The following is a 43,524-nucleotide window of genomic DNA, read 5'->3' as shown; positions in this document are numbered from 1 at the left end:
CAGATGTTGTCGCCGAGTGTTTCCTTGCCCAGCGCGTTCCTGACGCGAAAATCGAAGAGGTAGGCGTGTTCGAGCTCTTCGTCGGACAAGCCGAGCAGGTGTTTGATGATCTCCAACGAAACAAGCTCGTTGACTGGCTTGTTCGGACGGCTATACCCGTCATGGTATAGCCGTTCGAACTTCGTTTCATCAATCTGGGTAAATATGTGTTCGTAAAAATGAGTAGACCAGTGGTTCCGAAGCTTCTCGCTGATACTGGATGAGAGATCCTTTACAGGCGAAAACAACAGCTCCTGTTGGTGTTCATTATTTTGTTTAAACACGTTACTAGCCAGGTTAGTGACTTTTCGTTACTCTGACGTAAATAACCTACGAATATTATTTACAGTGGTTTGAGAATGGCTATACAAAATAGTTGAATAACTCATCGTCTCCCCTTTCTACGGTGCCGTCATNCGTAAATAACCTACGAATATTATTTACAGTGGTTTGAGAATGGCTATACAAAATAGTTGAATAACTCATCGTCTCCCCTTTCTACGGTGCCGTCATCCTCTGTATTCAGCACGACAATCCTATCACGTTCTGATGGTTTCAACAGAGCCGGATTGGTGTAACTATTTCCCGCCGATCGCCGGAACCGGGTCGCCGAGCAGCAGTAATTGACTACGGTAAACCGTATGAGCCGACGATCCGAACGATCTACGTGCACGAGCAGTCGCTGTACGAGGACCACGGGTTCGACGTAAGGGAACGTCTTCGTGAAACGACTTCGGTAACCGCAAGCGAGTCAGTCATTCGCCTCGAGACCGACCAGTCGCTCCTTTTCCTGACGGCTCAACTGCTTGATCTCGTACTCGCGTGACATCGCCGCCGATCGGGTCTCGTAGCGTTCGTGGTGGACCAACTCGACCGGCGTCCGACCGCGGGTGTACTTTGCCCCGTCGCCGTCGTCGTGCTCGGCGACGCGTCGCTCGAGGTCGGTCGTGTAGCCCGTATAGAGGGAGCCGTCGGCACACTCGAGTACGTAGACGACGTGGTCGTCCGCCATCGAATCGCGGTACGGCGTCGCCGATGAAAAGCGTCCCGTTGGTGAGGGCGGACGGGGCGGGTGGTCGTTGTCGGTCGGAACGATACAGCGCGCTCGAATCAAGCGCCGCGAACGCGTTCTCTCGCGGCCTCCGCGATGCCTGCGTTCGCGGAGCAACTCACGCACGCGTGGATTTCGCCGTGCTCGTCGGCGAAGACGCGTGCGAAACGTTCGGAAACGTGCGCGTCGCAGTGGTCACACTTGGGCATTGGGCACACCGGCCGAAGCCGGTACTCTCTGGTATTCGGTGTGTGCTTAAAAGCACTTTCCCAAACGAAGTTTAGATTGACGAAGGAAGAGAATAACTTGGTGGTTCGTTAATCAGGGTCGGTTCTGGCGGAATCGATCGTACGGGCGATCAGGGTCGCCTGCCCGCCGGCGACGAAGCCCGCGTCGACGTTGACGACCGACATGACAGTACAGGACTGCAGCATGCCCGACAGTGCTGCCTCTCCGTCGCCACCGTGGCCGTAGCCACTCGAGACGGGGACTCCGATGACCGGGGTGTCGACGAGGCCGGCGATCACGGTCGGCAAGGCCCCTTCACGTCCCGCCGCGACGATCAACACGTCCGCCCGACGGAATCGGTCGACCTGGTCGAGAGTACGGTCGAGCGCCGCGACGCCGATGTCGTCAACCCTGTCGATCGCTACCCCGGCGTCGAGACAGACGATCTCCGCCTCGTCGGCGACCGTCTGGTCGACCGTTCCGGCGGTGACGATACCCACCGTGGCGTCGACCGACGGTCGCTCGCGGTCGGCCGTCTCGACCAGGAGAGCATCACCCCGGTGCTCGAGAGTCACGTCGGGAAACGAGTCGGCAAGTGCCGACTCTAGGACCGCGAGCTGGCGGTCGGAAAGCCTGGTAAGCAGCGCCCTGTCGGTCGTCTCGAGGGCGGTCTCGGCCAACGCTGTGACCTGCTCGGGGGCTTTCCCCTCCGCGAGGATCGCCTCGGGGATGCCCCGGCGGTGCTCGCGAGCCGCGTCGAATCGGCCAGCCTCGCCGGTGACGTACCCCGTGAGTTCGGCTTCGGCCTCCGCCGGCGAGAGCGAGCCGTCCGCGACGGCCTCGAGGAGTTTGCGCATACGTTCTGTCGGTAACGAGCACACTCGAATCCGTCGACCCGGGATCGACGCTGACCGAGAGTAAGTCGGGCGTGACCACACCTCAACCGGCGCGAGCGGCCGGCCACGGCGCGCGCGAGCCGAAATCGACGAAATCTGCGGTGGAAATCGGCGTGGCGCGATTCATCGTCCATATACTTTCCGGTCAAAGTGGGCTTCGAAACCGACGAATCAACCCCCACAACCCCAGTATTCCTGCATATAACCACAACCTTTATACCATGGAAGGGGAAACCGATACATCGTATGGCAGACCTTATCGTCAAAGCCGCTGTCAAGGAAGCGCTCGATGACAAGAACGTCGCTTCGGACTTCTACGAAGCGCTCGACGAGGAAGTCGACGAGCTCCTCGAGGACGCCGCCCGACGTGCGGAAGCCAACGACCGGAAGACGGTCCAGCCTCGCGACCTGTAAGGTTCGATACCTGAGCAGTTTTTTTGACGCCACAGTCGAGAGCAGTGCCTAGAGCCATCTCGAGCGATCACAACGTGTGTAGCTGCCGCTGTAACGTACCTCGTGGGCAAGTCCCGAGGCTTCGCCGTTTTGACCGCACGTCCCAAACCGGGCCGTACTGTCGGCGGTGTTCAGATAAGGATGAAGGATGAGGCGGTTCGTTTTCTGAGTGATCTATGCCCGAAAACGACCGCCTCAATGGTTGTTTAGACGAGATCAACTTAGAGTTTGTTGAGCGGGAAGCGACGCACGATTGCTGATGAAGCTCAGTATTCAACTGCACCTCGCTGGACTCTCGCTTTCGAATACTGTCTCTGTCCTTGAGATATTTGGTGTCGAACGCGCTCGGTCAACCCTTCACAATTGGGTTCACAAGGCCGATCTACAGCCTGAATCTGATCGGTGTCCGGATCACGTTGCGGTTGACGAGACTGTGATCCAACTGAATAATGAGCAGTATTGGCTGTACGCTGCGGTTGATCCCGAGACAAACGAATTACTCCATACAAAGCTTGAGCCGACAACAACGAAGGTTCTCGCCCATTCGTTTCTTACGGAGCTCTCCGAGAAACACGACGTCTCCGACGCCGTGTTTCTCGTCGATGGATCGCACTCGTTACAAGATGCATGTCAGCGTCACGGCTTCGATTTCAGATACGAGAAACATGGAAATCGGAATGCTGTTGGGCGTGTCTTTCGGGAGATAAAACGACGAACTCTCTGTTTCTCAAACTGCTTCAGCAATGCCGAAGCAGAAACTGCCGACGACTGGATCAGATCATTCAGCTTCGCATGGAATCAGCCTATCTGAACACTAGCCTTCAACAGAGACCGAATCTTTATGATATGCGCCTGTTACTCCAGTCTCTGGCTCGCTTCGAGACGAGACTCGAGGTAGTCGTTCGTCCGCCCGACGACGACGTACTCGGCCTCGCGCAACTCGTCGACGGACGCCGATCCGGTGACGAACATCGCGGTCCGTAACTCGAGTGCGAGCGTCTCGATCAGGTCGACGACCGCGTCGGTCCCCTGCCCGGCCGGACCGAGGAACGGCTTCGCGAGGCCGCCGGCGCGTGCACCCATCGCGATCGCCTTCGCGATGTCGAGCCCCGAGCGAACGCCACCGCTGGCGATGACAGTATCGTGTTCCTGTGCGGCTTCGAACGTGCTGACGGCCGTCGGGACGCCCCACGCGCGGAACAGTTTCCCGATCTCCTCCTGGCGATCGGCTCCGACCGCCGCGGCGCGGTAGGACTCGATCCCGGACCACGTCGTGCCACCCTGGCCAGCCACGTCGATCGCGTCGACACCCGCATCGGCGAGTCGGCGGGCCGTGTCGCGGGCAATCCCGTTGCCCGTCTCTTTGACGATCACCGGGACCGACAGCCCCTCGGCCACACGCTCGATCGCCTCGAGACACCCCCGTGCGTCGACATCGCCTTCCGGCTGGACGGCCTCCTGCAGGAAGTTGAGGTGGATGGCGACCGCATCGGCTTCGATCATATCGACCGCTTCTTCCACGTCCTCGACATCGTACTCGAGCAGCTGGGCCGCACCGACGTTGCCATAGAGGAAGGCATCGGGTGCCACATCGCGGACGACGGCGTAGGACTCGATTAGCTCGTCGTCGTCTAACTCGAGTCCTGCACGCTGGCTCCCGACACCCATCGCGATGTTGGTCTCCTGGGCGGCTTCGGCCAGCGCCCGGTTGATCTTGGTCGTGTTCGGGTGGCCGCCTGTCATGCTCTCGATGACGATCGGGGCCGCGAGTTCGTGCCCGAACAGCGTCGTTGTCGTGTCGATCTCGTCGCGGTGGACCTCCGGGAGCGCCTCGTGGACGAGATCGATATCGGCGAAGCCTGCACCGGACGTTTCGACGTCTTCTTCTTCGATGATACGGATGTGATCGTCTTTCCTGTCGGATGTCTCGGGCATCGAATCGTCTCCATCGAAACTGCAGGCGACGAGGTTGAAAAGGTTTCACTGTCCGATCGACCCGGCGGAGGTGCTCGTGGCGATCTGTCCCAGCGGTGTGGGCTGACGTGTCACGTCCGCCGTCCGTCGGGGGACCTTCCATGCGATCGGCGAGCCGCGTCGTATTCCATCCCCGCGAACGCATCGACCTCGAGCGCCGTCGAGGAGTACCAGCCGAACCCGGACGCCACCGTGTACGAACTACACTCGAGATGTCTAGTTTCGCGGCTCGTGGACGGCCCAGGGTTACCGTATGATAGCTTTACTGGAGCACCGACGTACCGATTAGCTACCTGCCATGTTCCCGCTTCGATACCTCCACCACGGCGTGACCGACGAGTCGTTGCGGGTTGCGATTCTCGTCGGTCTCCTGTCGGTACCCATTACCGTCGCTCTCTCCTGGGAGCCGGTCGCGGACGACGCCACCACCATCGGCGGCTCGATTTCGGGTGAGGCCTTGCTCCTTGCCGGATTGTTCGTCAGCTACTACTACCACGACCGGGCCGACCGAAACGAAACGCGCCGGGATCTGGACCGGGCTCGCTGGTTCGATCGGAACGGTGCTCGTGTTCGGTGCCACCTCGACCACGGCAGTCGCGTCCACGTCCTGGCCGTGGTCGGCGGCAACCGTCCTTCTGATGGTGGTCTCCGTCGGATTCGGCGTCGGATTTACCCTCCTCCTCACGACGCTTGCCGCGATGGGGGCCGGCTGGGTGCTGACGCGATTCGAGCCGGACCGCCGAACGGCAGAGCAGGAACCGGGAACCGACGCGTCGAACTGGTGGCTCGTTATCGCCGCCTACGCGATACTGGCACCGGTCGCGCTCGGCTACCTGTTCGCTACCGTCCGTGGCTGGGGTTTCCACCGGGCTACGGCCAGTACGCGTTCCTCACCGTACTCTGGCTGGCGACTGCCATCTACCTCGTAAACAGGCGTCGCTGCCGTTCGAGCGGACCCCAACACAGTAACGCGGCGTAAGCGGACTCGAGGTCAGTACTCCCGGATAGCGACGTTATCGTCGGTCCCGACGTAGGTCACGTCCGCCAGGTCGACGAACAGTCCGTGCTCGACGACACCCGGAACGCTCGAGAGCACCGCCGCGAGTTCGTCCGGATCGTCGATCGGACCGAACTCACAATCCAGCACCAGGTTCCCGTTGTCCGTCACGACCGGACCGTCCTTGTTGGCGGCCTCTCTGAGCGTCGGCTCGCCACCCAGGTCGCGAATCCGATCTGCGACGACGGTGTGGGCGTCCGGGAGCACCTCGAGTGGCACCGACCGCTCGAGTCGATCCGCGAGCTTCGAGGGGTCGGCGACGACGACGAACCGCTCGGCCGCCGCGTCGACGAGTTTCTCGCGTGTGTGTGCCGCGCCGCCACCCTTGATCAACGCACCGTGGGCGCTCGAGTCGGGGTCGTCGACGACCTGATCCGCGCCGTCGATCGCCAGGTCAACGGTGTCGACCGCCTCGAGCGTCGTCAGGGGTATCCCGACCTCGAGTGCCAGCTGGCGGGACTGGAAGGACGTGGGAATCCCCTGCACCTCGAGACCGTTCGCGACGGCCTCGCCGATCGCTTCGATCGCGTACGCGGTGGTCGACCCGGTCCCGAGGCCGACGACATCGCCGCCCTCGACCTCCTCGGCTGCACGTTCGCCCGCGCGGCGTTTCGCCGCGTCGGTTCCGCCCTCAGTCTTCATGCGTGATCCGGTGGGCGGCGACGACAAAAGCGTTGCACCTCTGACCGAACCGCCCTAAACACGGCGCAGAGTCGTTGTTTCGGCACGTAGACTGGCCGACGCCCGGATTCCCAGCGCGTTCGAATCGACGACATGCCTTTTTACGAGATATGTTTACGAAGAAATATGGACGAGTCGGAACGCCAAGCGTTACTCGAGGAGGTCAATCGACAGAGTGCGACCGTCGGTCGACAGATTCCGGATACGATCACGGTCGGAGACGAGGAGCTTCCACTCGACGAGTTCGTAATCGAGACCCGAAAGGTCGAGGGTATCCCCGACGAGGCGAAGCCGTTGATCAGGGAGACACAGCGCAAACTGTCCGAAGAGCGCGAACGCCTCATCGAGCGGCTCGAGTCCGAACCGCTCGACCGCGAAGAGGCCGAAGAGATCGCCACCCAGATCGTCGGCATCGACCGCGCGCTGAACGCGTTACAGAGCCTCCGCGGTCGCAGATACGCCGCCGAATCAAAGTCCGCCTCGATCGAGGACCACAAGCGATGGGTCGACTTTATGAAGTCCGTTCGTGACTGATACGGTTTCCTGTAGTCAATTACTGCCGATCGCCAGCACGTGGTCGGCGGTCGGCGGTACAGAGTTATAGCAATCCGTATGATACCCCCTACAGCGAAGATAGGGGCCACCGTAGTATCGACTATGAGCAACGAAGCCGAGACGGACGAGCCGTTCGCGTGCGAGACCTGTGACGCCGTCGTCCCGCTTGCGGACGCACGACGCACTGAAACGATGGGCGGGCTCGATTCGACGAAATGGCAGACGTTGTGTTGCCCACACTGCGGGAGCCGTCTGAAGACGGTGTTCGTCGGCGACGAGTGACCGGTGACTGCCCCTCGAGTCACTCGAACTCCGGCTCTCGGTCCTCGAGGAACGCCGCCATCCCCTCGCGCTGATCGGGCGTCCCGAACAGGCCAGCGAACGCCTGCTTCTCGTACTCGAGTCCCGCGGGCTGGGTACTCTCGTACCGGCTGTTGAGCGCCCGCTTGGCCGACTGGACGGCGAAGGCCGGCTGGGCGGCGATCCGCTCGGCCAGGTCGGAGACGGTCGCCTCGAGATCGTCGTCGGGAACGACTTCGCCGACCAGTCCCGCCTCCGCGGCGCTGTCGGCGTCGAGTCGTTCGCCCAGGAAGATCATCCGGCGTGCAGTCTCGTCGCCGACCAGCCGCGGCAGCCGCTGAGTCGCACCCCAGCCCGGGATGATCCCCAGGTCGACTTCGGTGTTGCCGATGACGGCCGACGCTGCTGCGACCCGCAGATCGCAGGCAAGCGCCATCTCACAGCCGCCGCCGAACGCGTAACCGTTGACGGCAGCGATCGTCGGCGCAGGGAACGCCTCGAGGGCGTCGGCGACATCGTGGCCGAGTTGGCCCCACTCCTGGGCCGCCTCGGTCGAGAGGTCCTGCATGTAGCCGATGTCGGCCCCGGCGATGAACGCGTCGTCACCAGCGCCGGTCAACACGAGCGCGCGGGCCTCCGCCGCTGCTGCGGTCTCGAGCGCGTCGCCCATCGCCTCGAGAGTCGCTACGTCGAGTGCGTTCAGGGCATCCGGTCGGTCGACGAAAAGCGTCGCGACGGTTTCGTCGTCGTTCCACTCGAGTCGAACGGTGTCCCAGGACATACCCGACCGAACGAGGAGGAGCGACAAGTAAGCTCCCACGTCCTTCAGAGCGTGGTAGCTTGCTACGAATGTGGTGTCCAGCGAAGGAAGAATCAGTCGTCCGACTGTACTCGCCGGTGATCGAGCCGAGCGGAAAGGGTAGTTCGAGTTCGAGTTCGGAATCGGACCCAGCCATGCCGACAACAGTCACCGACCGAACTCTCTCACCAACCTCCAGTCGACCGCTCACGGAACGCCAGTCCGACCCCGAAGGCGGCGACGCCGATCGACGCGAACAGGGATTCGGCGGCCAGACGGACGTAGCCGAGCCACGGGATACGGAACGCGGACTTGCCGATGACCCACTCGGGTGCGACGACGCTCGTGTCCGCATACTGATTGTCGACCGCCTGATCGTAGGCCGGGTTCGCGTCCCCTTTCGTGACGAACCCGTCGTGGGGAGCCGGACACGAGGCGATGTCGGTACAATCGCGACCGGCCAGGTTGTCCTCGCTGGCTGCCGTCTCCACCCAGTTTTCACCTTCGTCGGCCCAGTAGTAGGCCCGGTGGATGATCGGCGTCTCGGTCCGGTCGCCGTCGGGCCAGAAGACGACCACGTCACCCGGCCGTCCGAGCTCCTCGTAACCGCCGTTCTGGCCGTCCTCGAGCGTGACGACGCCCGTTCCGTCGATCGCCCTCTCGTCGGCGAACCGATCGGGTTCGACGATGAAGACGAGGTCGCCGACGCCGGCGTTTGGCTCCATGCTGCCGCTTTCGATCGCGACGAACGGCGGCCAGACGCCACTTGCGCCAAACAGGAGGAGAGCGAGAACGCCGACGATGCCGACGACAGTGACGACATCTCGAACGAGCGAGGGGGTGTCGTCGTCCGCTCCGTCCTCGGGAGCCGGATCGCCGCGGCTCCCGGAATCGCTTCGGTCGTCGGTCGCGGTGGAATACGCGAACTCGCCGCGGCCGTCAGACTCGTCGCTGTCGTCCGGACTACCGGAGCCGGCTCCCGTTCGGGAGCCATCGGAGGGAGGACCGTCGGGACGGCGATCGCTCATCAGGACCCGGTACGCGACGGGGGTCAGTGAAGGTACCGGCTGGCAAGGGAGGAAAGCGAGCGAATCCACAGAGTGCACCGCCCTCAGTTTGGCTGAATCTTTTTGCCCGCTTGCGTGGTCGGACGCCTATGGCTACGGGCACGGACGCGGAGACGGACCGGGAAGCCGAGACGGGGACCGCAGTCAGGCTCGAGAACGTCCGCAAGACCTACCGGCTCGCCGAACCCGTCCACGCGCTCGATGGTGTCTCGCTTTCGGTGCCGCGCGGGTCCTACACCGCGATCATGGGGCCGAGCGGCTCCGGCAAGTCGACCCTGATGAACCTCGTGGGCTGTCTCGATACGCCCACCGAGGGGACCGTGATCGTCGACGGTAACGACGTGACGACTCTCTCGGGACGCGAGCGAACCCGGCTCCGGGGGACCGAAGTCGGCTTCGTCTTCCAGACGTTCAACCTGATGCCGCGGCTGACGGCACTCGAGAACGTCGCACTGCCGCAGTTGTTCCAGGGCGTCTCCGGGGACGAACGACGCGACCGCGCCCGCGAACTGCTGGCCCGGGTTGGTCTGGCCGATCGCGAGGATCACCTGCCGAGCGAACTCTCGGGCGGCCAGCGACAGCGGGTCGCGCTGGCGCGGGCGCTGGTAAACGACCCGGCGCTCGTGCTGGCCGACGAGCCGTCGGGCAACCTCGACACCGAAACCGAAGCCGACGTGCTCGACCTCTTCGCGGAGTTTCACGACGCCGGGACGACGCTGATCGTGGTGACTCACGAGCGCCACGTCGCCGAGCGGGCCGAACGGATCGTCCACCTCCTGGACGGGCGGATCGAACGCATCGAGCAACTCGAGGGCGTCGGAGTCGAGGGTGGGCCGGGAGTCGACGCCGAGTACGAGTCCGGGACCGTACCCGAATCGAAGCCCCGCAACGGCCCGACAGAGGGCGACGACGGAGAATGAACCCGATCGAGCACCTGCGCCTGGCCTGGCGTTCGATCGAGGGCCACAAACTCCGTTCGGCGCTGACCACGCTCGGCGTCGTGATCGGTATCGCCGCCGTCATCGCCTTCGTCACTCTCGGCGCGAGCCTGCAGGTGGGCATCGTCGGCGACATCAGCCCCGACGACCAGCGCAACCTCTACGGCTGGGCCGCGGACCCCGACACCGAAGGCGGCCCACTCGCGGGAGCACAACCAGTCTTCAGCCAGTCCGACCTCGAGACCGTCGCCGATCTCGAGTCCGTCGACGCCGCCTACGGCTACGCGACGATCCAGAGCCAGGCGATCTCGGACGGCGACGAGCGGGTCGCGCAGGGCGACGGGGTGATCGCTGCCGGACCGAGCTACGTCCGCGAGGGGAACCTCGAGGAGGGTCGGCAGTTCGAGATGGGCGAACGCGAGGCCGTGATCAACCCGGCCACGGCCGGCCAATTCGAGGAGAACGTCAGTGTCGGCGACGAACTCGAGATCACTTTCCTCGGCGGGCAGGGAGCGACCGTCGACGTGGTGGGGATCACCGACACGTCGGAAGGGTTGAGCCCGTTCGAGGGGTTCGAGTCCTCGCCGCGGATCTACGTACCGACCGATCCCTACTACGCCGAGCAGGCGGCGGGGATGGGGCTGGGTGATGTCGGACCGGATGGTGGTGACGGCGACGGCGGCGGTGACGGTGACGACGAGGTACGCTTCCTCGCGGCCGTCGTCGAAGCCGAGTCGACCGCCGAGGAAGACATCGACGACGCCCGCGACGCCGCGGTCGCCTCCCTCGAGAGCGACGAGTCGGACGCAAGCGAGTTCCTGGGCGACGACCTCGCGGTGACGTTCCAGACGAGCACCGAGTTGCTCCAGCAGTTACAGGACGTGCTCGATCTCCTGCAGAACTTCATCGTCGGTATCGCAGCCATCTCGCTCGTCGTGGGATCGATCGGGATCGCAAACATCATGCTGGTCTCGGTGACCGAGCGGACCCGCGAGATCGGCATTATGAAAGCCGTCGGGGCACAGAACCGGGACGTGCTCGGCCTGTTCCTGACGGAATCGATCATCCTCGGAGTGATCGGCGCGATCCTCGGGACGGCAGTTGGGCTCGCAGCGGGCTATCTCGGCGCGTGGTACGTCGATCTGCCGCTGGTGTACCCGCTCGAGTACGTGGCACTGGCTATCGCCGTCGGGATTCTCGTGGGGGTGGCCTCGGGGCTGTACCCGGCCTGGCGGGCCGCACGGACCGATCCGATCGACGCGCTCAGACACGAGTGACGCTCGGTTCTCCCCCTCGGTTCGAGCAGTGATAGCGGTCTACTTCGGGCGTTCGACGCTGCGGTTCCGATCGGACTCCCCGTCGGAACCGTCGTCGGTCCCGTCACTGTCGGCGTCGTCACCGCCGGCCGTCTCGAGGTCGGCGTCGTTCTCGGTTCCGACTTCCGATCTCTCACCGCCATCAGTCGTGGCCAATTCACCGAATCGGGTATCACCGTTGACCTCGTCCGCGAGGAGTTCGACGGCTTCGACGAAGACCGCGACGATCAGCGGACCGACGACGATCCCGATCGCGCCGAGCGTAAAGAGGCCGCCGGTGAAGCCGACGAAGTAGAGGCTCCCGGGGAGGCCGGCCGAGCGGCGGGCGAGCCGCGGCCGGACCGCGACGTCGGGGAACCACGCGACAAGCGCGATCCCGAGGACGCCGACCAGCAGTGCCGCGGCGATCTCGCCCGCGACGACGTGATAGATAGCGATCGGGGTGATCAGCAGGCTCGGCCCGATGATCGGGACGAACTGCAGGATGGCGGCGAGCAACGCGAGCGTGAACGCCGCGTCGTAGCCCAGCGCCCAGAACAGCGGGTAGCCGATCGCGAGCGTCGATATCGCCGTCGCGAGCTGGAGGACGTAGATCGCGTACAGCGTCTCCCGCGTCCGGCGGGCCAGCGCGTAGACGATATCGCGGTACTCGTGGGGAACGGGTGCGATCGCCGCCCGACCCGCCGCGTCCCCTTTCAGCAAGAGCGCGAACAGCAACAGGACGAACAGCGCGAACTTGATACCGAGCACCGGTAGTGCCGATGCGATCGAGACGGCGATCCCCTGGATGAAGTCGACCGCCTCCGCCTGGATCTGGGCCGTCTCGATCGTGTAGGCCACGTCGAGGACGGTCACCGAGAACTCGGGAGGCAGCCCCTCGACGACGGCGATCACTTCCTCGAGTCGGAAGTACAGCGTGACGAAAAGCGGCGAGAACACGGTGACGGCGCTGACGAATCCGATCACGGTCGCGGCGACGGCCGCGGTCCACTCGGTGAGTCCGCGGCGGGTCAGCCACCGCTGGACCGGCAACAGGACGTACGCGACGGTCAACGCGAACAGGATCGTTCCGAGCACCTCGAGCAGGATCGCACCCGTAAGCGCGCCGAGCGCGGCGACGAAACCGGCAAGCACGTACCGGCGGGTGCGGTCGCCGCCGGCAGTGGAATCGCCATCGTTTCTGCTCGAGTCACGGGGAGTCGACGCCGCGTCCCCGTCGTTCGCGTTCGTGGTCACAGCGGTGAATATCAGTGGACGGATAAAGTCTTTCTCACGGGCCGCCGACGGCCGCGGCGCGACGCTTATCCCGTCCCGGCGTGACGAGCAAACGATGAGACGACGGGCGCTCGTCCGCAGTATCGGCGTCGGCTCCACAGTCGCGATCGGCGGTCTCGGGAGCCTCGCCGGCTGTCTCACCAGGAGCCCGGAAGAGAACGGCCCAGAGCCCGAGCCCGACGACGAGGAGACCCTGCGGATCGCGACGTACTCGTCGATGGTTACCGGCGAAACTCCCGCCGGCGAGTGGCTCGCCGAGGCGTTCGAAGCCGAACACGAGGACGACCCCGAGATCGTCTGGACCGTCGCCGAGGCCGGCATCGAGAACTACGTCCGGCGCGCCCAGCTCGAGGCCCCGATCGACGCCGACCTCTTCCTGGGCCTGACGCCGCCGGAGCTGGTCTACGTCGACGAGACGCTCCAGGCGGGCCGGCTGTTCGAGACGCTGGACCGCGACCGCCTCGCGCACGTCGACCGCGTCCAGCCAGCCCTCGTGGACGCCGTCGACGATCCGCGCGACCGGCTGTTTCCGTTCGATACGGGCTACGTGACGGTCGTCGCAGACGCGACGGCGCTCGAGGACGGTGACGGTGACGGTGACGGTGACGGTGATGATGACGATGACAATGACGATGACGAGTCACCCGGAGTACCCGAGAGCCTGGCCGACTTACTCGAGCCCAAGTACGAAGACGCGCTCGTGGTCCAGGACCCACGGCGGTCGGACCCGGGACGGGCCTTCTTGCTGTGGACGGTCGCCGAATACGGCGACGAGTACCTCGAGTACTGGCGGGAACTACGGGAAAACGGCGTCCGAGTCAGGCAACGCTGGACCGACGCCTACCGTGAGTCGTACCTCGAAGGCGAGCGGCCGCTGGTCGTCTCCTACTCGACGGATCGGGTCGGTGCGAGTGCGGCCGGCAGGGAGTTGCGAGGGCACACAGTGACGCCCCTGGAAGGAACGGGAGTCGAGACGGTCGAGTCCGTCGCCGTCTTCGCGGAGTCGCCCCGGACCGAACTCGCCTACGACTTCGTCGATTTCCTCCTGTCGCGACCCGCCCAGCGGGAAATCGCTCTGCGAAACGTCCAGTTTCCGGCCGTCGAACCGGCCTACGTGGACCTCGACGAGCGGTTCGCCGAGCACGCGATCGAACCCGAAGAGTCGGTAACGTTCACCTACGACGACCTGCGGGGAACGATGACCGGTCGGCTCGAGGAGTGGGAAAGAGAAATCGTCTAGAGTAACAACTGCAACGATTTGTACACTGATCGCCGATCCGTCTGGCGATCAGGTGCGGACTGACTTGCAGTGGCTACTACAGTACACGAGTCGACGAGCCGAACGCACGCAGGAGCGCGACGCAGCTTTATGAGTGCGAACGTGGTACGTGGCCGCGCATGGCGCTTCAACGGTTACTCGGCGGCGACCCGTCGAAACGCTCGAAACTCTATCTCGCGATCGGCGGGATTTCGCTGGTGAAGGCGATCGCGGTTCGAAACGATCCCGACCGGTTCCGTCGGGAACTGCGCGACGCGGCGCTGTTTCTCGGCGTCGGGTTCGCATTACAGCGGTACAGCAAGCTGAAAGCGGAGAAACGCCAGGAGATCGAATCGAGTCTGCCGAGTTGGCTCGTCGGCGGGGACGCCGGCAGAACCGGCGACACGGGGATCGACGCGTCCGCACTCCGAACCGCTGCGAAGCGGCGACTCTCCGGAACGGAGCCCGAGCCCCAGCCCGAACCCAGCCTGCGCGACCGGGCCCGCGGCGTGCTCTCGACGTAACGACCGCGACGTTCTACCCTCGAGTCAGGGCCGAACCGGCTCGAGTTCGGCAGTGAAGTGACGTATTTCGGGCATCTCGGGCTCGCTCGCGAGTTCGAGGCCGGAGACCCCCTCTCGCTTCTCGAGGACGGTTGCAACCGTCTTGGCGACGTGTTCGAAGTGTTCGCGGTGGTAGGTACGCCGCGGTACGGCAAGTCGGACCAGTTCCGGACGGTCGGTCTCGGGGAACGCGAAGCTCCCGAGTTCGACCCCGCGGACGCCACCTTCCCGGTAGAGTTCACAGACCAGCGCCTGGCCGGGGAACTCCTCGTCGGGGAGATGCGACAGCATCGCACCCGCGTCGAGGTAGACCGCGTGCCCACCCGTCGGCGTGTAGATCGGTGCGCCGGCGTCCGCGAGCAGGTCGCCGAGTTCCCGGACGCCCTCGACCCGGTCGGCGACGTACGCGTGGTCGACGGCCTCGCGGAGTCCGACTGCCAGCGCGGCGACATCCCGGCCGGCCATTCCGCCGTAGGTGGGAAACCCCTCGTAGAGGATCGCTCGCTGCTTGCATCGCTCGTACAGATCGGCGTCGTCGGTAGCGACGAAGCCGCCGGCGTTGACGAGCCCGTCTTTCTTGCCACTCATCACGACGGCGTCGGCGTAGCCGAGTTGCTCGCGAGCGATCTCGGCGATCGAAGCGTCGGCGAACTCGTCTTCGCGTTGCTTGACGAAGTAGGCGTTTTCCGCGAACCGGCAGGCGTCGATCACGAACGTCGCGTCGATCTCGTCGGCGAACGTCCGGACACGGCGAGTGTTCTCGACGCTGACCGGCTGGCCCGCCGCGGAGTTGTTCGTGATCGTCTGGACGACGACCGGGACGCGTTCGGAACCGATCTCGTCGACCAGTTCCCGGCCGTGCTCGAGCGAGAAGTTCCCCTTGAACGGGTCGTCGGCCGACGGATCGTGTGCGACCGCGACCGGACAGTCGACCGGCTCCGCGCCCTGGTTGGCGACGTGGGCCCGCGTGGTGTCGAAGTGGGTGTTGTTGGGAACGATGTCACCCTCGGACAGCAACGAACCGTAGAGGACGTTCTCCGCGCCCCGTCCCTGGTGGGCCGGGACCACGTGCTCGAAGCCCATCACGTCCGCTACGGCGGACTCGAGTTCGTCGAAACTGCGGGAGCCAGCGTAGGCTTCGTCACCACGCATCAGCGCCGCCCACTGGCTGTCGCTCATCGCGCCCGTCCCGCTGTCGGTCAGCAGGTCGACGAACACCTGATCGGCGTCGAGGTTGAAGACGTTGTACCCCGCCGCCTCGAGGTTTCGTTCCCGTTGCTCCCGTGCGGGCAGGGAGATTCGCTCGACCATCTTGGTCTTGTAACCGACCATACCACCAGTCCGACTCCCCTGTAGTTCAAATCGACTGACGGAAGGTGGGTACCTGCGGATCGACTCGAAGAGTAGACGACGTGTTCGACCAGTAATGAACAGGTTCGAGCGCCGGTCGACATCGAAGCGTCGACGCTGCCGTCCTATAGTACCAACTACAACGATCTGCACACTGATCGCCGATCCGTCTGGCGATCAAGTGCACACTGACGGGCAGTGGCTACTATAGAGCGACCGGAGCGGTGCTGGAGTGAGGTGCCGAGACGAAAGCGGTCCGCTGGACGGAGTCGAGAAAACCGGCCGAGGAAATCGGCCGGTCGAACGAGCCCCCTAACGGGCACGGGAAGACGCGGCGGTGGGCAACCACCGCGGGCGATGTCGCGTGGCGGGATACGGCCGGTCACCGGATGGGCGTGACCGTGGCAACGACTGAACCCCCCATCCCGCCGGTTGAACGGTCACTCCACTGGACAGTAAAACTATCGGCCATCTGAATTATGACGAATCGTTACAGAAAATCGCGCTAAACACGTGTCTCGACGCCTGAAGCGGCCTCCATCGAGCAAATCGGGAGACGACGTGCGATCGTCAGAAGATGTCCTGGGTCAACTCGAGTGTCTCCTCACGATCCGCCCACTCGACGAACAGGGCGACGCTGGTGGCGCTCGTGATGACGTCCTGGAGATGGATACGCTGTTCGGCCAGCGGGGAGACGATCTCGCTGACGACCCCCGGCTGGCTGGGGAGTTCGCCGCCGGTCACCCGGATCACCGCGATCGGCGAGTCGACGGTGACACTCGAGAGTTCGTCGTGGGCGATGACCTCACGGTGGAGGATGTTCTCGGCGCGTTCGGCTTCCTCCTCGTCGACGTAGAACGTGACCGTGTCCATGCCGCTGGCGACCGCGTCGATGTTGATGTCGCTCTCGGAGAGGGCTTCGGAGAGATTGTGGAAGACACCGGGCTGGTTGCGAATCGCACGGCCGGCGACGGTCAGACAGGCGAGCGGTCGCTCGCGCAGGTCGACCAGGTTCTTGAACTCACCCTCGATGCTGGTGCCGCCCGAGAGCAGGTCACCGTGCTGGTAGTGGACGACGCGAACGTCGAGATCGCTACCCTTGTAAGACAGCGCCGAGGGAGCGACGACCTCGGCCCCGCGAAACGACAGATTTCGGAGTTCGTCGACCGAGATTTTGCCGACGTTGCGGGCCCCTTCGACGACGTTCGGATCGCCGGTCATAACGCCCTCGACATCGGTGACGATCACGACCTCGTCGGCGTCCATGTACTTGCCCATCATCACGGCGGTGGTATCGCTGCCCCCACGACCGAGCGTCGTGATCGACCCGTCGGGCCCCTCGGCGAGGAAGCCGGTGATGACCGGTACCGTCTCGTCGAGTTCCGCAGCGACCTCCCGGGCGCGACGCTGGGTCTCCTCGACGTTGACCTCCCCGTACTCGTCGGTGACGACGGGCCAGTCGTCGCTGCCCGGCTCGAGGAACGTGGCGTCGATATCGCGGGCCGAGAGCGCAGCCTTGAGCATCCGGACGGACGTGCGCTCGCCCATGCTGACGATCTGGGCCCGGTCCTGCTCGTCGGTGTCGAACGTGATCTCCTCGAGCAGATCGTCGGTGGTCGATCCCATGGCGCTGGCGACGACGGCGATCTCGTGGCCGTCCTCGACGGCCGCCGCAATGGAGTCCGCGGCCCGATTGATCCGGTCCCCGCTGCCGAGGCTCGTCCCGCCGAATTTCGCTACGACGCGCATACTGACACCCCGCAGAGGTCGACCGCTGACGGGCGACGATGGCTGTGGCTGTATCGCGTACCGGTGGCGTGGGTCATACCACGTCGTTACCAGAGCGGGCAAATAACTGTGTTCCATTAGGCGGAATTTGATCACGTTTTCGGCCGTCTCAGCCGATCGATAGTGATAATTCGACCGACCGTCTCGGTGTGTCGACCCTCGTCGAATCCGACTTGTTCGACACCCCTGGGTCCGGGCTGGATTTATATTCGTGGGTGTCATTACCATACCGTAATGAACGTACGGGACGCCCTCGAGGCCGACGCGGACGCGCTGGCGTCGATCGCCGACGCGCCGACCGACGTGATGCGAAATCTCGTCCACGACCGAACCGTGCGCGTCGCTGAGGACGGTAGTCACGACCCCAACGCCGACATCTCGGAGTCGCAGTACGACGGCTCAGATCCCGAGGACCTGCTGGGGTTCATCAGCTTCGACGCACGGGAAGACACCGTCCACGTCACGCAACTCGACGGCACCGAGGAAGCCTGCAAACGGCTCCTGGCGGAACCGGTCCGGTTCGCCAAGCGGGAGTCGATGGCAGTCGAGGTACTGATTTCACGAAACACCGACTCGATCGCCGAGGCCGCCGAAGAACACGGGTTCGAACGCCGCGGCACCGGACCGCGGTTCGACGGATCGCCGACAGTACGGTTTCGAATGGAACCCTGAAACGGGACGAAAAGGGAGCTTAAAACGTGGTGAGCGGGAACGACCTGCCATCGTTACGGGGACGGTAACGCGTCCGGCTCCTTCCCGACTTCGACGAACTGGCCGTCGAAGTTCGAGCGGGAAAGACAGCGAGTCGAGACGACCGCCGTGGGGTCGGCATAGTCACTACCATCGCCACCGCATCGACCACGGTAGTCTCACTCTCCCGCGGGTAACGGAGGTAGCAAGGTATAAACCCCGTAAACGAATATTCATTCATAATGGGCGAGGAACAGCTGTTCCCACCGTCACCCGAGGATACCCACACCCAGCTTATGAAAGCGACCTACGAGGCGCTCTGTGAACACGGGTACTCGGAGCTGACGATTCAGCGCATCGGCGACGAATTTCCCAAGAGCAAGTCCCTGATCTACCAACACTACGACGGAAAGGACGACCTCCTCGTCGCCTTCCTCGAGTTCTTACTCGAGCAGTTCGAGGCGGATGTCCCGACCGACGGGTTCGCCGACGCGCGCGAGCACATGTTCTCGATCATCGACCACGCTCTCCCGGAGTCACTCGACTCCGGCCACGAGGAGTTTCTGGGCGCAGTCGAAGCGCTCCGGGGACAGGCCCCCCACAACGAGACGTACCGCGAACAGTTCCGCAAACTCAACGACTTCTATCGGACCCATACCGCCGATGTCATCCGGGCGGGGATCGACCAAGGCGTGTTCCGCGATGTCGATCCCGAACGGACCGCGGGATACGTGGTCACGACCATCCACGGGGCACGCAGCCTGCGCGTGACCGTCGACAGCCACGAGCCGATCCGCGAAGCGCGGACGGAACTGGAGACCTACGTTCGAGAGGAACTGGTCGCGTCGGACGCCGAGAAACTCAACTGAACTTCTGGACCGTCACGTCTAGCGTATCCAGGTCGACGATCGGCGCGTAGCCGGCGTCGGGATCGATGTTGACACTCTTCTGGAAATCCGTCTGGGCCTGCCAACAGCCCGAGTTGATCGCGAGTACGTTGTGATACTTCCCGAACCCGAGTTTGTGGACGTGGCCCGTATGGAAGACATCGGGGACGTCCTCGACGACCAGGTAGTCCTCCTCTTCGGGGGCGAGTCGCGTGTGGCCACCGAACTGCGGCGCGACGTGGCGTTTTTTCAGGAGCTGGTACATCGCCTTGTGCGGATCGTCGTAGCTGGCTTTGTCTTCGGGGAGTTCGGCGATAACCTCGTCCAGCGAGACCCCGTGGTACATCAGCACGGAGACGCCCTCGACGGTGACCGTCGAGGGATTGCTCACGATACGGGGGTCGTGGGCCGACATGATCGAGCGCAGTTCCTCGTCGAATCCAGGCTGGGGTTCCGCGAGCCGCACCGCGTCGTGGTTGCCCGGGATCATAACGATCTCGAGGTCACCCGGTACCCGTTTGAGGTGCTCGTTGAACGCCTCGTACTGTTCGTAAATGTCGACGATCTCGAGTTCCTCGTCCTGGTCCGGGTAGACGCCGACGCCTTCGACCATGTCGCCGGCGATCAGCAAGTACTCGACGTGCTGGGCCTGTTCGGTGTGGAGCCAGTCGGCGAAGGCGTTCCAGGCGTCTTCCATGAACTCCTCGCTACCGACGTGGACGTCGCTGATCAGTGCCGCCTGCACGTGACGATCCGCCGTCGAGGGTTCGTAGGTCCGCGGAACGTCGGGGAAGTACATCGAGTCGACGAAGGCGATCCCGGAGTCGTCAGAGAGCGTTCCCTGCATCGCGAGGGCTTCGTCACAGAGCAACTCGTCCACGAGATCGACGTACTCCCGATCTTTCATCACCAGCCAGGGGAACGTCCCGGTGGCGTCCTCGAGTTCGACCAACCAGTGGCCGCTCGCCGTCGAGCGTACGTCGTTGACCAGCCCGACCATCGCGACGTCGCTGCCGCCGGGCATGTCCTCGATGGCCGTTGCCGGCCGGTGGTTGACCCGTCCCCGAAGCTTCGATCCGAGCTTCTCGAGTCGGTCCCGAAACACCGAGACGAAGTCCTCGTACTCACCGGTTCCCGTACTCTCGCCGGTCATATCGCCGACGATCTCGAGGGACCGCAGATCGGGATCGGTCGGCTCACGCGATCCGCCCGAATACCCCCCCGTTTCAACTGGAGACGAGGACACCGATCCACCGTCCGTGGGGTCGGCAGTTCCAGTTGAAACGGAGGGGTCCGATTCGGACCGGGACGAGCTTATCACGGATTCGGAGTCGAGACCCGCCAGCGCCGACTCGACGTGCTCCGTTCGAACGACCAGCGCGTCTTCCGGGAGCTCCTCGAGTACCCGCTCGAGGACAGCGTCCGTCTGGTCGGCGGACGCGAGCTGGGTCACCGCCTCGCGCTCGGCGTTGTAGCCACGGCTCGTGAGTTCGCTGACGATCCGGGCGGGGGCCTCGAGTGGCACACGACTCGTATTCGTGACCGGAGAAAAAAGGGTAGCGAATCGACGGCCACAGCCCGACGGTGAAGACACCGGTCGCGTTCGTTCCAGTCTTCGGAACTGGCAGACCCGAGCAGAAAGTTGATTGCCGCCCCCGGCAAAACGCGTGGCAATGAGCGGTCGCGACGCCGGCGGGTCCGACGAGAACGACGAGGGTGATCCATCCGGGCCACCCGATCGCGGCGGGTCACCCCCCGACGAGACGGCAGCCGACGGCACCGACGAACGATCTCGAGCCCCGAAAGAGGGTGACGGTCCCTCGGGTCCAGGCAGGATCGGAAACGGAAAGAACGAAGCCGACGCGAACGACGACGGCGTTACCATCGAGGACGACGGGGTCGTCCGCTACGTTCTCACGTCGGACGACGAACCCGTCGTGTTCGCCCGCGATATCGTCAGCAGCGTCGCCATCGTCGCCGTCATCGGGCTGTTGCTGTTCGGGATCAGCGGCGTCTGGCCACCGCTGGTCGCCGTCGAGAGCGGCAGCATGCAGCCGAACATGGAACGTGGCGACCTGATCTTCGTCGTCGACGAAGATCGGTTCGTCGGCGACGATCCCACCGAAGGAACCGGGGTCGTCACCCTCGAGAACGGCCAGGACGGCAGCCACGAGAAATTCGGACAGGGGGGAGACGTGATCGTCTTCAGGCCGGACGGAAGCGAGTTACAGACGCCCGTGATACACCGGGCACACTTCTGGGTCGAAGAAGGCGAGAACTGGGTCGATACCAAGGCGGAAGCGGAGTACGTCGGTGGCTCGACCTGCGAGGAAATTGCTACCTGCCCCGCCAACCACGACGGGTTCGTCACGAAAGGCGATGCCAACAACGTCTACGACCAGTACCGGGGTGGTGCCAGGACCGACGTGGTACGTCCGGACTGGGTCACCGGCAAGGCGACGTTCCGAATTCCGTGGCTCGGTCACGTCCGACTGACGTTCGACGAAGTCTTCGCCGAAGCGAGCGGCCCCGCCACGTCGCCAGCGGTCGACGGGATCACAGCAGCGTCGACCGCCGGAAGTACGATCGACAGCACGGCAACGAGCCCCGAAAACGCCGAACGACCCGCGTTCGGCCCGGCCGCCGTCGCCGGTAGCGCCGGCATCGCGGCCGCGGGAGTCGGACTCGCTCGGCGATATCGAACGTAGTCCGAACGCCCGACCCCCGTTTTTACCCGCTTGCGAATAATTCGTCTCGTCTCGAGGTGAAACGGAGGGGTCGAGCCACCAGCAGACGAGTCATCGAAGCCGCCGAAGCGGGACCTCCGCGCTCGAGGAAGTAGCGTGTAGGGAGGCGAGGACGACCGTCGGACGGGAGAAAGGAAGACGGAACCGGACGGAACTGCGGGTACGATGCTGCGGTCGGTTCTCGAGTCGCGTCTGGACGAACTCCGATCAGTTCTCGAACCGTGCCTGGACGAACGGCTGTACGTCGTCGATGTCGCTCAAACGGGAATCCGACAGGAGAACCGCTTCGGTCTCCTCGAGCGGGACCGAGAGGCTGATCTCTTTGGTTCGACCGTACCGCCCTTTCGAGACGACGACCGCGTTGACGATCCCGAGCATGTCGAGTTCGCTGATCAGATCGGTCACGCGTCGTTGCGTGAGTACGTCCGCGTCGATCTCCTCACAGAGGCGCTTGTAGATGTTGAACACCTCGCCGGTGTTGATGCTGTGAACACCGTTTTTCTCGAGTAGGATGATCGCAAAGAGGACGAGTTTCGACTGCGTCGGGAGCGTCCGGACGACCTCGACGACACGGTCGAGTTCGATCTTGTCCTGGGCCTGTCGGACGTGTTCCTCGACGATCGTCTCGGCCTGGGACCGCTCGGCGAGCTCCCCGGCAGTCCGAAGCAGATCGAGCGCACGGCGTGCGTCCCCGTGTTCCTGTGCCGCGAAGGCCGCACACAGCGGGATCACGTCTTCCGAGAGGGCTCCCTGCTTGAACGCGACGTCCGAGCGATGTTCCAGGATGTCCCGGAGTTGGTTCGCGTCGTACGGCGGGAAGACGATCTCTTCTTCGCCCAGCGAGGACTTGACGCGGGGATCGAGGAAGTCGGTAAACTTCAGGTCGTTCGAGATACCGATGATCGAGACCCGCGAGTTCTCGAGTTCGGAGTTCATCCGCGAGAGGTTGTACAGAGTGTCGTCACCGCTTTTCTCGACGAGTTTGTCGATCTCGTCGAGCATGATAACGACGACACGTTCGTCGTAATCGACCGCATCGAAGAAGACGTTGTAAACGCGGTCGGTCGGCCATCCCGTCATCGGAACTTCCTCGAAGGACTCGCTGTCCTCCTCGAGCGATTCGATTCGCTGTTCGACTTCCTCGCGGGACTCGAACGGTGTCGACTCGAGCGGATGCGCTGAGGGGAGCCCGCTGTCTGATCCGGCCCCGACATCCGGCCCCGACGCAGTGGGGTCGGCGGCATTTGCTTCGGACCGGAGCCCGTCACCCGAAGCGGGTTCGGTACCCCCGGTTCCGGCCTCCCCTTCGGTGCTCTCCGCTGTGTCCGGTTTCGACCCCTCCGTTTCAGCTGTGAAATCGCCAGACTGCAGTTCTTCCTCACCTGCAGTCGAAACGGAGGTGGTCGAGTCACGGATACCGTCGGAGTCGTCACCGGACACCTCGAAGAGGTCGTCGCCGGCCTCCCCAGCTACGTCGGGATCAGCGTCGTGCTCGGACACGGGCTCGTAGTCGTCGAGCTCCGCAAGCAGTGACTCGAGGGAGGAAATCCGTTGCTCGATCCGTTCCTCGTTCTTCTCGATGAACTTGTTCGCGAGTTGTGCGAGAACGCGATACTGGGTGTCCGTTACCTCGCAGTTGATGTACTCGACGTCACAGGGGACACTGTACTTCTGGGAGGTGCTCTCGAGTTCCTTGCTCACGAACTTCGCGCTGGCGGTCTTTCCAGTCCCGGTTTTTCCGTAGATCAGGATATTAGACGGCGTTTCGCCGCGAAGTGCGGCGACGAGAATGGTCGCCATCTTGTTGATCTGATCGCTACGGTGGGGTAGTTCGTGGGGCGTGTAGGAAGGTCTGAGCACCTCCTTGTTCTCGAAGATAGGTTCGCCGCTGAGCAGGTCGTCGAACAGCCCTTGTTTCGGTTCGTCCTCGCCGTCGCCGAGTTCGTTTCCGAAGTTCGTCCCGCCGAGATCCGTCGAAAACCCGTCGGTAGTCCCGACGTCGACGTTCTCCGGATCGGTCGTATCCATATTGTCGTCTGACATCCGTCGTACACGTACCCCCTCATTTCGAGTGGAGTTCCGAACCCAAGACCAGGTATATCCGAAAGCAGAACGGCCGTCGAGGCCCATTCGCTTTTTCGTGGTCCCGGTCCGGGTCCAGTTGATGCAAACGAAACAGAGGAAGACCGAGGTCTTAAATTCTTCCCTTCGTTCAACTTGACGATTGAAGACGCCGCCGTACGGTGTTGTACTGCTGGTTCGTTCCGAGCCGAACGCCGATAGCGGAACAGTCCTCGAAAAAAGGCACGTTTCGGGTCGATAGCAGTCGACGGGACGACCCGATCGAGCGGACCGAACCGATCCTCGGTTTCCAAGTGGACCACGAACACACGAGAGCGACGGGACTCGAGGAATCAGTCAAGTGAGGTTGCTGGGTTTCGTCTGTTTACGTGTCGCGTGTACGTGTGGAGTGTTGCACGTGTGGATTTTGGTCATGTTGTTGTCTGATCATCATATTGTTGTCGGCTGATCGTCATGTTGTTGTTGTCTGGTCGCGGCCTTCCGTCCACTTCGAACCAGGAGACATTCCACGCCGTTAGCCGTCCGATATCTCACGATAGCTATGGCATCGGTTGCCGTAGAAGCGATTCAACCGACTCGCTGGGGGATGCCAGGAGTTCAGTTCGTGACGAAGCCGAGTTTGCCGGTCGTGATCCTCGAAACGATCGGATAGAGGGCTGTATCGACTACGTATCGGTACCATGATAGGTGGTTGGGGATTGTGGGGGGCTGGTAGAGTTGTTACGTATATGTCACTCCGGCCCCCCACCCCCTCGTTTCAACTGGAACTGCTGAACAGGAAGGGTGGGGAGGGGGGGTCTCTAGAACAAGGAGCTTTATGACTTTGGAGTAGAAACAGTATCCGCACTCCTAGCAAAATAGAATTTTTACTAGAGAAGTTGGATTAAGTTACTAGTTCGAACTAGAACTCCCGGCTGTGTCGGCTCGAGTTACTAGACCCGTCTTTTTCCGGGGTTTTCGCACTCTGACCCTCCAGAACGCCGTCTCGAGGCGAAATCGGGGTCTGACTCACCTCGGTCCACACCGATGGCACCACTGTCGCTTCGCTGGCTTCCAGTTGAAACGAAGGGGTGGGGGTGGTAGAACGTGGGTCGGTAACAGCTATCTCGAGCTGGATGTCGGGACCGATTCGGTCGACTCCGACTCTTTTTCTCCGGCCTATGACAGTTCATTCTGTTGTTCTTTAAACACGTTTGACGTAGGCTTAAGTGAATTCAGTTTGTAGTACGCGCAGATGCACCCCGCGGTGCTGGAGGGCCCCTAAGGATGGGACTGTTCACAGAACTCAAAGATAGTATCTCCCGCGCTACGGACCGCCTGTTCACTGAACAGGAACCCAAACGTATCGGCATCTACGGTCCGCCGAACGCAGGAAAGACGACGCTCGCGAACCGAATCGCACGGGACTGGACCGGCGACGCTATCGGCACCGAAAGCCACGTTCCACACGAAACACGGCGCGCTCGCCGGAAGGAAAACGTCGAGATCGAACGCAACGGCAAGACGGTGACGATCGACATCGTCGACACGCCAGGCGTGACGACGAAAGTCGATTACGAGGAGTTCACCGACGAGATGGACAAAGAGGACGCGATCCGTCGCTCTCGCGAGGCGACCGAAGGCGTCGCCGAGGCCATGCACTGGCTTCGGGAAGACGTCGACGGCGTCATCTACGTTCTCGATAGTGCCGAAGACCCGATCACGCAGGTCAACACGATGCTGATCGGGATCATCGAATCCCGCGACCTCCCCGTTCTCATCTTCGCGAACAAGATCGACTTAGACGAGTCGAGTGTCAAACGAATCGAGGACGCCTTCCCACAGCACAAGACCGTCCCGCTCTCCGCGAAGGAAGGCGACAACATGGACGAAGTGTACGACAACATCGCGGAGTACTTCGGGTGAGGTGAAACGATGCCACAAGCAACCGACGCCGAGGACGGAGACGGCCCAAGCGACGGCGTCCAGATCGACCTGATAAGCGGCGAACGCATGGAAGGGATGGCGACGATGGAGAAGATCAGGATGATCCTGGACGGTGTCCACGACGGTAACATCGTCATCCTCGAGGAGGGGCTGACGCCCGACGAGGAGAGCCGTCTCATCGAGGTGACGATGGCCGAGATCAGCCCTGACGAGTTCAACGGGATCGAGATCGAGACCTATCCCAAATCCGACGCCGGCGATTCGTCGCTGATCGGGCGCATCATGGGATCGGAGAGTTCCGACGCGAAACTCACCGTGATCGGTCCGGCGAACCAGATCGAAACCCTGCACAAGGACGAAACGCTGATCAGCGCACTCGTCTCCCACAACTAATGCCACACGAATGTACGAACTGCGGCCGAACGTTCCCCGACGGCTCCAAGGAGATGCTATCGGGGTGTCCCGACTGTGGCGGGAACAAGTTCCAGTTCGTGCCGTCGGGCTCGCTGTCGGCGAGCGGAAGCGAACCCGAGGCGGGGAGCGTATCCGCCGTCGACACCGAATCCGACCCGGGTGTGGCCGCAGCCGACCCGCCCACCGGTTCGGGTTCGTCGACGGATTTCTCCGACGACGACGGACCGTCGTCCGAGCCGACAGTCGGCGACGGCTCTGTCTCCACTGACTCCGAGTCCGACAGCGTTGCGAGTCGAGCCGCCGAAACCGTTCGCGAGTGGATGTCTTCGGACGACGGCGGATCGGAGACGGGCGACGCTGTGAATACTGCGAACGCTCCTGGTGCTTCCGACTCTGCCGATCCCGCCGGCTCGGCTACACCGTCCGAACCCGACCCTTCGGCCTCCGATCTCGCTCGATCTCCCGACTCCGCTACTTCCGATTCTTCCGACATCGACGCGTCACTCGAGGCCTCGGATCGGCCGTGGCCCGAAAGCGGCAGGGAATCCGATCCCAGCACCGAGACTTCGAACTCGACGACCCCGACGGCGTCGGGAGCGGCGGCTTCCGCAAACGACGAGGATAGCGAGGGAGAACACAGACACGAAGACGAAAACGAGGACCAAGACGGATTTACCGAGTGGCCGGATACGGCCCGTCGACCTGAGGATCGGTCAGGTGGCAACTCCGGCGACGCTACGGACTCGAACGTGAACGCGACCGCAAATGCGAACGCAAGCGCGAGTCCGACCCATTCCTCGAGTTCGACCGGCAGTTCGGAATCGTCGCCGTCGTCCGATCCGACCCAGGCTCGCCGTCGGGAGTCCGACGGCACGGCGACCCTCGCCGAAAACGAAAACGACGCGCAGGCGGACGCCAGATCCGAAGTCGTCCACCGAGATGCGCTGTCGTCGGCTGCCGACTCCGACGCTGACGATCGGGAGTACTATGCTCACGATCCCGATTCCGACTCTCCCTCGAGTCCCAGTGGAGACTTGGGATCGAAACCGGAACCGGAATCGGAACCGGAGCCAGAACCGAAATCCAGTCCTGGCTACCCCTCCTCCGACGGAGAAACTGTCACGGACCGTCCGTCCGACACCGCCGGCACGCCCGATACCGACGGGACAGCAGGAGACGGTCCGCCGGGCGACGGTCGGGTCGTCAGCGAACCCTCGGGAGACGAGCCGTCGATCGAGGAGCTGCGAGAGGAGTTGAACCAGCAGTTCGAGAGCATCAAGATCGTCCGCCCTGGACAGTACGAACTCAACCTGATGGAACTCTACAACCGCGAGGAGTACATCATCTCGCTCCAGGAGGACGGTCGATACGTCATCGACGTACCCGACTCCTGGCGAGAAGCCAACGAGTAACTCGCCGTCGACGTTCGACGGTTTTCGTTCCCGCTACCGAACGCATCGACGTAACGCCGGCACGGAGACTCGGCCATGATCGTATCCACGGAGACTTACAGGAGGATCGATGGCCGGCCGACGCCTGATTCGAACGCCGTCGAACGGCCGGAGACAGATGGATTTAAGCGACGTGCGTGATAGCGTCCACCTATGAGCACTGCGACCAAAGTCGTCCTCGCCACCGTCGGTGTATCGGCACTGCTGTCGGTTCTGATCATCTTCCAGACGGTCTTCGTCTGATGTTCGAGCCCCGCGATCTCTCGGAGCCCGTGGCGGGAGTGCGGGACGATCACGCCCCCGACGCGCTCGTCTTCGACTGTGAGCGTGATTTCGAAACGCTCCCCCCGGCACAGGCCGAGGAACTGGGGCTCGTTACCGACTCCATCCAACCGGCGACGTATCCGGACTCCTGGCTCCCCGAAGACGCGCCGTCGCTGTTGGCCCGTTATGCGGGTTCGGACCTGACGGTCGGGATGCCCGGCGACGGCAGCGTCGTCTGGACTCGACAGACCGATCCCCCGGTGGTGCTCGTCAAGCCGCGAGTCGAGGGAACCCCGGAGCCATTCTTGCAGTTCCTGCTCGCGGAGGCGTTCGTCGAACTCGGGCTCGAGGTCGAGGTACCGGAACACTTCATCGGCTTTTTCGAGGACTCGTATCCGGAGCTAGACGCGGCCACCGCCCTCGATCCGAACGGCACCTACCAGGTCGCGGCCGCGCTGTACGACGGCTGGGTCGGGCTACAGAGCCGCGAGGTGTTCGCCGAGTGGCACGGGGACAGCGATCGACCGCAGCTGGGCGACGCCTGGCAGGACGCCGGCAGCCGTCTCGAGGACCGCGTCTCCGGACTGCCGCGGGCGGTCGCACGCGGGGAGACCGAGTTCGCGGACGCCACCGAACTCGCGTGTGCGGCGATCAAACACGCCATCGAGCTGCCGGCACCGTTCGCAGCGCTCGATACGGACGCGTACCGAACGCACGGTGCCGACTACGCGATCCGGTGGGCCGAAAAAACGTTCGACTCGCTGGCTGACTGACGTCGCCGCCCGACTCGTCAGTTCGTCGTCCTCGCGTTCTCTATTTCCGTTTCCCCCCAGTTTCGCCTGGAACGCTCGTTTCCCGTCGGCTGTCGGTCGGAAATCCCCCGGTTCCACCGCCGCTTCCCTCGCGCTTGGATCGACACCGATTCGGTCGTTGCACTGTCCGCTGCTCGGGGCTCGAGTCGAAACCGACGTCTCGACTGGGGTTCGGTGGTCGACCGGGAGTCAGAACTCGGCGTCGACGCTGCCGTCCTCGTCGAGGTCGACGATGCCGTCGAACTGCTCGCGGAACTGTTCGACGGTGTCTGCGTCGTGGGGCTCCTCCGAGAGGTGAAAGAGCCCGACCGCGTCGTACTCCTCGAGCAGGTCGGCGATACGGTCGACCGCCTCGAGGGCGCGGTCGTCGCCGGCGTAGTAGGCCAGTTCGGTCACGGAGTCGAAGCTGACCCGAAGCTTGCCGTCGTGGGTTTCGAGGAATCCTTCGATGTGGTCGACGATGCCGTCGATGTCGTCGGGCGCGGCGACGTAGTGGACGGTGTCGCTCTTTCGCCGGGAGTATCCCCGTTCGATCGACAGCGTGTCGAGGATTTCTGCGCGCTCCTCGTCGACGTCGTAGTGCTCGAGTTTCTGTTTGACCTCGCGGGCGGTCGTTCGGGTGGAGACGACGAGGAAGTGGTCCGTGTCCGTCTTGAGGAAGTCGGTGTCGATGCGGTCCGTTTCGCCGGTGCTCGGGTGCAAAAGGAGAATCCCCGTCCCCCCGGGGACTGTCGCCGGCGCGTTTTCTATCTCGAGCGTATACTCCATACACGCGAGACACTCCCGGGATGGACTTAATAGTGCGTGATTCGGTGGATTCTCGAGCCCCGTTGGCTGACCGTTGGCGGTTGGCAGATTGTCGATCGTCGATCGTCGACCATCGGCACGCCGAACGGCCTCCGGAACCGTCAGCTGATCTTCCCGCCCTCCTGTCGGAGCAAGACCAGCATCGAGAGCCCGGAGATGAGGATCAAGAGCAACGCGGGGACGGCTGCGTAGCGGTAGGCCAGCGCGTCCTGGGCGTCCCAGATGATCGACACGAGCGTATCCATCCCGACCGGTTGAAGCATCAGTGTCACCGGGAGCTCCTTCATCGTCGTGAGGAACACGAGCACGCCGCCGGCGATCACGCCGGGCATGATCGCCGGCAGTGTGACGCGCCGGAAGGTCTCGATCGGCCCCGCGTTGAGCGTACGGGCGGCCTCGAGGGTCTTCTCGTCGACCTGAAGCACGGACGAGCGGACGGTGCCGACGGCCTGTGGAAGGAACCGGACAACGTACGCGAACACGAGCAACAGGACGCCTTCCCGGTACAGCGACGGCAGGGTTCGGGTCCCCAGGAACACCAGCGCGAGACCGATGACGACTCCGGGGACGGCAAAGCCGACGTACGTCGCGCGCTCGAGGATTCGCGAGACGACGGAATTTGTCCGACCGGAGTAGTACGCTACCGGAAGGGCGAACGCACACGCGACCAGTGCTGCCAGCAATGCGAGATGCATCGAGTTGAACGCGAACTCCCACTGAAACTCGAGGGATGGGATGGGATCGCCTTCACTCCGGAACAACCAACTCGTGAAGATCGCGACCGGAACGACGAGTGTGACAGCTCCGAGTGCCGAAACGAATCCCATTGCGGGCCACTTCCAGATGCCGAGCCTGATCGTGCTTCCCGTTTTTGCGCCGCCGCTTGCGTCTTCGTCACGGCCGATGCCAGCCTCGATGACGAGGACGATGGCGACGATCGCGATCAGTTGGAGCGCAAGCAACGCAGCGTACTCGACGTTGAAACTGCTAAACTCCCAGTAGATCCTGCTCGTGAAGACACTCGCCTGCATGAACGCCGGTGTTCCGAAGTCGGATATCGCGTAGAGGCCGGCAAGCAATGCACCGGCTGCGATCCCTGGTCTGATCTGTGGCAGCGTCACCCGACGAAACGCTTCGAACGGGCCAGCGTTGAGTGTTCGGGCAGCGTCGGCGAGCGAACTATCCATCGAGAGCAGCGCCGCCCGCGTCGTCAGGAACACGTACGGGTAGGTGTACAGCGTGATGATGAAGATCGCGCCCGAGAGACCATCGACCCGCGGGACCGACACCCCCAATAGCGAGTCGACTTCGCCTCCCGACCCGAACATGCCTGTAAACGCAATCGCGCCGATGTAGCTCGGGATCACGAGCGGAAGTGCGGCTACGACCGTCCAGAACCGTGGATACGGGAGATCGGTTCGGGTCGTCAATACGGCGAGCGGGACGCCGAGAACGATCGAAAACACGGTCACGAACAGCATCAACCCAATACTGTTGGCCGTAATACGGGCGGTCTGTGAAGAGACGATAAGTTCGTAGGCCCGGGACAGTTCGACTGTCGTCGCCTGCCAGACCAACCAGAACATCGGCAGAATAACCAGAAACGCGACGAGAGCACTTGCGCTGGCTAGAGCGACCGTCCAGAGTTCGGCACGCTCGAGTCGCTCGATGACTGCTTCGAGGTTGGGGGTATCGCTGACGGCGTTTTTGAGCGATTTCATCGTATATGCTGTCGACCAAACCGGTGCCTACAGATCGGTCGGCCCTCGATTCTCTTGAACCCCGTGATTACTTTCTCGAGACGGGAATACCGAGCCATGTACTACTCTCATCCCCGGGCGGATCAACTGCGACGACCGAGACACGGGGAACTCACGAACGGCGGACGCATGATCTCTGGATACGGGGGAATCCACCGAGGGCAACGGAGATGTCGTCGGTGTGTGAGAGTGATACAAGACTGAGTGGAAGAGTGGAACGGACTCGGCGGGTCCGAGGGTGACAGACGGTCTCCCGTGAACTGTTCGTCGATCGGAATTAGAGTGGCATCATCCCTTCGTCTTCCAGCAGCTCGTTGGCTCCCTGCAGCTCCATGTCGAACGAGCTGAGGTCGTACGTCGGAGAGTCGAGTTCCTCGGGACCGGGCAGCGGGCCGACGTAATCGACGCCGTCGACGACGGGGAACTCGCCGTTGTCGTCCATCATGAACTCCTGTCCTTCCACGGCGACGAGGTGACGAGCGAACTCGGCGACGAGTTCGGGATCGTCGACATCGTTCGTGACAGCGATACCTGCAACACTGAACAGGGCCCCTGCATCGCCTTCGGTGAACGTGACGCGGATCGGCGAGTCTGGGTCCTCGTTCACGAGGCGGGCGGCGTAGTAGCTGTTGCCGAGACCGATAATCGGATCGTCGTCTCCGCCGCGGTTGATTTCCTCGGCCTGCGTGCTTCCGCTTCCGTACCGAACTGGATCCTGGTCCATGAAGTCACTGACCCACTGTCGCGTCGCGTCTTCGCCCTCGAGGTCGACCATCGCCTGAATGAACCCACGGAACGTCCCGGAGTTCGGCCGCGTCGAGATGATCCCCTCGAACCGGTCGTCGGTCGCGTACTCGGAGATGTCCGTCGGAAGCTCGTCCCAACTGTCGAGCGGAGTCTCGTCCAGCCGATCTGCGTTGTACATGATCGAGCGGACACGGCCACTGACACCGGTCCAGTGTCCGTCGGGTTCGCGGTAGCTCTCGGGAACCGCATCCACGACGTCTTCCGGAAGCTGTTGGACGAGTCCCTCGTCGTGAACCGCCCCCAGCGCGCCAGGGTCCTGTGAGTAGAACACGTCCGCCGGCGTTGCGTCGCTTTCCTGAACCAGCTGATTGACCTGGGCGTCGTTGTCGTCGTAATCGCGGTCGATCGTTAGCCCGTCGTACTCGTTCTCGAGTTCCTCGAACACGAGATCGATCTGGTCGCGGGTTCGGCCGGAGTAGACGGTAATCTCGCCCTCGAGGTCGCCGAGGTCGTCCCAAGAGACGCCCGACGAATCGACTGGGTTCGCGAGGGGATCGGCGTCGGTAACGGACCCGGTCGTCGAGCCCGAACCGTCGTCGGTACCGCTGGTGCCGTTTTCGCCATTGTCACCGAGACAGCCGGCGAGTCCGGCCAAGCCAGCTGCAGAGACGCCTGCACCGACGAGGAACGGTCGGCGGCCAGTTGTCGTCCGGTTCGTACGATCGCTGTTGCGGTCTTGCATACTCGAATTTAGGTTGGCCTAAAACATATATAGATTCCGTTTTATCCCGGCGTATGGGTACTGAGAAGGGTGATACGGGTGGCTGTTCGTCCGACCGATGCCGATTCCCATAGGCTTTCGGTCAGCCTAAACCTATCTGATCGAATCTTTTTAGGCCGTCCTAAAGAGGCTGTCGGTCGTTCCCGATTCGTAGGAGACCGCGCCCGCGGCGGGACCCACGGGACGCGAGTCGAACTCGTTTTGCGCCCGGAGGACGACCGTCCACACATGAGTGTACGCGAGGAGTTCGACGACTGGGCCACGAGCGGCCGGGACAAAGGAATGGAAGAGCGCCACTGGCACACGGCGAAACACGCGCTCGCGCGAATGCCGGTCGAACCCGGCGACACGATCCTCGATCTCGGCTGCGGGAGCGGCTACGCGGGTCGTGCGCTCCGTGACAACGCGGACGCGGGTCGGGTCTACGGACTCGACGGCTCGCCCGAGATGGCTCGCAACGCGACCGAATACACCGACGACCCGCAGGTCGGCTACGTCGTCGGCGACTTCGGTTCCCTGCCGTTCGCCGACGACTCGATCGACCACGTCTGGTCGATGGAAGCCTTCTATTATGCCGCCGATCCACACACCACCCTCGAGGAGATCGCCCGAGTCCTCCGGCCGGGCGGCACCTTCTACTGTGCCGTCAACTACTACGAGGAGAACGTTCACTCCCACGAGTGGCAGGAGTTCATCGAGATCGAGATGACTCGCTGGGACCGCGAGCAGTACCGCGAGGGGTTCCGCGACGCCGGCTTACGCGTCGCCGAACAGGACAACATTCCGGACCGGGAGATCACCATTCCCAGCGAGGGCGAGTTCCCGCTCGAGGACTGGGACACCCGTGACGCGATGGTCGAACGTTACCGCGAGTACGGAACCCTGTTGACGGTCGGTGTCGCCCCCTGACGGTACGGCCCCTCGATTTCGACTCGAGCGCCGACCATCACTCCGTCGAGTCCGGCGCGTCGGGCCGTCGGTCGGGTTCGGCGTCCTGCCCCGTCGTCGACGATTCGTCCGGCGGCAGTTTCTGTCCCCAGAAGCCGTCGCCTTTGGTCACCTCGAGGTCGCCGCGTACCGCGGTCTGACAGGCGAGCCGAAGCCCCTTGCGCCCGCGCAGCGGCGGGACGCCGAGTCGACGTTTCTCGGCCGCCGTCGGGTCGCTGACGTCGCCGTCGACGCGGACGGCGCAGGTTCCACACGTCGCCCGACCGCCGCAGTTGAGCCTGTCCGTCGTTCCGTTGTGGGGCGTCAGCCCTGCTTCGAGCAGCGCGTCCCGCAGGAGCACGCCGCGCTCGCACTCGATTCGGTCGCCGTCGTACTGGACTGTCGGCATACTCTGGCTTACGTTACCGAGGAACAAAGAGGCGCGGGGACTACTCGAACTGCTCGCCGGCCGGAATCGCCACTTCGAGCCAGTTCTCCTCGGGCGGGAGCGGACAGTCGAACGTCTCGCTGTAGGCACAGAACGGCGTGTACGCGAGGTTGAAGTCGACGACGAGCGCGTCGCCGTCCTCGATCTCGCGGTCCGGAGCCAGCTCCATATACCGACCGCCCTCGTAGCTCTGCTGACCCGTCGTCTTGTCCCGGAACGGAACGAACAGCGGCTCCGCACTCTGGTCACCTTTCGGTCGCTCCTGCTGGTACGCGGCCAGTTCGAGGGCGGCGTCCTCGAGATCATCGTCCTCACGTTCGAGGTCGAACGCGAGGGTGACGGTTCGGAGGTACCGCATCTCCCGACCCGTAGTGGTGTCCATCAGGACGACCTCGGGATCGTCGTGAACCGTCGCCGTCGCGGTCACGCGATAGTCGGGGGCCGGGTCGAAGTAGTCGAGCCCGCCGAACCCGTCGCGCTCTTCGGGTGGGATCGGCGACTGGGGATGCTCGGCGAAGAACTCGTCTTTCTCGGCGCGTTTGGCCTCGAGTTCCTCGTGCCACTGCTCGATGTCGAAGTCCGTAGCTGCGTCCGTGTCCGTCTCGGTCATACGACCGCTTGTCGGCCCACACTCGAGTGCGTTGCGCTCGCGGGTCCGGTCTCGGTTCTCGTACCCGTCGCTGCCCTCCGTCGAACCTGCAGTTTCAGGTCGACCTTTTTTCCGTCGAACCGCTTCACTGGCTGAGAGCGGAGCAAACCCACTTCCCTCGGTCGCGGCTACGGGCTACTACGATGTGGCCCTGGGAACACGCGATCGTCGGCTACCTCACCTACTCGCTTTTCTGTCACGCCTACTACCGTGATTCCCCCGGCGGCCTCGAGGCGTTCGCCGTCGTGTTCGCCTCCGTCCTCCCGGACATCATCGACAAACCCCTCGCGTGGGAGTTCGGCGTCTTCGAGACCGGCTACGCGCTCGGTCACTCGATTTTCTTCGCGGGTCCGCTGGCGATCGTCGTCGGGCTGCTCGCTCGCTCGTGGGGCCGACAGCGGGCCGGTATCGCCTTCGGCCTCGGCTACCTGCTGCATCTGCCCGCCGACATCGTCGACGGCTACGTCAGGGGCGGCTATCTCGAGTTCGGCATCGTTCTCTGGCCCGTCCGGCCGATCGAGACGCCCCCGACCCACAGCCACGAGGGGTTTCTCGCCGAGTTCGTCCGACTGTTCGCTGGCTATCAGGAGCAGTTGCTCGCGGGTGATCTCTCGACGTACCTGTGGCTGCAGCTCGGAGTCGGCGTTCTCACGGCCCTACTGTGGCTCTCCGACGGTGCACCGGTTCTTCGAGAGTGCCTGCTCGGCTGCAAGCGGCTGCTCGGTTCGCTCGGCGCGTCCGTTCGCGGACTGCGCGAGGGACAGAATCGCTAGACCCGACCAGCTCCCGCCGCAGCTCCGCTCCGTACTACAGAGCCCCTGCCCGGGTAGTTGGCGCTGGATAGCTACGACCGATCGCCTTCGATCGTCAAGACGCCGTTCCGGACGGTCACGTCGGTCGCCGACTGTGGGAGTTCGAACTCGAGGTGTCGGGTGGCCGTGACGACGATCACGCGCGAGTCGATCACGTCGGCTGTTACGCCCTCTCCGGCACTGGTTACGTCGGGACCGAAATCGACCGCGATGAGGGTCTCGGGTTCGGTTCGGTTTTCGTCTCTGTTCCCGTGTTCGTCGTCGTACTCGACCCGCCGAACGAGTGCGTCGCTGTTGTCGGCGTTTCGGAGTGGCTCTGGAACGTTCACGTTCGGTCCCAGGGACGTGGGGAGAGTAAGCCAACGGCCGGCAGCGTCCTGCCGCCCGCCTCCGTCGGACTCGCCGCGTTCGGTCCGGGACCTATCGACGACACAATGCTTTTCGACGACCCCGTTCTCGAATCGAATATGCGACAGCTCAGGCCCGATTCTCCTCGCGGGAACGCCACGTTCCGGCCGGAGGTGACGCCGCCGTGACCGATCTGGATCGCCGACCGCTCGTCGTCTTTCTCGGCTCGCTGGCGGCGCTGTCCGGGGGATTCGTCGCCGTCTCGGCAATCACCGACATCAGCATGATCGCGCTCGCCCCGCTGTACATGTTCACGCCGATGCTTGCCGGGATCGCCACCTGTATCGTTGGACCGCCGTCGTTCGAGGCGGCGGGGCTTCGCTTCCCGTGGAACCGGCTCCGCTGGCTCGCCGTCGCCGTCGTTGCTCCGATCGTCCTCGTTTTGCTCGGGACGGCCGTCGCACTCGGGGTGCCGGGCGTCGAGTTCGTCCCCGACGCGAATCCGCTGACGGGCGAAGGAACGGAGTTCGCTCAGCAGTCCGAGCAGGAAGCCCCCGCCGGGCCGTCGCTGCCCGGGTGGCCCTGGAACCTCCTCGTCACGATCGCCGCTGCGGTCGTGTTCGGGGTGACGATCAACGCCGTCCTCGCGTTCGGCGAGGAGTTCGGCTGGCGAGGCGTCCTCCTGACGGAACTCGCGCCGCTTGGCTTCTGGGGCGCGTCGGCGGTTATCGGAGTTCTTTGGGGGCTCTGGCACGCACCGGTGATCCTCGAGGGATACAACTACCCGAGCTACCCCGTCCTCGGGGTCGGGATTATGATCGCGGCAAACGTCGCCATGTCGCCGGTCTACACCTACGTTACGGTGCGGGCGAAGTCAGTCCTCGCGCCGACCGCGTTTCACGGCACGTTCAACGCCTTCGCGACGACGATGATCGTCTTCGCACAGGGCGGGTCGGAACTCGTCGTCAACCCCGTCGGTGCGGTCGGCATCGCGGTCTTCGGGCTCGCGGCGGTCGCTATCGCTTTGACCGGGACGCCCGCGCTCGAGCGGGAGTGGGCGCTTCCAGCCGGGGGCGACACACCGGACGGCGACGAACCGGCCCGTGCCCGCGGCCCGGAGGGTCCGGACGGTGACAGCGGACGACCAGCCGACGAGTGAACGGCGCGGTTCTCTCGCTGTTCGAAGCGAAGTGGCGTCGAACCACGTCTTCTACTCGAGCGACCCCCGTCCCGATTCACGCGAGGGTTTATATCGGAAGCCGCGGCGAGTTCGGTCCGTCAACGCTATGGACGACGACCGACGAGTACGCGAAGAATGACGGAGCCGGACTGGCGCTCGATCTTCGGCCACGACGAGCCCTACGACGAGCAGGTCGACGGGATCGAAACCGCGATCGAGACCGCCCGCGAAGGCGGCTACACCGTCGTCGAGGGAGCCTGTGGCACCGGGAAGACCATGCTCGCGCTCACCGCCGGGATCGACCTCGTGCGCGACCCCGACAGCGATTACGAGCGCGTGCTCGTGCTCACGAGCGTCAAACAGCAACTGCGTCAGTTCGAACAGGACCTCGAGACGATAAACGAGAACCTGCCCGAGGACTGGCGGCCCGTGTCGGGACTCACGCTCGTCGGCAAGGCCGACGTCTGCCCGTACAACCGCGAGGGTACGGCGGGGATCGACGACGGCAACGTCTACGACCGCTGTGAGACGCTACGGGATCGCACCCGCGACCTCACTGGCGAGGGTGGCGAGACGACCGCCAAGAACCTCGCTGCACGCGCTCGCAGCCAGCAGATCGGGCTGGCCGACAGCGGCCGCTCGAGCACCGCCAACTACCTCGAGACCGCAGGCGAACCGACGCCCTACCCCCGGGACATGCCGGAGTACGACGACGGCGGGGCGGCCGGCGTCGCAACGGAGTACTGTCCGTTCTACGCCCAGTATCTCGAGGATCTGCCGGAGGGCGAAGACGCCGCTGGCGATCCCGCCGAGGCCGTCCCCTACGACTTCACGACGGCCGGAATGATCACACCGGAGGAGCTGGTTGCTCGTGCGGCCCGCAACGGTACCTGTCCACACTCGGTGATGGGCGCGGTGCTCGGCCAGGTCGAGGTCGTCGTCGGCAACTACTACCACGCGTTCGATCCCCGGACGGTCGGCTCGTTCACCGGAGCCCTGCTCGAGGACTCGACGTTCGTCGTCTGCGACGAAGCACACATGCTCGAGCCCCGCGTTCGCGACCTGGTCAGCGACGGAGTCGCCGACCGCACCCTGCGGGACGCCGAAACCGAACTCTCGCGAGTCATCCAGCCGGTGACGTTCGAACGCGAGGGCCGTCGTGCGGAGGGGGGTGCACAGACCGCGGACGCGGACCTCGTGCGCGCCGAACTGAACGACAGCGACGTCACCTACGAGGAACTCAACCGGACCCTCGAGTTCGTCGGGGACCTCCGGGCGGAACTCGACCGACGAGTGACGGCCCACCTCGACCGGAACCACAGGGGGTGGCAGTCGAACCTGAACGACCTCGACGACGAGGAGATTCCCCTCCGCGATCCTGCCGTGCCGGCTGACGACGAGATTACGGAGTGGGCTCGTGAGGCCGGCTACGGCGACGCCGAGTGGGTCCGCGTCGAAGCCGTCGGCGCGGTCGTCGCCCGTATTTTGAACGAGGCCGAAGACGAAGAGCGGACGCGAGCCGCGCCGGCCGTCGGCCGCGTTTTGGGAGAGTGGTACCGCCGCGATCACACCGACTACTTCCGGGAGATCGAACTCGAGCGCACCTGGGACGACACCGAGCCAGCCGACTCCTGGCGGCGGGCCTACAACGCCCGGCTCGCCTTGCACAACTGCGTCCCCAGCGACGCCATCGGCGAGCGGCTCGCGGTCTTCGGCGGCGGCGTCCTGATGAGCGCGACCCTCGAGCCGATGGACGCCTTCGCCGAAGTGACGGGCCTGGACTACATCGACCGCGAGGAAGACCGTCCCGTCGTCGAACGGCGCTACGGCCTGCATTTCCCCGACGAAAATCGCGAGAGCTTCGCCGTCGCCGCGCCGAAGTTCACCTACGATAACCGCGGTCGGCCCGGATCGGAGAGCGAGGCGCGACGCGCATCGAGTGGAGCGGGCGACGATCGCTCGCGGAACCCGACCCGGACCCACTACGCCGACGCCCTCACAAAGATCGGCCGCCTTCCGGGAAACGTCCTCGTCGGGATGCCAAGCTACGCCGAGGCCGAGTGGGCTGCGGGCGTCCTCGAGGACCGCCTCGCGAAACCCGTCCTGCTTGACGCCTCGAGCGACGACGAAACGACCGAGTCGCTCAAAAGCGACTTCTTCGCGGGCGACGGGAAGGTGCTCGTGACGAGTCTGCGGGGAACGCTGACCGAAGGCGTCGATTACAGCGGCGACCGGCTCGCGGCCGCGGTCGTCTGTGGCGTCCCGATCGTCAACACCTCGAGTCCACGGACGAAGGCGGTTCGACGGGCCTACGACGACGCTTTCGGCGACGGCTTCGAGTACGCACTGACCATCCCGGCGGTCCGGAAGGCCCGCCAGGCAATCGGTCGCGTCATCCGCTCGCCCGAGGACGTCGGCGTTCGGGTCTTACTCGACGAACGCTACGCCCGCGAGAGCTGGGATTCGGTGCGGGAGTACCTGCCAGACGACGGCGAGTTCCAGGCCGTCAGCCCCGACATGCTCGAGATGGGGCTGGACCGGATTCGGCCGCGACTCGAGTCGTCCCACTCGTCGTAGGGTCGGGGCTCGAGGCGGCAGCGGCGCGGATCCGCAATCAGTCCCGCTCGGTCGTCCGTTCTCGAGTCAGATCGATTCGCCAGTCTTCGCTCGTCCCAACGGTAACCTTCGCGTGTTCGTTCCTCGAGCGAGCCGTCGTCTATCTCCTCTAAGTTACTTGTTTTCTGCTGCCTGGATTGCTTCGATACCGAACTGAACTACGTCCGGCGGGAGGTTACTGTTCTGAAGTTCTTCTATAGTATACCACTGCCATGATTCTGGTCCTTCTTCACCATCCTCCGGAGAAATATTACGGTTCGGAACAGTTGCGTAGTAGATGTGATCAATATGCTGGTGTCCAACGGTTCCTTCATTGATATTAATGTCGTAGAGCATTTGATGGCGTGGTTGGGGTAGTTTTCTACCCCCAGGTGAGGAAACTTCTTCAGTTTCGTCAATCAGTCTCGGTTCAAGCCCCATCTCTTCACGGACTTCGCGAAGGCCTGCTTCATGTGGGAGTTCGTCCCGGTCAACATGACCGCCAGGAGGAATCGTGATTCCGAGACTCTTGTGATTATGTAGCGCGGTAGCGCCGCGATTGACTACATAAATTGTTCCAGTGAAATGCCTAGTAGTTTCCATACTACTTACTGGTGAGGTTGTTGGGTAGTGTTATGTGTGTCATATTTTCGTTCTATCCATGATTTTCGTGTTCTCCGTACGGAACGACGAACAGTGACTCAACACCGTGGGCGTTGCCGGTCTCGAACTGGCCGTGATCGTATCTGCTCGACAGCGACGCGGGTCCGACATCAGCCCCGTTCGGTCGACCGCTCTCGAGTGGAGTTGGTTCCTGTGGCGTTCGTTCCCGTCACGTCCGATAGTGGCTCCGCTGGCGGTGACTGGTAGTCACCGTCGAGCAGACGGGCCTCGAGTCGCCGTTCGAACTCGTCTTCGCCGATCTCGCCGCGTTCGTACATCGCCTTTAGATCGGCGAACGGGTCGTCGGCGTCAGTTCGCGCATCGTCGGCTGCGGGGACTCCGCGTGTCTCGGGCCCGCCGCTTTCGGCCGGATCGTACGCGCCGGCGGATTCGATAGTACCGATTAGCGAAAGGTAGGCCGGCCAGAGGACGAGGGCTGCGAACGCCAACAGCGGGACGCCGGCGGCGAGCAGGGCGGGTGCCCACAACACTGCGGCGAGGGTCAGCCCCCAGCGGGGAATCTCGAACAACGCGGCCGCGACCAGCCAGAGACCGACCGTCCCAGTACCTGCACCAAGAAGCAGCCGTCCCACCATCCCGTCGGGCGTATATTCTTCGACGAGCGCGTGCCACCGGCCGAGCCGACCGCGCGACGACCGTCGATCGTTCATGCTGTTGGTGATGTAACACGACGGGATAATTCTACCGCCACGGATGGGGTGTTCGGGCCGCCTAACAGCCGCCAAAACTCGTTTGACCTATTGCAGCGGCTCGAGCGCTCGTCGCTCGCGAATCCGCTCTCTGATGACGCTGCTCGAGAGCAGTTCCTCCTCCTCGGGTTCGCGAGGTTCGGCGCGTTCGACCCGGCAGTCGACGCCCCACGACTCGAGCATGGCTTCGACTTCCTCGTCGCCATGGTGCTGATCGTAGCCCAGCACGAGCACGTCGGGGTCGATGGCCCGGACCGGCGCGGAGTAGTCGCTGGGATGGCCGACCCGGGCGTGGTCAACCATCTCGAGGGCGGCGACGACGTCGCGGCGCTGGTCGTCGGAAACGATCGGGTCGGGCTTGTGCGAGACGCTCTCGCTGTTGGCGACGACGACGTGGAGTTCGTCGCCGAACGCGGCGGCCTGCTCGAGGTAGTGGACGTGACCTGGATGGAGGACGTCGAAGGTTCCCTGGGCGACGACGCGGGTCGGTTCTTCGGTCCGGCCGTCGTCGGTATCGCTCTCGGCATCGTCGTCGCAGTTCATTTCGACCCCCGTATCGTGACGGTCCTGTTCGTCGCGGTCTCGGTATAGAGCGAGTACAGGAGCACCGCGAATCCGCCTGCGGTAAACGAACTCTGGATAGCGACCCCGAGGCCGACGCTGCCGCCGACGAGGTGGGCGAGGCCGGCGATGCCGGAGCCGGCGACGATGAAGCCGAAGCCGGCGGTGACCGCCCGCAGCGCTCGAGAGCCGGTTCGCCGGAACGCCCGGTAGGCGAGGGTCGCGACTGCGCCGCCCAGAACCAGAGTCGCGGCGTTTGCCGCCACGATGAGTGCCGTATATTCGTTCATGGATGTTCGAGGGGTTTGTCGGTCCGTCTCGTCCCGACGGTCCACCGTTTGCACACTTTAGTCGTCCCCCCGGTTCCCACTCGAGTGGAACTATCGGTGAACATGTTCGCGATGTCGAGCCGTCCGAAACGAAGGGGGTTGCCGTTCGTCGTTTGGACGTGGTCACTCGGACGTTGTGGCGTCGGCGACGAGCTCCCCACGATAGCGGCGATCGTCGAGCGGTTCGATCGCGAACGCGAGCGATTCGTAAAACGGCCGAACGTCGTCGTCGAACCGCGCGGTGAGCCGGCCTTCGCGCTCGAGGGCGTGGCGGATCAACCGGCGGCCGATCCCGTCGTTTCGGTGCCGCCGGCGGACGCCGATCGCGGAGACGTGAGCGCCCCGCTTGCCGTCGATGGGCTCGAGGACGATCGTCCCGAGGATTCGTTCGATGCGGTCGTGGTCGTGGTCGTTCCCGTCCGGGTCGTCGTTCCCGTCCCCGGCTTCGGACACGGCACACGCCCGTCGCCGATCGCCGGCGACGAACACGTCGTCGGCTTCGATCCGGGCCTCGACGTCGCCGGGCTCGAGCATAGCGGCGTCGAGGATGCGCCTGACCTCGAGGGCGTCCTCGAGACTGGCCGGGCGGACGAACGGCGGTTCTGCGATCCGGCGATCGCCAGGAGGGGCGTCCGTGGTCATGTCCGTGAGTGGGGGCTGTAGGCGCAAAGGTGTCCGGCTTTCGCACTGTCGGGGTACCGGTACCGTTCCGCCTCGTGCTCGCTGGAGGAACGAACCATTATTGCCTGTGCGCAAATATTGCGCCAACGGATGACTCGCAGTTCCGACGCCGACACCGTCTCGTTCGCCGACGTCGAGGCGGCCAGCGAGCGCCTCGACGACGACTCGGTGGTCAAACACACGCCGGTCGAACGGAGCACGTCACTGGACGACCTCACGGGCGGCGAGGTCCACCTCAAGATGGAACACCTCCAGTGGACTGGCTCGTTCAAGACCCGCGGTGCGTACAACAGGATCGCCCAGATCGTCGAAGCGGGCGAGACCGACCGCGTCGTCGCCGCCAGCGCCGGCAACCACGCACAAGGCGTCGCGCTCGCGGCGACGAAACTGGGTATCGACTCGACCATCGTCATGCCCCGCAGCGCCCCCCAGGCCAAGGTCGACGCCACCCGCGAGTACGGTGCGAACGTCGAACTCGTCGGCACTGACTTCCGCGAGGCGATGGCCCACGCCCGCGACCTCGCCGACGACGGCGGCGACGTGGAGTTCGTCCACGCCTACGACGACCCCGCGATCGTCGCCGGCCAGGGCACCCTCGGGCTCGAGATGTACGAGGACCTGCCGGAGGTCGATACGGTCGTCGTCCCGATCGGCGGCGGCGGGCT

44 protein-coding genes and 1 pseudogene (1 of these 45 running past the window's edge) are annotated in these 43,524 nt (G+C 63.7%); 22 read left to right on the top strand and 23 right to left on the bottom strand.

Annotated features, from left to right (window positions below):
• Positions 1-790 precede the first annotated feature (790 nt).
• The 3 genes from C446_RS06965 to larB form a co-directional block, all read right to left on the bottom strand.
• Complete coding sequence (locus tag C446_RS06965) at positions 791-1,051, bottom strand: GIY-YIG nuclease family protein (RefSeq protein WP_006672376.1); 261 nt, start codon at positions 1,049-1,051, stop codon at positions 791-793.
• 98 nt (positions 1,052-1,149) lie between these two features.
• Positions 1,150-1,299 (bottom strand): DUF7563 family protein, encoded by a 150-nt coding sequence (locus tag C446_RS20800; RefSeq protein WP_006672375.1) that lies wholly within the window; start codon positions 1,297-1,299, stop codon positions 1,150-1,152.
• 108 nt (positions 1,300-1,407) lie between these two features.
• Entirely contained in the window at positions 1,408-2,175 is a 768-nt protein-coding gene (larB, locus tag C446_RS06960) for a nickel pincer cofactor biosynthesis protein LarB (RefSeq protein ID WP_006672374.1), read from the bottom strand.
• Between the two features lie 285 nt (positions 2,176-2,460).
• Here larB and C446_RS06955 point away from each other — a divergent pair, with 285 nt between their 5' ends.
• Positions 2,461-2,628 carry a DUF1931 family protein gene (locus C446_RS06955; protein WP_005578700.1) on the top strand — a complete coding sequence of 56 codons (168 nt, stop codon included), beginning with the start codon at positions 2,461-2,463 and terminating at the stop codon, positions 2,626-2,628.
• Between the two features lie 215 nt (positions 2,629-2,843).
• A pseudogene (locus C446_RS17890) lies at positions 2,844-3,478 on the top strand (IS6 family transposase).
• Positions 3,479-3,522: 44 nt separating this feature from the next.
• Here the strand turns inward: C446_RS17890 and fni are convergent.
• Positions 3,523-4,602, bottom strand: a complete 1,080-nt coding sequence (fni, locus tag C446_RS06950; protein ID WP_006672372.1) for a type 2 isopentenyl-diphosphate Delta-isomerase — start codon at positions 4,600-4,602, stop codon at positions 3,523-3,525.
• Between the two features lie 677 nt (positions 4,603-5,279).
• On the opposite strand from fni, the gene C446_RS19935 reads away from it, so the two are divergent.
• Positions 5,280-5,570 (top strand): hypothetical protein, encoded by a 291-nt coding sequence (locus C446_RS19935; protein WP_006672370.1) that lies wholly within the window; start codon positions 5,280-5,282, stop codon positions 5,568-5,570.
• A gap of 62 nt (positions 5,571-5,632) precedes the next feature.
• On the opposite strand, the gene rpiA is transcribed toward C446_RS19935, so the two are convergent.
• Entirely contained in the window at positions 5,633-6,340 is a 708-nt protein-coding gene (gene rpiA, locus C446_RS06935) for a ribose-5-phosphate isomerase RpiA (protein WP_006672369.1), read from the bottom strand.
• Positions 6,341-6,505: 165 nt separating this feature from the next.
• Between rpiA and C446_RS06930 the strand changes: the two genes are divergently transcribed.
• Both C446_RS06930 and C446_RS06925 read left to right on the top strand, forming a co-directional pair.
• Positions 6,506-6,913, top strand: a complete 408-nt coding sequence (locus tag C446_RS06930; RefSeq protein ID WP_006672368.1) for a DUF5788 family protein — start codon at positions 6,506-6,508, stop codon at positions 6,911-6,913.
• A gap of 123 nt (positions 6,914-7,036) precedes the next feature.
• Positions 7,037-7,216: a hypothetical protein gene (locus tag C446_RS06925; RefSeq protein WP_006672367.1), complete on the top strand. Its 180-nt coding sequence runs from the start codon at positions 7,037-7,039 to the stop codon at positions 7,214-7,216.
• Between the two features lie 19 nt (positions 7,217-7,235).
• Here C446_RS06925 and C446_RS06920 read toward each other — a convergent pair whose 3' ends face one another.
• Positions 7,236-8,015: an enoyl-CoA hydratase/isomerase family protein gene (locus C446_RS06920; RefSeq protein ID WP_006672366.1), complete on the bottom strand. Its 780-nt coding sequence runs from the start codon at positions 8,013-8,015 to the stop codon at positions 7,236-7,238.
• A 203-nt stretch (positions 8,016-8,218) separates the two neighbouring features.
• Entirely contained in the window at positions 8,219-9,061 is an 843-nt protein-coding gene (locus C446_RS06915; protein WP_006672365.1) for a S24/S26 family peptidase, read from the bottom strand.
• A 128-nt stretch (positions 9,062-9,189) separates the two neighbouring features.
• Here C446_RS06915 and C446_RS06910 point away from each other — a divergent pair, with 128 nt between their 5' ends.
• On the top strand, positions 9,190-10,020 hold the full coding sequence (locus C446_RS06910; protein ID WP_006672364.1) for an ABC transporter ATP-binding protein: 831 nt from the start codon (positions 9,190-9,192) through the stop codon (positions 10,018-10,020).
• Positions 10,017-11,315: an ABC transporter permease gene (locus C446_RS06905; RefSeq protein ID WP_006672363.1), complete on the top strand. Its 1,299-nt coding sequence runs from the start codon at positions 10,017-10,019 to the stop codon at positions 11,313-11,315. The genes C446_RS06910 and C446_RS06905 overlap by 4 nt, the downstream gene beginning before the upstream one ends.
• Positions 11,316-11,354: 39 nt before the next feature.
• On the opposite strand, the gene C446_RS06900 is transcribed toward C446_RS06905, so the two are convergent.
• Positions 11,355-12,488 (bottom strand): AI-2E family transporter, encoded by a 1,134-nt coding sequence (locus tag C446_RS06900; protein WP_049920080.1) that lies wholly within the window; start codon positions 12,486-12,488, stop codon positions 11,355-11,357.
• A 196-nt stretch (positions 12,489-12,684) separates the two neighbouring features.
• Here C446_RS06900 and C446_RS06895 point away from each other — a divergent pair, with 196 nt between their 5' ends.
• Both C446_RS06895 and C446_RS06890 read left to right on the top strand, forming a co-directional pair.
• Positions 12,685-13,869 carry a thiamine ABC transporter substrate-binding protein gene (locus C446_RS06895; protein WP_006672361.1) on the top strand — a complete coding sequence of 395 codons (1,185 nt, stop codon included), beginning with the start codon at positions 12,685-12,687 and terminating at the stop codon, positions 13,867-13,869.
• A gap of 158 nt (positions 13,870-14,027) precedes the next feature.
• On the top strand, positions 14,028-14,411 hold the full coding sequence (locus tag C446_RS06890; RefSeq protein WP_006672360.1) for a hypothetical protein: 384 nt from the start codon (positions 14,028-14,030) through the stop codon (positions 14,409-14,411).
• A 24-nt stretch (positions 14,412-14,435) separates the two neighbouring features.
• On the opposite strand, the gene C446_RS06885 is transcribed toward C446_RS06890, so the two are convergent.
• Together C446_RS06885 and C446_RS06880 are read right to left on the bottom strand one after the other, a co-directional pair.
• Positions 14,436-15,782 (bottom strand): tryptophanase, encoded by a 1,347-nt coding sequence (locus C446_RS06885; protein WP_006672359.1) that lies wholly within the window; start codon positions 15,780-15,782, stop codon positions 14,436-14,438.
• Positions 15,783-16,370: 588 nt separating this feature from the next.
• Complete coding sequence (locus tag C446_RS06880) at positions 16,371-17,549, bottom strand: aspartate kinase (RefSeq protein WP_006672358.1); 1,179 nt, start codon at positions 17,547-17,549, stop codon at positions 16,371-16,373.
• Positions 17,550-17,822: 273 nt separating this feature from the next.
• Here C446_RS06880 and C446_RS06875 point away from each other — a divergent pair, with 273 nt between their 5' ends.
• Positions 17,823-18,260 carry a hypothetical protein gene (locus tag C446_RS06875; RefSeq protein WP_006672357.1) on the top strand — a complete coding sequence of 146 codons (438 nt, stop codon included), beginning with the start codon at positions 17,823-17,825 and terminating at the stop codon, positions 18,258-18,260.
• Positions 18,261-18,520: 260 nt separating this feature from the next.
• Entirely contained in the window at positions 18,521-19,147 is a 627-nt protein-coding gene (locus C446_RS06870; protein WP_006672356.1) for a TetR/AcrR family transcriptional regulator, read from the top strand.
• On the opposite strand, the gene C446_RS06865 is transcribed toward C446_RS06870, so the two are convergent.
• Complete coding sequence (locus C446_RS06865) at positions 19,140-20,690, bottom strand: DNA-directed DNA polymerase II small subunit (RefSeq protein ID WP_006672355.1); 1,551 nt, start codon at positions 20,688-20,690, stop codon at positions 19,140-19,142. The two genes, C446_RS06870 and C446_RS06865, sit on opposite strands and share 8 nt — an antisense overlap.
• 148 nt (positions 20,691-20,838) lie before the next feature.
• Between C446_RS06865 and C446_RS06860 the strand changes: the two genes are divergently transcribed.
• The gene (locus tag C446_RS06860) at positions 20,839-21,873 is read left to right on the top strand and encodes a S24/S26 family peptidase (protein WP_006672354.1); all 1,035 of its coding nucleotides are present in this window, start codon (positions 20,839-20,841) and stop codon (positions 21,871-21,873) included.
• Positions 21,874-22,119: 246 nt separating this feature from the next.
• Here the strand turns inward: C446_RS06860 and C446_RS06855 are convergent, their stop codons facing one another.
• Positions 22,120-23,955, bottom strand: coding sequence for a cell division control protein Cdc6 (locus C446_RS06855; RefSeq protein ID WP_006672353.1), 1,836 nt, complete (start codon positions 23,953-23,955; stop codon positions 22,120-22,122).
• Between the two features lie 1,305 nt (positions 23,956-25,260).
• Between C446_RS06855 and C446_RS06845 the strand changes: the two genes are divergently transcribed.
• The 5 genes from C446_RS06845 to C446_RS06830 all read left to right on the top strand — a co-directional run bounded on the left by C446_RS06845 (position 25,261) and on the right by C446_RS06830 (position 28,822).
• Positions 25,261-25,899, top strand: a complete 639-nt coding sequence (locus C446_RS06845; RefSeq protein WP_006672351.1) for an Era-like GTP-binding protein — start codon at positions 25,261-25,263, stop codon at positions 25,897-25,899.
• A 9-nt stretch (positions 25,900-25,908) separates the two neighbouring features.
• Complete coding sequence (locus C446_RS06840) at positions 25,909-26,313, top strand: DUF2073 domain-containing protein (RefSeq protein WP_006672350.1); 405 nt, start codon at positions 25,909-25,911, stop codon at positions 26,311-26,313.
• Positions 26,313-27,746, top strand: a complete 1,434-nt coding sequence (locus C446_RS06835; RefSeq protein ID WP_006672349.1) for an OapC/ArvC family zinc-ribbon domain-containing protein — start codon at positions 26,313-26,315, stop codon at positions 27,744-27,746. Before C446_RS06840 ends, C446_RS06835 begins: the two co-directional genes overlap by 1 nt.
• Positions 27,747-27,938: 192 nt before the next feature.
• Positions 27,939-28,028 carry a hypothetical protein gene (locus tag C446_RS20795; protein WP_455349925.1) on the top strand — a complete coding sequence of 30 codons (90 nt, stop codon included), beginning with the start codon at positions 27,939-27,941 and terminating at the stop codon, positions 28,026-28,028.
• Positions 28,028-28,822 (top strand): DUF7089 family protein, encoded by a 795-nt coding sequence (locus C446_RS06830; protein ID WP_006672348.1) that lies wholly within the window; start codon positions 28,028-28,030, stop codon positions 28,820-28,822. The genes C446_RS20795 and C446_RS06830 overlap by 1 nt, the downstream gene beginning before the upstream one ends.
• Before the next feature lie 228 nt (positions 28,823-29,050).
• Here the strand turns inward: C446_RS06830 and C446_RS06825 are convergent, their stop codons facing one another.
• The 3 genes from C446_RS06825 to C446_RS06815 form a co-directional block, all read right to left on the bottom strand.
• Positions 29,051-29,629: a DUF7090 family protein gene (locus C446_RS06825; RefSeq protein WP_006672347.1), complete on the bottom strand. Its 579-nt coding sequence runs from the start codon at positions 29,627-29,629 to the stop codon at positions 29,051-29,053.
• 140 nt (positions 29,630-29,769) lie between these two features.
• The gene (locus C446_RS06820; RefSeq protein ID WP_006672346.1) at positions 29,770-31,389 is read right to left on the bottom strand and encodes an ABC transporter permease; all 1,620 of its coding nucleotides are present in this window, start codon (positions 31,387-31,389) and stop codon (positions 29,770-29,772) included.
• Positions 31,390-31,705: 316 nt separating this feature from the next.
• Entirely contained in the window at positions 31,706-32,917 is a 1,212-nt protein-coding gene (locus C446_RS06815; RefSeq protein WP_006672345.1) for an extracellular solute-binding protein, read from the bottom strand.
• Between the two features lie 267 nt (positions 32,918-33,184).
• Here C446_RS06815 and C446_RS06810 point away from each other — a divergent pair, with 267 nt between their 5' ends.
• Complete coding sequence (locus C446_RS06810; RefSeq protein WP_006672344.1) at positions 33,185-33,865, top strand: class I SAM-dependent methyltransferase; 681 nt, start codon at positions 33,185-33,187, stop codon at positions 33,863-33,865.
• 37 nt (positions 33,866-33,902) lie between these two features.
• Here the strand turns inward: C446_RS06810 and C446_RS06805 are convergent, their stop codons facing one another.
• Together C446_RS06805 and C446_RS06800 are read right to left on the bottom strand one after the other, a co-directional pair.
• A complete protein-coding gene (locus C446_RS06805) occupies positions 33,903-34,292 on the bottom strand; it encodes a 2Fe-2S iron-sulfur cluster-binding protein (protein WP_006672343.1) in 390 nt (129 codons plus the stop codon).
• Positions 34,293-34,332: 40 nt separating this feature from the next.
• A complete protein-coding gene (locus C446_RS06800; RefSeq protein ID WP_006672342.1) occupies positions 34,333-34,941 on the bottom strand; it encodes a DUF1684 domain-containing protein in 609 nt (202 codons plus the stop codon).
• 182 nt (positions 34,942-35,123) lie between these two features.
• On the opposite strand from C446_RS06800, the gene C446_RS06795 reads away from it, so the two are divergent.
• Positions 35,124-35,753 (top strand): metal-dependent hydrolase, encoded by a 630-nt coding sequence (locus C446_RS06795; protein ID WP_006672341.1) that lies wholly within the window; start codon positions 35,124-35,126, stop codon positions 35,751-35,753.
• A 71-nt stretch (positions 35,754-35,824) separates the two neighbouring features.
• On the opposite strand, the gene C446_RS06790 is transcribed toward C446_RS06795, so the two are convergent.
• Entirely contained in the window at positions 35,825-36,121 is a 297-nt protein-coding gene (locus tag C446_RS06790) for a hypothetical protein (protein ID WP_006672340.1), read from the bottom strand.
• A 203-nt stretch (positions 36,122-36,324) separates the two neighbouring features.
• Between C446_RS06790 and C446_RS06785 the strand changes: the two genes are divergently transcribed.
• Positions 36,325-37,299 (top strand): CPBP family intramembrane glutamic endopeptidase, encoded by a 975-nt coding sequence (locus C446_RS06785; protein WP_006672339.1) that lies wholly within the window; start codon positions 36,325-36,327, stop codon positions 37,297-37,299.
• Between the two features lie 156 nt (positions 37,300-37,455).
• Entirely contained in the window at positions 37,456-39,897 is a 2,442-nt protein-coding gene (locus tag C446_RS06775) for an ATP-dependent DNA helicase (RefSeq protein WP_006672338.1), read from the top strand.
• Positions 39,898-40,050: 153 nt separating this feature from the next.
• Here C446_RS06775 and C446_RS17880 read toward each other — a convergent pair whose 3' ends face one another.
• From C446_RS17880 to C446_RS06755, 5 genes are all read right to left on the bottom strand, one after another.
• Positions 40,051-40,518 (bottom strand): NUDIX hydrolase, encoded by a 468-nt coding sequence (locus C446_RS17880; protein WP_006672337.1) that lies wholly within the window; start codon positions 40,516-40,518, stop codon positions 40,051-40,053.
• A 170-nt stretch (positions 40,519-40,688) separates the two neighbouring features.
• Positions 40,689-41,249, bottom strand: coding sequence for an SHOCT domain-containing protein (locus C446_RS06770; RefSeq protein WP_006672336.1), 561 nt, complete (start codon positions 41,247-41,249; stop codon positions 40,689-40,691).
• A gap of 87 nt (positions 41,250-41,336) precedes the next feature.
• Positions 41,337-41,831: an adenylyltransferase/cytidyltransferase family protein gene (locus C446_RS06765; protein WP_006672335.1), complete on the bottom strand. Its 495-nt coding sequence runs from the start codon at positions 41,829-41,831 to the stop codon at positions 41,337-41,339.
• Positions 41,828-42,139 (bottom strand): DUF7521 family protein, encoded by a 312-nt coding sequence (locus tag C446_RS06760; protein ID WP_006672334.1) that lies wholly within the window; start codon positions 42,137-42,139, stop codon positions 41,828-41,830. Before C446_RS06760 ends, C446_RS06765 begins: the two co-directional genes overlap by 4 nt.
• Positions 42,140-42,301: 162 nt before the next feature.
• Positions 42,302-42,820 (bottom strand): GNAT family N-acetyltransferase, encoded by a 519-nt coding sequence (locus C446_RS06755; protein ID WP_006672333.1) that lies wholly within the window; start codon positions 42,818-42,820, stop codon positions 42,302-42,304.
• Between the two features lie 129 nt (positions 42,821-42,949).
• On the opposite strand from C446_RS06755, the gene ilvA reads away from it, so the two are divergent.
• A protein-coding gene (gene ilvA, locus C446_RS06750; RefSeq protein WP_006672332.1) for a threonine ammonia-lyase crosses the window boundary here: on the top strand, positions 42,950-43,524 show its 5' end (the start). 670 nt of this gene lie beyond the right edge of the window; only the first 575 of its 1,245 coding nucleotides appear in the window; it begins with the start codon at positions 42,950-42,952; its stop codon lies off the right edge, out of view.

This window comes from Halobiforma nitratireducens JCM 10879, from assembly GCF_000337895.1.
Classification (GTDB): Archaea; Halobacteriota; Halobacteria; order Halobacteriales; family Natrialbaceae; genus Natronobacterium; species Natronobacterium nitratireducens.
Note: the sequence above shows the minus strand (reverse complement) of the source record. Positions and strands in the feature narration are given on the sequence as shown.

Bases quoted from the DNA above. Each gene is read 5' to 3' on its own strand.
- C446_RS06965 (WP_006672376.1), bottom strand. From the start codon at position 1,051: ATGGCGGACGACCACGTCGTCTACGTACTCGAGTGTGCCGACGGCTCC.
- C446_RS20800 (WP_006672375.1), bottom strand. From the start codon at position 1,299: ATGCCCAAGTGTGACCACTGCGACGCGCACGTTTCCGAACGTTTCGCA.
- larB (WP_006672374.1), bottom strand. From the start codon at position 2,175: ATGCGCAAACTCCTCGAGGCCGTCGCGGACGGCTCGCTCTCGCCGGCG.
- C446_RS06955 (WP_005578700.1), top strand. From the start codon at position 2,461: ATGGCAGACCTTATCGTCAAAGCCGCTGTCAAGGAAGCGCTCGATGAC.
- fni (WP_006672372.1), bottom strand. From the start codon at position 4,602: ATGCCCGAGACATCCGACAGGAAAGACGATCACATCCGTATCATCGAA.
- C446_RS19935 (WP_006672370.1), top strand. From the start codon at position 5,280: ATGGTGGTCTCCGTCGGATTCGGCGTCGGATTTACCCTCCTCCTCACG.
- rpiA (WP_006672369.1), bottom strand. From the start codon at position 6,340: ATGAAGACTGAGGGCGGAACCGACGCGGCGAAACGCCGCGCGGGCGAA.
- C446_RS06930 (WP_006672368.1), top strand. From the start codon at position 6,506: ATGGACGAGTCGGAACGCCAAGCGTTACTCGAGGAGGTCAATCGACAG.
- C446_RS06925 (WP_006672367.1), top strand. From the start codon at position 7,037: ATGAGCAACGAAGCCGAGACGGACGAGCCGTTCGCGTGCGAGACCTGT.
- C446_RS06920 (WP_006672366.1), bottom strand. From the start codon at position 8,015: ATGTCCTGGGACACCGTTCGACTCGAGTGGAACGACGACGAAACCGTC.
- C446_RS06915 (WP_006672365.1), bottom strand. From the start codon at position 9,061: ATGAGCGATCGCCGTCCCGACGGTCCTCCCTCCGATGGCTCCCGAACG.
- C446_RS06910 (WP_006672364.1), top strand. From the start codon at position 9,190: ATGGCTACGGGCACGGACGCGGAGACGGACCGGGAAGCCGAGACGGGG.
- C446_RS06905 (WP_006672363.1), top strand. From the start codon at position 10,017: ATGAACCCGATCGAGCACCTGCGCCTGGCCTGGCGTTCGATCGAGGGC.
- C446_RS06895 (WP_006672361.1), top strand. From the start codon at position 12,685: ATGAGACGACGGGCGCTCGTCCGCAGTATCGGCGTCGGCTCCACAGTC.
- C446_RS06890 (WP_006672360.1), top strand. From the start codon at position 14,028: ATGGCGCTTCAACGGTTACTCGGCGGCGACCCGTCGAAACGCTCGAAA.
- C446_RS06885 (WP_006672359.1), bottom strand. From the start codon at position 15,782: ATGGTCGGTTACAAGACCAAGATGGTCGAGCGAATCTCCCTGCCCGCA.
- C446_RS06880 (WP_006672358.1), bottom strand. From the start codon at position 17,549: ATGCGCGTCGTAGCGAAATTCGGCGGGACGAGCCTCGGCAGCGGGGAC.
- C446_RS06875 (WP_006672357.1), top strand. From the start codon at position 17,823: ATGAACGTACGGGACGCCCTCGAGGCCGACGCGGACGCGCTGGCGTCG.
- C446_RS06870 (WP_006672356.1), top strand. From the start codon at position 18,521: ATGGGCGAGGAACAGCTGTTCCCACCGTCACCCGAGGATACCCACACC.
- C446_RS06860 (WP_006672354.1), top strand. From the start codon at position 20,839: ATGAGCGGTCGCGACGCCGGCGGGTCCGACGAGAACGACGAGGGTGAT.
- C446_RS06855 (WP_006672353.1), bottom strand. From the start codon at position 23,955: ATGTCAGACGACAATATGGATACGACCGATCCGGAGAACGTCGACGTC.
- C446_RS06845 (WP_006672351.1), top strand. From the start codon at position 25,261: ATGGGACTGTTCACAGAACTCAAAGATAGTATCTCCCGCGCTACGGAC.
- C446_RS06840 (WP_006672350.1), top strand. From the start codon at position 25,909: ATGCCACAAGCAACCGACGCCGAGGACGGAGACGGCCCAAGCGACGGC.
- C446_RS06835 (WP_006672349.1), top strand. From the start codon at position 26,313: ATGCCACACGAATGTACGAACTGCGGCCGAACGTTCCCCGACGGCTCC.
- C446_RS20795 (WP_455349925.1), top strand. From the start codon at position 27,939: ATGAGCACTGCGACCAAAGTCGTCCTCGCCACCGTCGGTGTATCGGCA.
- C446_RS06830 (WP_006672348.1), top strand. From the start codon at position 28,028: ATGTTCGAGCCCCGCGATCTCTCGGAGCCCGTGGCGGGAGTGCGGGAC.
- C446_RS06825 (WP_006672347.1), bottom strand. From the start codon at position 29,629: ATGGAGTATACGCTCGAGATAGAAAACGCGCCGGCGACAGTCCCCGGG.
- C446_RS06820 (WP_006672346.1), bottom strand. From the start codon at position 31,389: ATGAAATCGCTCAAAAACGCCGTCAGCGATACCCCCAACCTCGAAGCA.
- C446_RS06815 (WP_006672345.1), bottom strand. From the start codon at position 32,917: ATGCAAGACCGCAACAGCGATCGTACGAACCGGACGACAACTGGCCGC.
- C446_RS06810 (WP_006672344.1), top strand. From the start codon at position 33,185: ATGAGTGTACGCGAGGAGTTCGACGACTGGGCCACGAGCGGCCGGGAC.
- C446_RS06805 (WP_006672343.1), bottom strand. From the start codon at position 34,292: ATGCCGACAGTCCAGTACGACGGCGACCGAATCGAGTGCGAGCGCGGC.
- C446_RS06800 (WP_006672342.1), bottom strand. From the start codon at position 34,941: ATGACCGAGACGGACACGGACGCAGCTACGGACTTCGACATCGAGCAG.
- C446_RS06795 (WP_006672341.1), top strand. From the start codon at position 35,124: ATGTGGCCCTGGGAACACGCGATCGTCGGCTACCTCACCTACTCGCTT.
- C446_RS06775 (WP_006672338.1), top strand. From the start codon at position 37,456: ATGACGGAGCCGGACTGGCGCTCGATCTTCGGCCACGACGAGCCCTAC.
- C446_RS17880 (WP_006672337.1), bottom strand. From the start codon at position 40,518: ATGGAAACTACTAGGCATTTCACTGGAACAATTTATGTAGTCAATCGC.
- C446_RS06770 (WP_006672336.1), bottom strand. From the start codon at position 41,249: ATGAACGATCGACGGTCGTCGCGCGGTCGGCTCGGCCGGTGGCACGCG.
- C446_RS06765 (WP_006672335.1), bottom strand. From the start codon at position 41,831: ATGAACTGCGACGACGATGCCGAGAGCGATACCGACGACGGCCGGACC.
- C446_RS06760 (WP_006672334.1), bottom strand. From the start codon at position 42,139: ATGAACGAATATACGGCACTCATCGTGGCGGCAAACGCCGCGACTCTG.
- C446_RS06755 (WP_006672333.1), bottom strand. From the start codon at position 42,820: ATGACCACGGACGCCCCTCCTGGCGATCGCCGGATCGCAGAACCGCCG.